The organism is Pseudomonas sp. C9-3 (assembly GCF_032392015.1).
Classification (GTDB): Bacteria; Pseudomonadota; Gammaproteobacteria; order Pseudomonadales; family Pseudomonadaceae; genus Pseudomonas; species Pseudomonas nitroreducens.
Genome location: NZ_CP135919.1, coordinates 5,984,684 through 6,040,789, shown reverse-complemented (window position 1 = coordinate 6,040,789; position 56,106 = coordinate 5,984,684). Strand labels below are relative to the sequence as shown.

The 56,106-nt window shown below is 64.4% G+C and carries 58 protein-coding genes (2 of these 58 only partly in view); 44 read left to right on the top strand and 14 right to left on the bottom strand.

Annotation, left to right across the window (positions count from 1 at the left end):
• Positions 1–420 carry the 5' portion of a gamma carbonic anhydrase family protein gene (locus RS899_RS27665; RefSeq protein WP_315808546.1) on the bottom strand. It extends 123 nt beyond the left edge of the window, so the window shows 420 of its 543 coding nt (coding positions 1–420); it begins with the start codon at positions 418–420; its stop codon lies beyond the left edge, outside the window.
• A 76-nt stretch (positions 421–496) separates the two neighbouring features.
• Here RS899_RS27665 and prlC point away from each other — a divergent pair, with 76 nt between their 5' ends.
• From prlC to RS899_RS27625, 8 genes are all read left to right on the top strand, one after another.
• Positions 497–2,542 (top strand): oligopeptidase A, encoded by a 2,046-nt coding sequence (gene prlC, locus RS899_RS27660; protein ID WP_315808545.1) that lies wholly within the window; start codon positions 497–499, stop codon positions 2,540–2,542.
• Positions 2,542–2,811 carry a YheV family putative zinc ribbon protein gene (locus RS899_RS27655; protein WP_024763727.1) on the top strand — a complete coding sequence of 90 codons (270 nt, stop codon included), beginning with the start codon at positions 2,542–2,544 and terminating at the stop codon, positions 2,809–2,811. Before prlC ends, RS899_RS27655 begins: the two co-directional genes overlap by 1 nt.
• A 118-nt stretch (positions 2,812–2,929) precedes the next feature.
• A complete protein-coding gene (locus RS899_RS27650; RefSeq protein ID WP_054910641.1) occupies positions 2,930–3,175 on the top strand; it encodes a type II toxin-antitoxin system Phd/YefM family antitoxin in 246 nt (81 codons plus the stop codon).
• The gene (locus tag RS899_RS27645) at positions 3,165–3,449 is read left to right on the top strand and encodes a type II toxin-antitoxin system RelE/ParE family toxin (RefSeq protein ID WP_315808544.1); all 285 of its coding nucleotides are present in this window, start codon (positions 3,165–3,167) and stop codon (positions 3,447–3,449) included. Before RS899_RS27650 ends, RS899_RS27645 begins: the two co-directional genes overlap by 11 nt.
• A 218-nt stretch (positions 3,450–3,667) precedes the next feature.
• Positions 3,668–5,272, top strand: coding sequence for an inorganic phosphate transporter (locus RS899_RS27640; RefSeq protein WP_409978097.1), 1,605 nt, complete (start codon positions 3,668–3,670; stop codon positions 5,270–5,272).
• Between the two features lie 227 nt (positions 5,273–5,499).
• Entirely contained in the window at positions 5,500–6,558 is a 1,059-nt protein-coding gene (locus RS899_RS27635) for a PA0069 family radical SAM protein (protein WP_315808542.1), read from the top strand.
• A gap of 279 nt (positions 6,559–6,837) precedes the next feature.
• Positions 6,838–7,554: a carbonic anhydrase gene (locus RS899_RS27630; protein ID WP_045213528.1), complete on the top strand. Its 717-nt coding sequence runs from the start codon at positions 6,838–6,840 to the stop codon at positions 7,552–7,554.
• 193 nt (positions 7,555–7,747) lie between these two features.
• Positions 7,748–9,283, top strand: coding sequence for a SulP family inorganic anion transporter (locus RS899_RS27625; RefSeq protein WP_315808541.1), 1,536 nt, complete (start codon positions 7,748–7,750; stop codon positions 9,281–9,283).
• Between the two features lie 3 nt (positions 9,284–9,286).
• Here RS899_RS27625 and RS899_RS27620 read toward each other — a convergent pair whose 3' ends face one another.
• Positions 9,287–9,931, bottom strand: a complete 645-nt coding sequence (locus RS899_RS27620) for a hypothetical protein (RefSeq protein WP_024763723.1) — start codon at positions 9,929–9,931, stop codon at positions 9,287–9,289.
• Positions 9,932–10,349: 418 nt separating this feature from the next.
• Between RS899_RS27620 and coxB the strand changes: the two genes are divergently transcribed.
• From coxB to RS899_RS27600, 4 genes are all read left to right on the top strand, one after another.
• Entirely contained in the window at positions 10,350–11,474 is a 1,125-nt protein-coding gene (coxB, locus tag RS899_RS27615) for a cytochrome c oxidase subunit II (RefSeq protein ID WP_082450863.1), read from the top strand.
• Between the two features lie 10 nt (positions 11,475–11,484).
• Entirely contained in the window at positions 11,485–13,080 is a 1,596-nt protein-coding gene (gene ctaD, locus RS899_RS27610; protein WP_065348218.1) for a cytochrome c oxidase subunit I, read from the top strand.
• Positions 13,081–13,190: 110 nt separating this feature from the next.
• Entirely contained in the window at positions 13,191–13,748 is a 558-nt protein-coding gene (locus RS899_RS27605) for a cytochrome c oxidase assembly protein (protein ID WP_054910649.1), read from the top strand.
• Between the two features lie 22 nt (positions 13,749–13,770).
• Entirely contained in the window at positions 13,771–14,658 is an 888-nt protein-coding gene (locus RS899_RS27600; protein WP_054910650.1) for a cytochrome c oxidase subunit 3, read from the top strand.
• A gap of 40 nt (positions 14,659–14,698) precedes the next feature.
• On the opposite strand, the gene RS899_RS27595 is transcribed toward RS899_RS27600, so the two are convergent.
• Positions 14,699–14,908 carry a twin transmembrane helix small protein gene (locus RS899_RS27595; protein ID WP_054910651.1) on the bottom strand — a complete coding sequence of 70 codons (210 nt, stop codon included), beginning with the start codon at positions 14,906–14,908 and terminating at the stop codon, positions 14,699–14,701.
• Positions 14,909–14,952: 44 nt separating this feature from the next.
• Between RS899_RS27595 and RS899_RS27590 the strand changes: the two genes are divergently transcribed.
• The 11 genes from RS899_RS27590 to RS899_RS27540 all read left to right on the top strand — a co-directional run bounded on the left by RS899_RS27590 (position 14,953) and on the right by RS899_RS27540 (position 24,913).
• Complete coding sequence (locus tag RS899_RS27590; RefSeq protein WP_233296924.1) at positions 14,953–15,717, top strand: SURF1 family protein; 765 nt, start codon at positions 14,953–14,955, stop codon at positions 15,715–15,717.
• Entirely contained in the window at positions 15,695–16,258 is a 564-nt protein-coding gene (locus RS899_RS27585; RefSeq protein WP_233296923.1) for a hypothetical protein, read from the top strand. Before RS899_RS27590 ends, RS899_RS27585 begins: the two co-directional genes overlap by 23 nt.
• A gap of 51 nt (positions 16,259–16,309) precedes the next feature.
• The gene (locus RS899_RS27580) at positions 16,310–17,383 is read left to right on the top strand and encodes a COX15/CtaA family protein (RefSeq protein WP_315808540.1); all 1,074 of its coding nucleotides are present in this window, start codon (positions 16,310–16,312) and stop codon (positions 17,381–17,383) included.
• Positions 17,384–17,458: 75 nt separating this feature from the next.
• Positions 17,459–18,361, top strand: coding sequence for a heme o synthase (cyoE, locus tag RS899_RS27575; protein ID WP_054907495.1), 903 nt, complete (start codon positions 17,459–17,461; stop codon positions 18,359–18,361).
• 117 nt (positions 18,362–18,478) lie between these two features.
• Entirely contained in the window at positions 18,479–19,114 is a 636-nt protein-coding gene (locus RS899_RS27570; RefSeq protein WP_054907496.1) for an SCO family protein, read from the top strand.
• A gap of 616 nt (positions 19,115–19,730) precedes the next feature.
• Positions 19,731–20,849 carry a Re/Si-specific NAD(P)(+) transhydrogenase subunit alpha gene (locus RS899_RS27565; protein ID WP_054907497.1) on the top strand — a complete coding sequence of 373 codons (1,119 nt, stop codon included), beginning with the start codon at positions 19,731–19,733 and terminating at the stop codon, positions 20,847–20,849.
• Positions 20,850–20,914: 65 nt separating this feature from the next.
• Positions 20,915–21,229 carry an NAD(P) transhydrogenase subunit alpha gene (locus RS899_RS27560; protein WP_015474896.1) on the top strand — a complete coding sequence of 105 codons (315 nt, stop codon included), beginning with the start codon at positions 20,915–20,917 and terminating at the stop codon, positions 21,227–21,229.
• Position 21,230: 1 nt separating this feature from the next.
• The gene (locus RS899_RS27555) at positions 21,231–22,667 is read left to right on the top strand and encodes an NAD(P)(+) transhydrogenase (Re/Si-specific) subunit beta (protein WP_315808539.1); all 1,437 of its coding nucleotides are present in this window, start codon (positions 21,231–21,233) and stop codon (positions 22,665–22,667) included.
• Between the two features lie 186 nt (positions 22,668–22,853).
• On the top strand, positions 22,854–24,350 hold the full coding sequence (locus RS899_RS27550) for an acetyl-CoA hydrolase/transferase family protein (protein WP_315808538.1): 1,497 nt from the start codon (positions 22,854–22,856) through the stop codon (positions 24,348–24,350).
• Positions 24,351–24,378: 28 nt separating this feature from the next.
• Entirely contained in the window at positions 24,379–24,675 is a 297-nt protein-coding gene (locus RS899_RS27545) for a hypothetical protein (protein WP_315808537.1), read from the top strand.
• Positions 24,676–24,706: 31 nt separating this feature from the next.
• A complete protein-coding gene (locus RS899_RS27540; protein ID WP_138213368.1) occupies positions 24,707–24,913 on the top strand; it encodes a DUF1127 domain-containing protein in 207 nt (68 codons plus the stop codon).
• A gap of 111 nt (positions 24,914–25,024) precedes the next feature.
• Here RS899_RS27540 and RS899_RS27535 read toward each other — a convergent pair whose 3' ends face one another.
• Entirely contained in the window at positions 25,025–26,461 is a 1,437-nt protein-coding gene (locus tag RS899_RS27535) for a mannose-1-phosphate guanylyltransferase/mannose-6-phosphate isomerase (RefSeq protein ID WP_315808536.1), read from the bottom strand.
• Between the two features lie 175 nt (positions 26,462–26,636).
• On the bottom strand, positions 26,637–27,809 hold the full coding sequence (locus RS899_RS27530) for a glycosyltransferase family 4 protein (RefSeq protein ID WP_233297160.1): 1,173 nt from the start codon (positions 27,807–27,809) through the stop codon (positions 26,637–26,639).
• Between the two features lie 789 nt (positions 27,810–28,598).
• Here RS899_RS27530 and RS899_RS27525 point away from each other — a divergent pair.
• The 12 genes from RS899_RS27525 to RS899_RS27470 all read left to right on the top strand — a co-directional run bounded on the left by RS899_RS27525 (position 28,599) and on the right by RS899_RS27470 (position 40,642).
• Positions 28,599–30,854, top strand: a complete 2,256-nt coding sequence (locus RS899_RS27525; RefSeq protein WP_315808535.1) for a methyltransferase domain-containing protein — start codon at positions 28,599–28,601, stop codon at positions 30,852–30,854.
• 14 nt (positions 30,855–30,868) lie between these two features.
• On the top strand, positions 30,869–32,059 hold the full coding sequence (locus tag RS899_RS27520) for an acyltransferase (protein WP_315808534.1): 1,191 nt from the start codon (positions 30,869–30,871) through the stop codon (positions 32,057–32,059).
• Positions 32,056–33,213, top strand: a complete 1,158-nt coding sequence (locus tag RS899_RS27515; RefSeq protein ID WP_315808533.1) for an acyltransferase — start codon at positions 32,056–32,058, stop codon at positions 33,211–33,213. Before RS899_RS27520 ends, RS899_RS27515 begins: the two co-directional genes overlap by 4 nt.
• Positions 33,194–33,988, top strand: a complete 795-nt coding sequence (locus RS899_RS27510; RefSeq protein ID WP_233296915.1) for a class I SAM-dependent methyltransferase — start codon at positions 33,194–33,196, stop codon at positions 33,986–33,988. The genes RS899_RS27515 and RS899_RS27510 overlap by 20 nt, the downstream gene beginning before the upstream one ends.
• Before the next feature lie 12 nt (positions 33,989–34,000).
• A complete protein-coding gene (locus RS899_RS27505) occupies positions 34,001–34,786 on the top strand; it encodes an ABC transporter permease (RefSeq protein WP_233296914.1) in 786 nt (261 codons plus the stop codon).
• Positions 34,786–36,015 (top strand): ABC transporter ATP-binding protein, encoded by a 1,230-nt coding sequence (locus tag RS899_RS27500; RefSeq protein WP_233296913.1) that lies wholly within the window; start codon positions 34,786–34,788, stop codon positions 36,013–36,015. The genes RS899_RS27505 and RS899_RS27500 overlap by 1 nt, the downstream gene beginning before the upstream one ends.
• Entirely contained in the window at positions 36,012–37,151 is a 1,140-nt protein-coding gene (locus RS899_RS27495; protein ID WP_233296912.1) for a glycosyltransferase family 4 protein, read from the top strand. The genes RS899_RS27500 and RS899_RS27495 overlap by 4 nt, the downstream gene beginning before the upstream one ends.
• Before the next feature lie 150 nt (positions 37,152–37,301).
• Positions 37,302–37,496, top strand: coding sequence for a DUF1127 domain-containing protein (locus RS899_RS27490; protein WP_233296911.1), 195 nt, complete (start codon positions 37,302–37,304; stop codon positions 37,494–37,496).
• A gap of 92 nt (positions 37,497–37,588) precedes the next feature.
• Complete coding sequence (locus RS899_RS27485; RefSeq protein ID WP_024763706.1) at positions 37,589–37,909, top strand: DUF2388 domain-containing protein; 321 nt, start codon at positions 37,589–37,591, stop codon at positions 37,907–37,909.
• 111 nt (positions 37,910–38,020) lie between these two features.
• On the top strand, positions 38,021–38,314 hold the full coding sequence (locus RS899_RS27480) for a DUF2388 domain-containing protein (protein WP_024763705.1): 294 nt from the start codon (positions 38,021–38,023) through the stop codon (positions 38,312–38,314).
• Between the two features lie 37 nt (positions 38,315–38,351).
• Positions 38,352–38,687 carry a DUF2388 domain-containing protein gene (locus tag RS899_RS27475; RefSeq protein ID WP_315808532.1) on the top strand — a complete coding sequence of 112 codons (336 nt, stop codon included), beginning with the start codon at positions 38,352–38,354 and terminating at the stop codon, positions 38,685–38,687.
• The gene (locus RS899_RS27470) at positions 38,684–40,642 is read left to right on the top strand and encodes a DUF4105 domain-containing protein (RefSeq protein WP_315808531.1); all 1,959 of its coding nucleotides are present in this window, start codon (positions 38,684–38,686) and stop codon (positions 40,640–40,642) included. Before RS899_RS27475 ends, RS899_RS27470 begins: the two co-directional genes overlap by 4 nt.
• A 131-nt stretch (positions 40,643–40,773) precedes the next feature.
• On the opposite strand, the gene RS899_RS27465 is transcribed toward RS899_RS27470, so the two are convergent.
• The 5 genes from RS899_RS27465 to RS899_RS27445 form a co-directional block, all read right to left on the bottom strand.
• On the bottom strand, positions 40,774–41,175 hold the full coding sequence (locus RS899_RS27465) for a GFA family protein (RefSeq protein WP_024763702.1): 402 nt from the start codon (positions 41,173–41,175) through the stop codon (positions 40,774–40,776).
• A 15-nt stretch (positions 41,176–41,190) separates the two neighbouring features.
• On the bottom strand, positions 41,191–41,904 hold the full coding sequence (locus RS899_RS27460; protein ID WP_315808530.1) for a phytanoyl-CoA dioxygenase family protein: 714 nt from the start codon (positions 41,902–41,904) through the stop codon (positions 41,191–41,193).
• Positions 41,901–42,827: a LysR family transcriptional regulator gene (locus RS899_RS27455; protein WP_315808529.1), complete on the bottom strand. Its 927-nt coding sequence runs from the start codon at positions 42,825–42,827 to the stop codon at positions 41,901–41,903. Before RS899_RS27455 ends, RS899_RS27460 begins: the two co-directional genes overlap by 4 nt.
• Positions 42,828–42,902: 75 nt before the next feature.
• On the bottom strand, positions 42,903–43,859 hold the full coding sequence (gene speB, locus RS899_RS27450) for an agmatinase (protein WP_315808528.1): 957 nt from the start codon (positions 43,857–43,859) through the stop codon (positions 42,903–42,905).
• Positions 43,860–43,886: 27 nt separating this feature from the next.
• The gene (locus RS899_RS27445; protein ID WP_038803461.1) at positions 43,887–45,272 is read right to left on the bottom strand and encodes a sodium:solute symporter; all 1,386 of its coding nucleotides are present in this window, start codon (positions 45,270–45,272) and stop codon (positions 43,887–43,889) included.
• A gap of 240 nt (positions 45,273–45,512) precedes the next feature.
• Here RS899_RS27445 and RS899_RS27440 point away from each other — a divergent pair, with 240 nt between their 5' ends.
• Positions 45,513–45,740, top strand: a complete 228-nt coding sequence (locus RS899_RS27440) for a CopG family ribbon-helix-helix protein (protein ID WP_024763698.1) — start codon at positions 45,513–45,515, stop codon at positions 45,738–45,740.
• The gene (locus tag RS899_RS27435) at positions 45,737–46,018 is read left to right on the top strand and encodes a type II toxin-antitoxin system RelE/ParE family toxin (RefSeq protein WP_037011736.1); all 282 of its coding nucleotides are present in this window, start codon (positions 45,737–45,739) and stop codon (positions 46,016–46,018) included. Before RS899_RS27440 ends, RS899_RS27435 begins: the two co-directional genes overlap by 4 nt.
• 243 nt (positions 46,019–46,261) lie before the next feature.
• Here the strand turns inward: RS899_RS27435 and RS899_RS27430 are convergent, their stop codons facing one another.
• Positions 46,262–46,549 carry a DUF2218 domain-containing protein gene (locus tag RS899_RS27430; RefSeq protein WP_024763696.1) on the bottom strand — a complete coding sequence of 96 codons (288 nt, stop codon included), beginning with the start codon at positions 46,547–46,549 and terminating at the stop codon, positions 46,262–46,264.
• Between the two features lie 97 nt (positions 46,550–46,646).
• On the opposite strand from RS899_RS27430, the gene RS899_RS27425 reads away from it, so the two are divergent.
• Together RS899_RS27425 and RS899_RS27420 are read left to right on the top strand one after the other, a co-directional pair.
• Complete coding sequence (locus RS899_RS27425; protein ID WP_315808527.1) at positions 46,647–47,564, top strand: LysR family transcriptional regulator; 918 nt, start codon at positions 46,647–46,649, stop codon at positions 47,562–47,564.
• A gap of 43 nt (positions 47,565–47,607) precedes the next feature.
• Positions 47,608–48,063: a GNAT family N-acetyltransferase gene (locus RS899_RS27420; protein WP_054907523.1), complete on the top strand. Its 456-nt coding sequence runs from the start codon at positions 47,608–47,610 to the stop codon at positions 48,061–48,063.
• A gap of 1 nt (position 48,064) precedes the next feature.
• On the opposite strand, the gene RS899_RS27415 is transcribed toward RS899_RS27420, so the two are convergent.
• Positions 48,065–49,093: a helix-turn-helix domain-containing protein gene (locus RS899_RS27415; protein ID WP_315808526.1), complete on the bottom strand. Its 1,029-nt coding sequence runs from the start codon at positions 49,091–49,093 to the stop codon at positions 48,065–48,067.
• Positions 49,094–49,166: 73 nt separating this feature from the next.
• The gene (locus RS899_RS27410) at positions 49,167–50,117 is read right to left on the bottom strand and encodes an alpha/beta hydrolase (protein WP_315808525.1); all 951 of its coding nucleotides are present in this window, start codon (positions 50,115–50,117) and stop codon (positions 49,167–49,169) included.
• 212 nt (positions 50,118–50,329) lie between these two features.
• Between RS899_RS27410 and RS899_RS27405 the strand changes: the two genes are divergently transcribed.
• Together RS899_RS27405 and RS899_RS27400 are read left to right on the top strand one after the other, a co-directional pair.
• Positions 50,330–51,256 (top strand): LysR family transcriptional regulator, encoded by a 927-nt coding sequence (locus tag RS899_RS27405; RefSeq protein WP_315808524.1) that lies wholly within the window; start codon positions 50,330–50,332, stop codon positions 51,254–51,256.
• Between the two features lie 71 nt (positions 51,257–51,327).
• Positions 51,328–51,612, top strand: a complete 285-nt coding sequence (locus tag RS899_RS27400; RefSeq protein WP_054907527.1) for a hypothetical protein — start codon at positions 51,328–51,330, stop codon at positions 51,610–51,612.
• 221 nt (positions 51,613–51,833) lie between these two features.
• On the opposite strand, the gene RS899_RS27395 is transcribed toward RS899_RS27400, so the two are convergent.
• Positions 51,834–52,763, bottom strand: coding sequence for a LysR family transcriptional regulator (locus RS899_RS27395; RefSeq protein ID WP_315808523.1), 930 nt, complete (start codon positions 52,761–52,763; stop codon positions 51,834–51,836).
• 93 nt (positions 52,764–52,856) lie between these two features.
• On the opposite strand from RS899_RS27395, the gene RS899_RS27390 reads away from it, so the two are divergent.
• The 3 genes from RS899_RS27390 to RS899_RS27380 form a co-directional block, all read left to right on the top strand.
• Positions 52,857–53,705, top strand: a complete 849-nt coding sequence (locus tag RS899_RS27390; protein WP_315808522.1) for an AraC family transcriptional regulator — start codon at positions 52,857–52,859, stop codon at positions 53,703–53,705.
• An 84-nt stretch (positions 53,706–53,789) separates the two neighbouring features.
• On the top strand, positions 53,790–55,619 hold the full coding sequence (locus tag RS899_RS27385) for a DUF1302 domain-containing protein (protein ID WP_054907530.1): 1,830 nt from the start codon (positions 53,790–53,792) through the stop codon (positions 55,617–55,619).
• 11 nt (positions 55,620–55,630) lie between these two features.
• Positions 55,631–56,106 carry the 5' end (the start) of a DUF1329 domain-containing protein gene (locus tag RS899_RS27380; protein ID WP_315808521.1) on the top strand. 862 nt of this gene lie beyond the right edge of the window, so the window shows 476 of its 1,338 coding nt (coding positions 1–476); its start codon is at positions 55,631–55,633; the stop codon falls past the right edge of the window.

Genomic DNA, 56,106 nt, shown 5'->3' with positions numbered 1-56,106 from the left:
ATAGAGGAAGCCACTCTCCAGCACCTTGCCCGGCGGCACCAGGCTGCCGGCGCCGAGGATCACCTCGTCCTCGATCACCGCACCGTCCATCACGATCGAACCCATGCCCACCAGGATGCGGCTGCCGATGGTGCAGCCATGCAGCAGCACCTTGTGACCGATGGTCACTTCGTCGCCGATGGTCAACGGGAAGCCGTCCGGGTTGAACGGGCCGGCGTGGGTGATGTGTAGCACGCTGCCGTCCTGCACGCTGGTGCGCGCGCCGATGCGGATGCGGTGCATGTCACCGCGGATCACGACGAGCGGCCAGACCGAGCTGTCGGCGCCGATCTCCACGTCACCGATGATCACGGCGCTGGCGTCGACGAAGACGCGCTCGCCGAGAGATGGCGTTTTGCCCTGATACGAACGAATAGTCACGATAGAGTCTCTCTGGCTGCGAATAGGCCCGATTGTATTTAAGATGGCCGAGTGTTTCTTCAGCCAAGGTGCCACCGTGAGCGCGAATCCTCTTCTGCAGAGCTACGACCTGCCGCCCTTCTCGTCCATTCGCCCCGAACACGTGAAGCCGGCCATCGAGCAGATCCTCGCCGACAACCGCGCGGCCATCGCGCGTATCCTCGCCCAGCAGAACGGCACCCCGACCTGGGCCGGCCTGGTGCTGGCCATGGACGAACTGCATGACCGCCTGGGCAAAGCCTGGAGCCCGGTCAGCCACCTCAACGCGGTGTGCAACAGCGCCGAGTTGCGCGACGCCTATGAAGGCTGCCTGCCGCTGCTGTCCGCCTACTGGACCGAACTGGGCCAGAACTCCGAGCTGTTCAAGGCCTACGAGGCGCTCGCCAGCGGCCCCGAGTCGAAGGGTTACGACGTCGCCCAGAAGACCATCCTCGAACACGCCCTGCGCGACTTCCGTCTGTCGGGTATCGACCTGCCGGCGGACCAGCAGCAGCGCTACGCGGAAATCCAGACGCGCCTGTCCGAGCTGGGCAGCCGCTTCTCCAACCAGTTGCTGGACGCCACCCAGGCCTGGACCAAGCACGTCACCGACGAAGCCGCCCTCGCCGGCCTGACCGACTCGGCCAAGGCGCAGATGCAGACTGCCGCGCAGGCCAAGGAGCTCGACGGCTGGCTGATCAGCCTGGAGTTCCCCAGCTACTACGCGGTCATGACCTACGCCGAAGACCGCGCCCTGCGCGAAGATGTCTACGCCGCGTACTGCACCCGCGCCTCCGATCAGGGCCCGAATGCCGGGCAGAACGACAATGGCCCGGTGATGCAGGAAATCCTCGACCTGCGCCAGGAGCTGTCGCGCCTGCTGGGCTTCAAGAATTTCGCCGAGCTGTCCCTGGCCACCAAGATGGCCGAGACGCCCGAGCAGGTGCTGAACTTCCTCCGTGACCTGGCCGTGCGCAGCAAGCCCTTCGCCGCCCAGGACCTGGAGCAGCTCAAGGCCTACGCCGCCGAGCAGGGTTGCCCGAACCTGTCGAGCTGGGACGCCAGCTACTTCGGCGAGAAGCTGCGCGAGGCGCGCTACAGCGTGTCCCAGGAAGCCCTGCGCGAATACTTCCCAATCGACAAGGTGCTTGGCGGCCTGTTCGCCATCGTGCAGAAGCTCTATGGCATCCAGATTCGTGAACTGAACGACTTCGAACGCTGGCACCCGGACGTTCGCCTGTTCGAGATCGAGGAAAACGGCCAGCACGTCGGCCGCTTCTACTTCGACCTCTACGCCCGCGCCAACAAACGCGGCGGCGCCTGGATGGACGGCGCCCGCGACCGTCGCCGCACCGCTGGCGGCGACCTGCAGGCGCCGGTGGCCTATCTGGTGTGCAACTTCACTCCAGCCGTCGGCGGCAAGCCTGCGCTGCTGACCCACGATGAAGTGACCACCCTGTTCCACGAGTTCGGCCATGGCCTGCACCACCTGCTGACCCGCGTCGAGCACGCCGGCGCCTCTGGCATCAACGGCGTGGCCTGGGACGCGGTGGAGCTGCCCAGCCAGTTCATGGAGAACTGGTGCTGGGAGCCAGAAGGCCTGGCGCTGATCTCCGGCCACTACGAAACCGGCGCGCCGCTGCCGCAGGATCTGCTGGAGAAGATGCTCGCCGCGAAGAACTTCCAGTCCGGCCTGATGATGGTCCGCCAGCTGGAGTTCTCCCTGTTCGACTTCGAGCTGCACGCCACCCATGGCGACGGCCGCAGCGTGCTCGACGTGATCGAGGCGATCCGCGCTGAAGTCGCGGTGATGCGCCCGCCGGCGTACAACCGTTTCGCCAATAGCTTCGCGCACATCTTCGCCGGCGGTTACGCGGCCGGTTACTACAGCTACAAGTGGGCCGAAGTGCTGTCCGCCGACGCCTTCTCGCGCTTCGAGGAAGAAGGCGTGCTCAACCCGGCGACCGGCGCGGCCTTCCGCGACGCGATCCTGGCCAAGGGCGGCTCCCAGGAGCCGATGGCGCTGTTCGTCGCCTTCCGCGGCCGCGAACCGTCCATCGACGCCCTGCTGCGCCACTCGGGCCTCTCCGAGGAGGCGGCGTGATGAGCGAGGTGAAGAAGCGCTTCATCGCCGGGGCCGTCTGCCCGGCGTGCAGCGAGCAGGACAAGATCGTCATGTGGGACGTCGACGGTGTGCCGCACCGCGAATGCGTGGCCTGTGGCTACGCCGATACCCTCAATGCCCAGGGCCAGTCGGTGCCGAAAGAGCTGTCCACCCGCGTCAACACCAGCGCGCTGGAAAAGCCCAAGGACCCGAAGGTGCAGGGGGTTCAGTTCTTCCCTAATCCGAAGCTGAAGAAGCCCCAGGAATAAGGCTCGACTGAGTCATGGAAAATGCCCCGGCTTGCCGGGGCATTTCTTTTTCCGCCAGATCAAGCTTGCCGGCACGCTCTATAATGACCAAAAATTGATCCATTATTTGGAGCTATTTATGCAAACCCTGCTTGCCAGCACCGCCGTCAGCGTTTCTGAACTGAAGAAGAATCCTTCCGCTGTGCTGGCAGAATCCGGCGGCGAACCGGTGGCGGTACTCAATCACAACAAGGTGATGGGCTACATGGTGCCGGCCGAACTGTTCGAATCGATCCTCGAACGTCTTGAGGACCTGGAGCTGGCAGAAATCGCTCGCGCGAGGTTGGGTGACAAAGGCGTCCCGGTATCGCTCGATGAGCTATGAACTGGAGTTCCTGCCCGCTGCGCTGAAGGAATGGCACAAACTGGGTCATACGGTGCGCGAGCAGTTCAAACGAAAGCTGGGCGAGCGCCTGAAGGAGCCTCGCGTCCAGGCCGATGCCCTCCACAGCCTGGCAGACCACTACAAGATAAAATTGCGCTCGGCGGGTTATCGCCTGGTCTATCGCGTCGAAGACGAGCGTGTTGTGGTCTCGGTAGTCGCCATCGGCAAGCGAGAACGTGGCGAGGTCTACAGTGCGGCTGAACAGCGTCGCTGAAATTGAACGCATCGGCGCGATGAAACACCCGTCGCCAGCATCGACATCAAGGAATCCTGATTCCCCATCGGCATAGCATGAACGTCGATCCCGCTCTGCCTTCCAGTCCATAATCGTCACGGCCGGCTAGTCTGTAGAGCATCGCCGCAAGGAGTCCGCCGTGACCCAGACGTCCCCACCGACCCGAAGGAAGCCCTCACGTGCTTGACCGCTTTGGCATGCTGGAGGTGATGCGCGCCTCGCGCCTGACGCAGTTCCCGATCAGCCCCGTGCTGCGCGAAACCCATGGCTTCAAGGGGCGCCTGACCTTCTTCCTGCTGCTGGCCGGCGCGTTGGTCTTCACCTTTGCCGCGCTCGGCCATGACATCCGCGCCAGCGGCACCCACCTGGAGCCTGGCTGGTCAGTGCTGGTACTGGTGGTCGCGTTGCTGATCGCCCTGGGCTTCGAGTTCATCAACGGCTTCCACGACACGGCCAACGCGGTGGCCACGGTCATCTATACCAATGCACTGCCACCTCGATTCGCGGTGGCCTGGTCGGGATTGTGGAATTTTCTCGGGGTGCTCTTTTCCAGCGGTGCGGTGGCCTTCGCCATCGTTTCGCTGCTGCCGCTGGACCTGCTGCTGAAGGTCGATAGCAGCGCCGGGTTGGCGATGATCTTCGCCCTGCTGATCGCCTCGATCCTGTGGAACCTCGGCACCTGGTGGCTGGGGTTGCCGGTGTCCTCGTCGCACACGCTGATCGGTTCCATCGTCGGCATCGGCCTGGCCCACGGCGCCATGGCCGGGCACATCGGCATATCGGGCAACGCCTGGTCGCAGCTGACGACAGTGGGTTACGCACTCTTCCTGTCGCCGGTGGTGGGCTTCTTCGCCGCGTTCGTGCTGCTACGCGTGATGAGTTCCACCATCCGCAACCGCGCGCTGTTCCATGCACCGGAAGGCCGCACGCCGCCGCCCCGATGGATTCGCGCGATCCTCATCCTCACCTGTACCGGTGTGTCTTTCGCCCACGGCTCCAACGACGGGCAGAAGGGCATCGGCCTGATCATGCTGATCCTGATTGCCACCGTTCCCCTGGCCTTCGCGGTGGATCGCGCCCATTCACCGGAGCAATCCCGCCAGTTGCTCGCCCTCCTCCAGACCAGCCAGGAGCAATTGCACCGCAGCGGCGGCACGCCTGCGGCGGACCCGCGCCAGGCCCTCTTGAGCTATCAGGAAGACGAAGTCGTGCATCCCGAACTGCTGCCATCGCTGGGCAGCGTGATCGGCGACATTGGCGCACGGCTGCAGCGCCACGGGCAGCTGGACAAGGTGCCCGTCGAAGAGGTGCAGGACCTGCGCAACGACCTCTACCTGAGCCTGGAAACCATCCGCCTGCTGGACCGCAGCGGCCAGCGCTTCGACCTGGACACCTGGAGCAGCCTGCAGGCGCTGCGCCATGAGGCCGACCGCACCATCCGCTTCATTCCCGTGTGGGTGAAGGTCGCAGTCGCCCTGGCGCTGGGGCTGGGTACGCTGGTTGGCTGGCGGCGCATCGTCACCACGGTGGGCGAAGGCATCGGCAAGACCCCGCTGACTTATGCACAGGGCGCCTCGGCACAACTGGTGGCCATGCTCACCATCGGCGCGGCGGATGGCTTCGGCCTGCCGGTGTCGACCACGCAAGTGCTCTCCTCGGGAGTGGCGGGGACCATGGCGGCCAACGGCAGCGGCCTGCAATGGCCGACCATCCGCAACATGCTGCTGGCCTGGGTACTGACGCTGCCAGCCGCCATCGCCCTGGCGGCGGGGTTGTACTGGTTGTTCACCCGGCTGATGTAAACCCTGCAGGGGCGAGGGGGACGCCTAGTTCTTTCACGCGAACAGAATTTCCCGACTGCCTGGGAGCCAAGCGGTTCGCGAGCAGGCTCGCTCCTGCAAAGAACCCGTTTCCGTACAAAGACGGCGCGTCCGGTGAGCAGCGCCGACCGCCGAGCAGTTATTGCTGGCTGTGGAAAACTCCGTGGATTACTGTATTCATATACAGTATTTCTTCAGAGCTTTCCCACATGTCCACTTCCCTCCCACCCCGCGGCCGGGGCACCGCCAGCAATCCGCACAACCGCTTCGCGCCGACCACCTCGGTGCCTGTGGATAACGATTGGTACGACGAAGTGCCCAAGGCCCAGGTGACCGAAATCCGCACCGAGCGGGCGAAGACGGTGATCTCGCGCAATCAGTCGCCGGACCTGCCCTTCGACCGCTCGATCAATCCCTATCGCGGCTGCGAGCATGGCTGCATCTACTGCTACGCGCGGCCCAGCCATGCGTACTGGGACCTGTCGCCAGGGCTGGATTTCGAGACGAAGCTGATCGCCAAGACCAACGCCGCCGAAGTGCTGGAGGAGGAGTTGAGCCGCAAGGGCTACGTCTGCGCGCCGATCAATCTGGGCGCCAACACCGACCCGTACCAGCCTATCGAGCGCCAGCAGCGCCTGACCCGGCAAATCCTCGAAGTGTTGCTGCGCTTCCGCCACCCGGTGACCATCGTCACCAAGGGCTCGTTGATCCTGCGCGACCTCGACCTGCTGGCGGAGCTGGCGAGACAGAACCTGGTCGCCGTGATGATCAGCCTCACCACGCTGGACGATGAGCTCAAGCGCATCCTCGAGCCTCGGGCCGCCGCGCCCTCCGCGCGCCTGCGGGCGATCCGGGTGATGCGCGAACAGGGCATTCCCGTCGGCGTGCTGTGTTCGCCGATGATTCCGATGATCAACGACCGCGAGCTGGAGGCCTTGCTCGAAGCCGCCCACGATGCCGGCGCCCAGAGCGCCAGCTACATGATGCTGCGCCTGCCGCGCGAGGTCGGCCCGCTGTTCGAGGAATGGCTGGCGGCGCACTACCCGCAGCGCGCGAACCACGTGATGAGCCTGATCCGCCAGTTGCGCGGCGGGGAAATCTACGACAGCCGCTTCGGCCACCGTTTTCGCGGCGAAGGCCCATTCGCCGACCTGCTGGCCAAACGCTTCGAGGTCGCCATGCGCCGCCTGGGATTGGGCCGGCGCGGCAGCTTCAACCTGGACTGCACGGCGTTCGCCCCACCGCGCAGCCAGATGAGCCTGTTCTGAGTTTGCAGCCGATGAAATGTCGACAAGCGGAATAGTATCGCCGCACTATCGCAATGCCATGATAGCTTGCCGATATCATCTTGGAATGTCGCCGAAACATCATGCAAAAGCTCATTCCAGAGCGGTTTTTTAATTTTGGTTTAATCTTCTTCGCCTAGGGTTTGAGCACAAAGTGACTTACCGGTCACGCCAGATTTTTTCCCACGGCTGTGCCTTTTCTCCCCAGGGAGAGCGTCGGCTGACGTGGGAAAATTCTTCGTCATTCTTCGAGGCTGATACATGAACGACAAAACGCACGGTGAGGATCACGCCCACGAAACCGCTGACGAGGCGCTGCGCCATATCGTCGAGGGTTTCCGCCAGTTCCGTCACGACGTCTTCCCGCAACAGGAAGAGCTGTTCAAGAAGCTGGCCCATGCGCAGAACCCGCGCGCCATGTTCATCACCTGCGCTGATTCGCGCATCGTTCCGGAGCTGATCACCCAGAGCTCGCCGGGCGATCTGTTCGTTACCCGCAACGTCGGCAACGTGGTGCCGCCCTATGGCCAGATGAACGGTGGCGTGTCCACCGCCATCGAGTTTGCGGTCATGGCGCTCGGCGTGCAGCACATCATCGTTTGCGGTCACTCCGACTGCGGCGCGATGAAAGCAGTGCTGGCGCCGCAGACGCTGGAAGGCATGCCGACGGTGAAAGCCTGGCTGCGCCACGCCGAAGTAGCACGCACCGTAGTCGCGCAGACCTGCGGTTGCGCGACCCAGGAGCATCTGGGTGTGCTGACCGAAGAGAACGTGGTCGCCCAGCTGGATCACCTGAAGACCCACCCGTCCGTGGCCGCGCGTCTGGCGTCCGGCCAGTTGTTCATCCATGGCTGGGTGTACGACATCGAGACCAGCGCCATCAAGGCCTACGACGCCCAGGAAGGCCGCTTCCGCGCCCTCGACGGCGAAGGCCCGACGCCCAGCGCCACCCCGCGCCCGCGCTATTCCCCGCAGTAAGCTGCTGATACCAGCGAGCCCCCAGGGCGCGGCGGCCCTCCAGAACAAACGCCGCGCCCTTCTCTACTTGATCCCTGCCTGAGGCGCACGCTTCCACCGCGTACGCCGTCCCTTTGAATTGCGCGTGTCGATGCGGTCGAGACCGGCGTCGTGGGCTTTCGCGCGCCCGAAAAATGCTCAGGAGAACAGCGCCATGTCGGCTCCCCACTCTGTTCCATGCGGATTTTCCCAGCTACGCCAAGTGCTGCCACGCGATCTGCTCGCCTCCGTGGTGGTTTTTCTCGTCGCCCTGCCGTTGTGCATGGGCATCGCCATCGCCTCGGGCATGCCGCCGGCCAAGGGGCTGGTGACCGGCATCATCGGCGGCCTGGTCGTCGGCTTTCTCGCCGGCTCGCCGCTGCAGGTGAGCGGGCCGGCGGCGGGGCTTGCGGTGCTGGTCTTTGAACTGGTGCGCGTTCATGGCATGGCCATGCTCGGGCCCATCCTGCTGCTGGCCGGCGCGCTTCAGCTAGTGGCGGGAAGGCTGCGCCTGGGCTGCTGGTTCCGCGTGACCTCGCCGGCCGTGGTCTATGGAATGCTCGCCGGCATCGGCATCCTCATCGTGCTGTCGCAGGTTCACGTGATGCTGGACCTCAAGCCCCAGGCATCCGGGCTGGATAACCTGCTGGCCTTCCCCACGGCATTGCTGTCCGAGGCGAGCGGCTTCGATGCCGCCCTGCTCGGGCTGGGCACCATGGCCTGCATGGCGCTATGGGACCGCTTCAAACCGGGCCGGCTGCGCATGCTGCCCGGCGCCCTGATCGGCGTGAGCCTGGCGACGTTGACGAGCATCGCCCTGGAACTCGATGTGCTGCGCGTGAGCGTCCCGCAGAACCTTGGCGATGCCATCGACTGGCTGCGCCCCGGTGATCTCGGCGCCCTGCTCGACCCGACTATTCTATTGGCCGCCGTGGTGGTCGCCTTCATTGCCAGCGCCGAGACGCTGCTCTCTGCCGCTGCCGTGGACCGCATGCACACCGGCCCTCGATCGGATATGGACCGCGAGCTGAGCGCCCAGGGCGTGGGCAACATGCTCTGCGGGCTGGTTGGCGCTTTGCCGATGACCGGCGTGATCGTGCGCAGCTCGGCCAACGTGCAGGCGGGCGCGCGCAGCCGCGCCTCGGCGATCTTCCACGGGCTTTGGCTGCTGGGTTTCGTCGTGCTGCTGGGCGGGCTGCTGCGGCAGATACCCATTGCCAGCCTGGCGGGTGTGCTGGTCTACACAGGCATCAAGCTGGTGGACCTCAAGGCGCTGCGCTCGCTGGGCCGCTATGGGCGCATGCCGGTGCTGGTGCATGCGGTGACCGCGCTGGCGATTGTCGCCACCGACCTGCTGACCGGCGTGCTGCTGGGCTTCGCGCTGACGGTACTGAAGCTGGTATTCAAGGCCGCACGGCTGAAGATCAATCTGCGCTACGACGATGAAGGCAATGGCGCCGAACTGCGGCTGGTGGGCGCAGCGACCTTCCTCAAGGTGCCGGCGCTGTCCCAGGCGCTGCAGTCGGTGAAGCCGGGAACGCACCTGCGCGTGCCGTTGCAGCACCTGAGCTACATCGACCACGCGTGCATGGAGTTGCTCGAAGACTGGGGCCGCAGCGCCGCGGCCAGCGACTGCCGACTGTCCATGGAAGGCAACGGCCTGCGTCGCCGCGTGGAGGGCCGGGTGCGCGCGCTGCAGAGCGCAGGCTGAGCCTCAGTCGCGGCCCAGCTCCAGCTCGACGCCGAACTGCCGCGACAGGCACGGCCACTGCTGCCAGGCCATCACTACCTGCGGGTCGTTGAGGCGGGCGCGGTAGCTGATGGCGGATTCGGCGCTGAAGGTGCTGTCGTCGAGCATGCCGTTGACCGCATGGTGCACCGCTTCATCCAGCTGGTTGGCGAAGGGCTCGCCGATCAGCTGGTGCGCCACCAGGTTGGCCACGGTGGTGTCCAGCGGGATCAGCGGCTGGTTGAAGTGGGCGATGTAGCGGTCGTTCACTTCCTCCACCAGGCGGTGGGCAAGGTAGGACTCGTCCAGCAGCGCGTCCAGGCCGTCGTGGCCATCGAGCAGCGCCGGCGGGGTGAGGAAGAACTGTTCGGCGAGCTTGAGCACCGGCTTGATGCGGTCCTCGATGCCGGCTGCTCGCGCCACGGCGTTGGCGGCATCGAGGAAATCCGGCACCTGCTCGATATAGGCATGCACGAAGCGCGTCAGCGTACCGCTGGGGTCCTCGCCGGCCAGGGCGATGCTCGGGTGCAGGCTTTGCAGTTGGCTCTGGATCAGGCGGGCGAGATGCCCATGGCGGGATTCGAGCAGATGGGCATTCCGGATCAGCTCACGCAGTGCAGCGGTGTTCATGACAACTCCAAGACAACGGGTTTGGAAAGTGAAGAAAGACCTTAGCCGCACCCCGGGCGTAGCTAAGACGCGATTGTCATATTCATGAACTGGTTATGCCGACGCGGCATATCAGACGGCCAGCATGGTACTCCAAAGCCGCGCCGTCCGTGGCTTTGAGATCGCACTTCGGTCTTTCAAACACAGTTTTTACTCTGCGTTGTTATGTCGCAACCCGTGGCTATACTCCGCTTCGACACACCGAAAACCTGATGGACCCGGCCTGCCCTGCGTGCTGCCGAGGTAAGACGTCAAAGTAAGTTGTCTTGGCGGTCACTCCCTTGGCCGTTGGCTTGTTTCAGGCTCGACCCCTCTGCAATGGGGCTCGCAGCCAGGGCGCTATGCCGGCGGGATAAAAACAACGATAAGGGGAACCCGAATGCTGCGACATCCACGAGTCTGGATGGGCTTCCTTTTGCTCTTGGCTTTCAGTCAGGCAAACGCCGCCTGGACGGTCAACATGGCCCCCGGTGCGACGGAAGTCAGTCGTAACGTCTTCGATCTGCACATGACGATCTTCTGGATCTGCGTCGTCATCGGCATTGTCGTCTTTGGCGCGATGTTCTGGTCGATGATCGTCCACCGCCGGTCCACCGGGCAGCAGCCCGCGCATTTCCACGAGAGCACCACGGTGGAAATCCTCTGGACCGTCATTCCCTTCCTGATCCTGGTGGTGATGGCCGTCCCGGCCACCAAGACGCTGATCCACATGTACGACACCTCGGAGCCCGAGCTGGACGTGCAGGTCACCGGCTACCAGTGGAAGTGGCAATACAAGTACCTGGGCCAGGATGTGGAGTTCTTCTCCAACCTCGCCACGCCCCAGGACCAGATCCACAACAAGGCCGACAAGGACGAGCACTACCTGCTTGAGGTGGACAACCCGCTGGTGCTGCCGGCCGGAGTCAAGGTGCGCTTCCTGGTCACCTCCAGCGACGTGATCCACTCCTGGTGGGTGCCGGCCTTCGCGGTCAAGCGCGACGCCATTCCCGGCTTCGTCAACGAGGCCTGGACCAAGGTCGACCAGCCCGGCGTCTACCGCGGCCAGTGCGCCGAGCTGTGCGGCAAGGACCACGGTTTCATGCCCATCGTCGTCGACGTGAAGTCCAAGCCCGACTTCGACAAGTGGCTGGCCGAGCGCAAGGAAGAGGCGGTCAAGCTCAAGGAGCTGACCAGCAAGGAATGGACGAAGGAAGAGCTGGTCGCCCGTGGCGACAAGGTCTACCACACCATCTGCGCCGCCTGTCACCAGCCTGAAGGCCAGGGCATGCCGCCGATGTTCCCGGCGCTCAAGGGTTCGAAGATCGTCACCGGGCCCAAGGAGCACCACCTGGAAACCGTGTTCAACGGCGTTCCGGGCACGGCCATGGCGGCCTTCGGCAAGCAGCTCTCGGAAGTCGACATCGCCGCGGTGATCACCTTCGAGCGCAACAGCTGGGGCAACAACGACGGCGACATGGTGACCCCGCAGGACGTGGTCGCCTACAAGCAGAAACAACAATAAGGAGGCCGCGATGAGTACAGTGATCGATCACCCCGACCATTCTCACGCCGGCGACCACCACCACGGCCCCGCCAAGGGCCTGATGCGCTGGGTACTGACCACCAACCACAAGGACATCGGCACGCTGTACCTGTGGTTCAGCTTCTGCGCCTTCCTGCTTGGCGGCTCCTTCGCCATGGTGATCCGCGCCGAGCTGTTCCAGCCGGGCCTGCAGATCGTCGAGCCGGCGTTCTTCAACCAGATGACCACCATGCACGGCCTGGTGATGGTCTTCGGTGCGGTGATGCCGGCCTTCGTCGGCCTGGCCAACTGGATGGTGCCGCTGATGATCGGCGCGCCGGACATGGCCCTGCCACGGATGAACAACTTCAGCTTCTGGCTGCTGCCGGCGGCTTTCGGCCTGCTGGTGAGCACGCTGTTCATGCCCGGCGGCGGCCCGAACTTCGGCTGGACCTTCTACGCGCCGCTCTCCACCACCTTCGCGCCGCACAGCGTGACCTTCTTCATCTTCGCCATCCACCTGATGGGCATGAGTTCGATCATGGGCGCGATCAACGTGATCGCCACCATCCTCAACCTGCGCGCACCGGGCATGACGCTGATGAAGATGCCGCTGTTCGTCTGGACCTGGCTGATCACCGCGTTCCTGCTGATCGCGGTCATGCCGGTGCTGGCGGGTTGCGTGACCATGATGCTGATGGACATTCACTTCGGCACCAGCTTCTTCAGCGCGGCCGGCGGCGGCGACCCGGTGCTGTTCCAGCACGTGTTCTGGTTCTTCGGCCACCCCGAGGTGTACATCATGATCCTGCCGGCGTTCGGCGCCGTCAGCTCGATCATCCCGGCCTTCAGCCGCAAGCCGCTGTTCGGCTACACCTCGATGGTCTACGCCACCGCGTCGATCGCCTTCCTGTCCTTCGTCGTCTGGGCGCACCACATGTTCGTGGTCGGCATTCCGCTGGTGGGCGAGCTGTTCTTCATGTACGCGACCATGCTGATCGCCGTGCCCACCGGGGTGAAGGTGTTCAACTGGGCGTCGACCATGTGGCAGGGCTCGCTGACCTTCGAGACGCCGATGCTGTTCGCCGTGGCCTTCGTCATCCTGTTCACCATCGGCGGCTTCTCCGGGCTGATGCTGGCCATCGCGCCGGCGGACTTCCAGTACCAGGACACCTACTTCGTGGTGGCGCACTTCCACTACGTGCTGGTGCCCGGCGCGATCTTCGGCATCTTCGCCTCGGCCTACTACTGGCTGCCGAAATGGACCGGCCACATGTACGACGAGACCCTGGGCAAGCTGCACTTCTGGATGAGCTTCATCGGCATGAACATGGCGTTCTTCCCGATGCACTTCGTCGGCCTGGCCGGCATGCCACGGCGGATTCCGGACTACAACCTGCAGTTCGCCGACTTCAACATGGTCTCGTCCATCGGCGCCTTCATGTTCGGCACCACGCAACTGCTGTTCCTGTTCATCGTCATCAAGTGCATCCGTGGCGGCCCGGCAGCGCCGGCCAAACCCTGGGATGGCGCGGAAGGCCTGGAGTGGACGATTCCGTCGCCCGCGCCGTACCACACCTTCACCACGCCGCCCGAGGTGAAGTGACGAACTGGCTCTTGTAGGAGCGAGCCTGCTCGCGAACCGGCCTCCCCCCGGAGGCCATGGCTTCAAGTGGTTCGCGAGCAAGCTCGCTCCTACGAAAAGAGGACAACAAGATGAGCGACGGCAACATCGAAACGCGCAAGCTGGTGACCCGGCTGGTCATTGCCGTGATCGCCATGTTCGCCTTCGGCTTCGCCCTGGTGCCGCTGTACGACGTGATGTGCAAGGCGCTGGGCATCAACGGCAAGACCTCCGGCACCGCCTACCAGGGCGATGGCCAGGTGGTCGATCAGTCGCGCGAGGTGAAGATCCAGTTCGTCGCCAACAACAACATCGACATGGTCTGGGAATTCCACCCCGAGTCGGAACAGCTGGTGGTGCACCCGGGCGCGGTGAACCAGATGCTGTTCGTGGCGCGCAACCCCACCGACAAGCCGATGACCGCCCAGGCGATCCCGAGCATCGCGCCGTCGGTGGCGGCCACCTACTTCCACAAGACCGAATGCTTCTGCTTCACCCAGCAGGTCCTGCAGCCGGGCGAGCGCATCGAAATGCCGGTGCGTTTCATCGTCGACCGCGACCTGCCCAAGGATGTGCGTCACCTGACGCTTGCTTACACGCTGTTCGACATCACTGCCCGCAAGCCACCCGTGGCCAGTAACGAGCGCTGAAGGGCAAAGGAGAACAAGAACAATGGCAACCCACGATCCCTATTACGTCCCCGCGCAGAGCAAGTGGCCGATCATCGCCACCGTCGGCATGCTGGTGACGCTGTTCGGCGTCGGCACCTGGATGAACGACATGAGCGCCGGCAAGGAGCATTCCCACGGCCCGTGGATCTTCTTCGCCGGCGGGCTGATCCTGGCGTACATGCTGTTCGGCTGGTTCGGCAACGTCATCAAGGAAAGCCGCGGCGGGCTCTACAGCCCGCAGATGGATCGCTCGTTCCGCTGGGGCATGAGCTGGTTCATCTTCTCGGAGGTGATGTTCTTCGCCGCCTTCTTCGGCGCCCTGTTCTACGTACGCCACTTCGTCAACCCGTGGCTGGGCGGCGAAGGGCATCACGGCATCTCGCACATGCTCTGGCCGCAGTTCGAGACCGGCTGGCCGCAGCTGAGCAACCCGGACAACAAACTCTTCCCGCCGCCCAAGGAAGTGATCGATCCGTGGAAGCTGCCGCTGATCAACACCTTGCTGCTGGTGACCTCCAGTTTCACCGTGACCTTCGCTCACCATGCAATGAAGAAGAACCATCGTGGCCCGCTGAAAATGTGGCTGGCGCTGACCGTGGCGCTGGGCGCGTGCTTCCTGGTGCTGCAGGCGTATGAGTACCACGAGGCTTACAGCGAACTGGGCCTGACCCTGGGTTCGGGCATCTACGGCGCGACCTTCTTCATGCTCACCGGCTTCCACGGCGCCCACGTGACCATCGGCGCGATCATGCTGAGCATCATGCTGATCCGCATCATCCGCGGGCACTTCGACGCCGACAAACACTTCGGTTTCGAAGCGGCCAGCTGGTACTGGCACTTCGTCGACGTGGTGTGGATCGGGCTGTTCATCTTCGTTTACGTGCTGTGAGGCGCGATGGCGCGGGCCAAGGCCCGCGCCTTTTTTGAGATCAGAAATGCCAGGGCGCAGAGCTGCCGAGTTGGCCGCTGAAGAAGCCCCAGGCGATAAGAGCGAGAGTCAGGGCGGTGAGGGTGACACGGACGGTCAACGCATTGACCACCCGTGAACCGTGGCCCTCGTCCCTGACCAGGAAGAACAGGCCACTGAACAGGCTGACGACGGTCGCCAGCAACAACAGAACGATCGCAGCTTTGAGCACTACCGGCCTCCTGTCCGCAGGGGACTGGGGTTGAGGGGGATGTCTTGCAGTATAGCCAGCACGCTACCGAGCACCGTCAGGGCCGTACCACGCGCGCCTTCCGGCCCGGCATCGCGCCGACCCTGGTGGTCCTCGCGCTGTTGCCGGTGCTGATCGGCCTGGGTTTCTGGCAACTCTCCCGCGCCGCCGAAAAACGCACCCTCCTCGCCGCTGCCGAGGTGCAACGCCAGCAGGACCCGATCAGCATCGCCGAGCTCGAGCGCCAACCGCCGCGCAGCTACGTTCGTGTACGCCTGCAAGGCCAGCTCGATGCCGAGCACACCGCCCTGCTCGACAACCGCACCCGCAACGGCCAGGCCGGAGTCGAGGTGCTGCAGCCCTTCTTCGACCGCGTCGGCCACCAGTGGCTGCTGGTCAACCGTGGTTGGGTGCCCTGGCCCGACCGCCGCGTACCACCGAAGGTCGACACGCCCAATCATGACCTGCTGCTGGATGCCTGGACCTACGTCCCGCCGCCCGCCACGCCAACCGTTCCGGTCGCCGGTTGGCCGCGCCTGATCACCCAGGTCGACGCGCCCTTCCTCTGGGACCAGCTTGGCCGCGAGGGCCAGGCCATGGAAATTCGCCTGGAGCCGGGCGACGCCGCCTTCGACACCGACTGGCCGATCGTCGCCATGCCCCCGGAGCGCCACGTCGGCTACGCCGTGCAGTGGTTCGCCCTGGCCATCGCGCTCTCCGCCCTCTACCTCTACCTCGGCATCCGTCGCGCACGGGAGACTTCCGACCATGACCACCATGACTCTGCCTGACTCCACCGCCCGCCGCCGCGGGCGCGTGCAACTGCTGCTGATCCTCGGCATGGTGCTGGGGCCGATGCTGCTCGCCACCGCCATGTACAAGCTGCAGTTCTGGGTGCCGGAAGGCCGCAGCTACCACGGCGACTTGATCGCCACCGGGCAGACCCCAGCCGATCTCGGCGTGCAGGACGACAAGGCCAGCGACCAGTGGCAACTGCTGGTCACCGCACCGGAAACCTGCACCAGCGACTGCCAGCAACTGGTCTACCTGGCGCGCCAGATCAATATCGGCCTGGGCCGCGAAGCCAGCCGCGCCGAACACGCGCTGGCCTTTGCCAAGCCGCTGCCGGCCGAGTTCACCGGCCTGCTCGACAAGGACTACCCGCGCCTGCAACGCCTGGGCCTGGCGCCCAACCAGCACACCGGCGCCCAGCCGCAGCTGTGGATCGTCGACCCACACGGCAACCTGGTGCTGCGCTACGACGCCAAGGCCAACGGCAAGTCGATCCTCAAGGACCTGCAGTTGCTGCTGAAGCTGTCCAACATCGGTTAAGTCAGTTGAGACATCGCCAGCCCCAGACAACAACAAGATCGGGAGCGACGCATGATCCAGGCAAGACGCAAACCCGCCTTCTACCTCGCCGTGCTGGCCACGGCGCTGGGCTTCGTGGTCATCCTGCTGGGCGCCTATACCCGCCTGACCCACGCCGGTCTCGGCTGCCCGGACTGGCCCGGCTGCTACGGCTTCGTCCACGTGCCGCTGAACGAGGCGCAACTCGCTCATGCCGAAATGCACTTCCCCGACTCGCCGGTAGAAGCGCAGAAGGGCTGGAACGAGATGATCCACCGCTACTTCGCCGGCAGCCTCGGCCTGCTGATCCTCGGGCTGGCGGTGCACGCGCTGGTACGCCGGGGCCGCGACGGCCAGCCGATGCGACTGCCGCTGCTGCTGCTCGCCGTGGTGATCGCCCAGGCCGCATTCGGCATGTGGACGGTCACCCTCAAGCTCTGGCCGCAGGTCGTCACCGCGCACCTGCTCGGCGGCTTCACCACGCTGTCGCTGCTGTTCCTGCTCAGCCTCCGCCTGTCCGGCGCCTTCGCTCCGCTGCAGCTGCCGTCGAAGTTGCGTGCACTGGCAGCCCTCGCCCTGCTGATGGTGATCGGGCAGATCGCCCTCGGTGGCTGGGTCAGCAGCAACTATGCCGCGGTGGCTTGTATCGACCTGCCGATGTGCCACGGCGAGTGGTGGCCGAACATGGACTTCGCCAATGGCTTCCACCTCACCCAGCACATCGGCCCCAACTACCTGGGCGGCCAGCTCGACAGCGACGCCCGCACGGCCATCCACATGACCCACCGCATGGGCGCGCTGTGCGTGACCGCAGTGATCCTGCTGCTGGCCTGGAACCTCCAGCGCCACGGCCTGATCGGCATTACCGCGCTGATGCTGCTGGGGCTGTCGTTCCAGATCGGCCTGGGCATCAGCAACGTCCTGCTGCACCTGCCGCTGCCCGTCGCAGTGGCGCACAACGGCGGCGGCGCCTTCCTGCTGCTGATGCTGGTGCTGGTGAACTACCGGGTGCGCGCGCCCGCAACGAAACGCGTCGAGCTGCCCGCCGGCGGCCCGAACGCCCTGGACGCCCTGGAGCGCCCGGTGGCCTATCCCTCGCAGGGATGAGATTGCACGGTTGAGCACGACGGCCGGCCGGCGCCAAGGCGCGCCGGCCCCCATTCACCCGATGGAGAAATGCCCATGGCCAGCGTCATCAGCACTTCCAGCCAAGCCAGCTGGCGCGACCTGCTCGAACTGACCAAACCCAAGGTCGTGCTGCTCATGCTGATCACCTCGCTGATCGGCATGCTGCTCGCCACCAAGGCCGGCGTGCCCTGGCAGGTGCTGGTCTTCGGCAACCTCGGCATCGGCCTGTGCGCCGGCGGCGCGGCGGCGGTGAACCACGTGGTGGACAGGCGCATCGACTCGATCATGGCGCGCACCCACAAGCGCCCGCTGGCCGAAGGGCGCGTCTCGCCACCCATCGCCCTGGGCTTTGCCATGCTGCTGTCGGTGGCCGGGATGGCCGTGCTGCTGGTGTTCACCAATGCCCTGACCGCCTGGCTGACGCTGGCTTCGCTGCTGGGCTACGCGGCGCTCTACACCGGTTTTCTCAAGCGCGCCACGCCGCAGAACATCGTCATCGGCGGCCTCGCCGGCGCCGCACCGCCGCTGCTGGGCTGGGTCGCGGTAACCGGGCAGGTCTCGGCCGAACCGCTGCTGCTGGTGCTGATCATCTTCGCCTGGACCCCGCCGCACTTCTGGGCGCTGTGCCTGCACCGCAAGGACGAGTACGCCAAGGCCGACATCCCGATGCTGCCGGTGACCCATGGCGAGCACTACACCAAGCTGCACATCCTGCTCTACACCCTGGTGCTGTTCGCGGTGACGCTGATGCCCTTCGCCATCCACATGGCCGGGCTGGTCTACCTGTTCGCCGCGCTGGCCCTGGGCGCGCGCTTCCTCGACTGGGCCTGGGCGCTCTACTGCGGCAGCCGACCCCATGCAGCGATCAAGACCTTCAAGTACTCTATCGCCTACCTGTTCCTGCTGTTCATCGCGCTGCTGGTGGACCATTACCTGCCGCTGCACCTGAACTACTGAGGGTTCGCGAGCAATAAACAGGCGTCCCCTCGCTCCTGCAAGGTGCTTTCCTGTAGGAGCGAGCTTGCTCGCGAACCTCTCTGCTTCATTCCAGACGTCCCGACCCACGAGTACCCCATGACCCGAGTCAACAAGACCGTCTTCATCCTCGTCGCCATCGTCGCCGTGATCCTCGGCCTCACTGTCCAGAAGGTGCTCAACCAGCGCCACCAACTCGACCCGACCGTGCTGCTCGACGCCGGCATCGTGATCCTGCCGCAAACCCGCAGCGTCCCCGACCTGACCTTCACCGACCAGGACAGCCAGCCGTTCCAGACCGCCAGCCTGAAGGACAAGTGGTCCCTGCTGTTCTTCGGCTACACCTTCTGCCCGGACGTCTGCCCCACTACCCTGGCGCAACTGCGCGAGCTGCAGACCAAGCTGCCGCCGGAAGTGGCGAAGAACCTGCAGGTGGTGTTCGTCAGCGTCGACCCGCACCGCGATACCGCGCCGCGCATCAAGGAATACCTCGGCTTCTTCAATGCCGGCTTCAAGGGCATCACCGGCTCGGAAGAGAACGTGCAGAAACTGGCGAATGCCATGAGCATTCCCTACATCCCGGCCGACACCAGCAAGCCCAACTACACCGTCGACCACAGCGGCAACCTGGTGCTGATCGGCCCGGACGGCACCCAACACGGCTTCATCCGCGCCCCGCTGCACAACGACAAGCTGGTCGCCCAGCTCCCCAGCGTGATCAGCGCCGCCAACTGAGCCCCGCGACACCGTGTCTCACCCCCAACGGCCACCCTATACAGGTGGCCGTTGTTTTTTCTGCGTCATTCGTCTCGATACCAGACAAACGCAAACTTTCTGCTAAACCTCATCTCATGGCTCTGGCGCGGTGTAATGCGCGGTCTTGAAGCTTCCGGGTAGATTTCCTGACCCCGTAGTCAATGTAAAAAATCTGCTACAGAAAGTCAGGCATCAGGAATGACTCATACTCCATATTAGAAACATTAATTAACACCTATGCCTGAGCCTGTTGCAGGATTACCGGGCCTTTCGGTGCGCATGGGGAGCCTCTGATGGGTGGTCATTCACGGCGAGGATGACATTTCCGTCCGGTCACAATAGGCAATTAGGCTAAACGCCAGGGTCCACGCGGCCTCGGTGGCGACCGGGAAACCACGGGTCCAAACGTGACTTGTAGTTATCGCTTCGTACCACTCCAGAACTTCTTGATGCCCTCCAGGTTCGATTGCACAATGCCGCGGCCACCGGGTCACAAAACCCGGCCACTAAAACAACAAGACCGTTGCCAGTTCGATATCCCGGGTCGCCAACGTAGTAGCCCGGACAATCCCAGGATCACGCAGGAGATTTGCGAGTGCAGATCGGTGTACCCCTCGAGACCCAAGCCGGTGAGACGCGGGTCGCAGCAACGCCGGAGACGGTCAAGAAACTGATCGGGCAAGGCCATCAGGTGGTCATCCAGAGCGGTGCGGGCGTCAGCGCCAGCCAGCCGGATGCCGCCTACGAAGCTGTCGGCGCGAAGATCGGCACTGCCGCCGATGCGCTCGGCGCGGAACTGGTGCTGAAGGTTGTCGCGCCCAGCGAAAGCGAGCTGGCGCAGATGAAATCCGGCGCCGTGCTGCTCGGCATGCTCAATCCGTTCAACAACGAGAACATCGCCCGCATGGCCGAGCGCGGTATCACCGCCTTCGCCCTGGAAGCCGCGCCGCGTACTTCCCGCGCGCAGAGCCTGGACGTGCTCTCCTCCCAGGCCAACATCGCCGGCTACAAGGCCGTGTTGCTCGCCGCCCACCACTATCCGCGCTTCATGCCCATGCTGATGACCGCCGCCGGCACCGTTAAGGCTGCCCGCGTGCTGATCCTCGGCGCCGGCGTTGCCGGCCTGCAGGCCATCGCCACGGCCAAGCGCCTGGGTGCGGTGATCGAGGCCTCGGACGTTCGTCCGGCGGTGAAGGAGCAGATCGAGTCCCTGGGTGCCAAGTTCGTCGATGTTCCCTACGAGACCGATGAAGAGCGCGAGTGCGCCGAAGGCGTCGGCGGTTACGCCCGCCCGATGCCCGCCTCGTGGATGGAACGCCAGGCCAAGGCCGTGCACGAACGCGCCAAGCAGTCGGACATCGTCATCACCACCGCACTGATTCCGGGCCGCAAGGCACCGACCCTGCTGCACGAAGCGACCGTCGCGGAAATGAAGCCAGGCTCGGTAGTCATCGACCTCGCGGCCTCGCAAGGCGGCAACTGCCCGCTGACCGAAGCCGACCAGGTGGTGGTCAAGAACGGCGTGACCATCGTCGGCCTGAGCAACCTGGCCGCGCTGGTACCGGCGGATGCCTCCGCACTCTACGCACGCAACCTGCTCGACTTCCTCAAGCTCACCCTGACCGCCGAAGGCTTCACGGTGAACATGGAAGACGACATCGTCGCTGCCTGCCTGATGTGCCGCGACGGCCAGATCGTGCGCAAGAACGGCTGACGCACAACGCCCTTCTTATATATGAACGCCGGGCGCGAGCCCGGCCTCAAGACCGGTGAGAAACTATGGAAGACATGCTGATCTCCCACGGCATCTACAACCTGATCATCTTCGTGCTGGCGATCTACGTCGGCTACCACGTGGTCTGGAACGTCACCCCTGCGCTGCACACCCCGCTGATGGCAGTGACCAACGCCATTTCCGCAATCGTGATCGTCGGCGCCATGCTGGCCGCCGCCCTGACCGTCACCCCGCTGGGCAAGGCCATGGGCACCCTGGCCGTGGCCCTGGCTGCCGTGAATGTGTTCGGTGGCTTCCTGGTCACCCGCCGCATGCTGGAAATGTTCAAGAAGAAAGCGCCGAAGGCGGAGAAGCACTGACATGAGCATGAACCTCGTCACCCTCCTCTACCTCATCGCCTCGGTCTGCTTCATCCAGGCCCTCAAAGGCCTGTCGCACCCGACCACCTCGCGCCGCGGCAACCTGTTCGGCATGATCGGCATGGCCATCGCCGCGCTGACCACCGTCGCACTGGTGTTCAAGATCAGCAGCGAAATCGCCACCACCGGCATCGTCTACGTGATCGTCGGCCTGCTGGCCGGCGGCACCGCCGGTTCGATCATGGCCAAGCGCGTTGAAATGACCAAGATGCCGGAACTGGTCGCCTTCATGCACAGCATGATCGGCCTGGCCGCCGTGTTCATCGCCATCGCCGCCGTGGTCGAGCCGCAGTCGCTGGGCATCGTGCAGAACCTGGGCGATACCATTCCCACCGGCAACCGCCTGGAGCTGTTCCTGGGTGCCGCCATCGGCGCCATCACCTTCTCCGGTTCGGTGATCGCCTTCGGCAAGCTGTCGGGCAAATACAAGTTCCGCCTGTTCCAGGGCGCCCCGGTGCAGTTCGCCGGCCAGCACATGCTCAACCTGGTGCTGGGCCTGACCACCCTGGGCCTGGGCCTGCTGTTCATGTTCACCGGCAACCTGACCGCCTTCGTCGTGATGCTGGCCCTGGCCTTCGTCCTCGGCGTGCTGATCATCATCCCGATCGGCGGTGCGGACATGCCGGTCGTGGTGTCGATGCTGAACTCCTACTCCGGCTGGGCCGCGGCAGGTATCGGCTTCTCGCTGAACAACTCGATGCTGATCATCGCCGGCTCCCTGGTGGGCTCCTCGGGCGCGATCCTCTCCTACATCATGTGCAAGGCGATGAACCGCTCGTTCTTCAACGTCATCCTCGGCGGCTTTGGCGCCGAAGCGGACGCTGGCGGCCCGGCCGGTGCCAAGGAAGCCCGCCCGGTGAAATCCGGCTCGGCCGACGATGCCTCGTTCCTGCTGGCCAACGCCGACAGCGTGATCATCGTTCCCGGCTACGGCCTGGCGGTGGCCCGTGCCCAGCACGCGCTGATGGAGCTGGCCGAGAAGCTGACCCATCGCGGCGTCAACGTGAAGTTCGCCATCCACCCGGTTGCCGGCCGTATGCCGGGCCACATGAACGTCCTGCTGGCCGAGGCCGAAGTGCCTTACGAGCAGGTGTTCGAGATGGAAGACATCAACTCCGAGTTCGGCCAGACCGACGTGGTGCTGGTACTGGGTGCCAACGACGTGGTGAACCCGGCGGCGAAGAACGATCCGAAGTCGCCGATCGCCGGCATGCCGATCCTCGAGGCCTACAAAGCCAAGACCGTGATCGTCAACAAGCGCTCGATGGCCAGCGGCTACGCCGGCCTGGACAACGAACTGTTCTACCTGGACAAGACCATGATGGTCTTCGGCGACGCCAAGAAAGTCATCGAAGACATGGTCAAGGCCGTCGAATAAGACGACCGCTGATCCACAAGACACCGGCCTCGCGCCGGTGTCTTGCTTTCGGGCAACACGAAAAGCGCTGGACATTGGTAGTAAGAAGGCCCCGGCCGGGCGATTTTTCGACCTTGGTATAAGAGCCAAAAATCGCCGAGTCCCTAGACTGGCGGCCTCGCACTTCCTACTGCCCGAGGTTTTCCCATGTTCCGTGATCGCGTGCGTATGTCCTCCCTGCTGGACAAGGTGATGACTGCCGACCAGGCCGCGGCCCTTATCAAGGACGGCATGACCGTCGGCATGAGCGGTTTCACCCGCGCCGGCGAAGCCAAAGCCGTGCCCAAGGCCCTCGCCGAGCGCGCCAAGCAGGAGCCGCTGCGCATCAGCCTGATGACCGGCGCCAGCCTGGGCAACGACCTCGACAAGCAACTCACCGAAGCCGGCGTGCTGGCCCGCCGCATGCCCTTCCAGGTCGACAGCACCCTGCGCAAGGCGATCAACGCCGGCGAAGTCATGTTCATCGACCAGCACCTGTCGGAAACCGTCGAGCAACTGCGCAACCACCAGCTCAAGCTGCCGGACATCGCCGTCATCGAAGCCGTCGCCATCACCGAGGAAGGCCACATCGTGCCGACCACCTCGGTGGGCAACTCGGCCAGCTTCGCGATCTTCGCCAAGCAGGTAATCGTCGAGATCAACGTCGCGCACAACGGCAACCTCGAAGGCCTGCACGACATCTATATCCCGACCTACCGCCCGACCCGCACGCCGATCCCGCTGACAAAGGTCGACGACCGCATCGGCAGCACCGCCATCCCGATCCCGGCGGAAAAGATCGTCGCCATCGTCGTCAACGACCAGCCGGACTCCCCGTCCACCGTGCTGCCGCCGGACAGCGAAACCCAAGCCATTGCCAACCACCTGATCGACTTCTTCAAGCGTGAAGTGGACGCCGGCCGCATGAGCAACAGCCTCGGCCCGCTGCAGGCTGGCGTCGGCACCATCGCCAACGCTGTGATGTGCGGCCTGATCCAGTCGCCGTTCGAGAACCTGACCATGTACTCCGAAGTACTGCAGGACTCGACCTTCGACCTGATGGATGCGGGCAAGCTGCGCTTCGCCTCGGGTAGCTCCATCACCCTGTCTGCGCGCCGCAACGCCGAGGTGTTCGGCAATCTGGAGCGCTATAAGGACAAGCTGGTCCTGCGCCCGCAGGAAATCTCCAACCACCCCGAAGTGGTCCGTCGCCTGGGCATCATCGGCATCAACACCGCGCTGGAATTCGACATCTACGGCAACGTGAACTCCACCCACGTGGGCGGCACCAAGATGATGAATGGCATCGGCGGCTCGGGCGACTTCGCTCGCAACGCGCACCTGGCCATCTTCGTCACCAAGTCCATCGCCAAGGGCGGCAATATCTCCAGCGTGGTGCCGATGGTCAGCCACGTCGATCACACCGAGCACGACGTGGACATCCTGGTCACCGAGGAAGGCCTGGCCGACCTGCGTGGCCTGGCACCGCGCGAGCGCGCCCGGGTGATCATCGACAACTGTGTGCACCCGTCCTACCGCGATGCCCTGAACAGTTACTTCGACGCTGCCTGCGAGCGCGGCGGGCATACTCCGCACATCCTGCGCGAGGCCCTGGAGTGGCACATCAATCTGGAAGAACGCGGCCACATGCTGGCAGCGAGCTGATCCGGAGCCGCTGGCGGGTCATTCAGCAATGAATGGCCCGCCAGGGTTTACAGCCGGAAAAAAACCACGTAAAAACACTCCTGAACAGATTTTTATCCCGCTCCAACTGTTCAGTTTCCCCGCCGCCAACCTGGCCGGCACACGCAAAAAGCCACAGACGCCCACCGATTGCGCACCAGAATGGAGCGCAACGGTACAGTTCGCCTCGAAAAAGACCATTACAGTTCGAAATCACAATCGGCTGACCAACTGCAATACAGCACAACTGTACCTGTCATCTCCGACTGAAAAGTCAGATCATATGCTCAATCCATTCAGCAACTGACTACTCGCCACAAGCGAGAAGGATGACCACCATGGAACGTACCCTCGGTTCCGCAGCTCTGAGCACCACCCGTAGCACCTCCAGCGCCCATCGCGGCTTCGTCGGCACCGTTCGCCTGTGGCAGCGCCGCATGGAAAGCCGCCGCCAGCTGGCCCGCCTGGACTCCCGCCTGCTGGCCGACGCCGGCATCAGCGAAGCCCAGCGTTACGCCGAACTGAACAAGCCGTTCTGGCGCTAAGAAGTCCTCTCGACGTAACAGTCGAAGGCATTTTCCAGCACAGATAAACTGTACTGGAAAGAAAGCAAAAAGGCCGCTCTGAGCGGCCTTTTGCTTTTGTGGGAAAAGAACTTACTGGGTACGCCCGTAGATATCCTCGAAACGCACGATGTCGTCCTCCCCTAGGTACTCACCGCTTTGTACCTCAATCATCACCAGATCGATCACACCCGGATTCTCCAGACGGTGCCGATGGCCAGCAGGGATGTAGGTCGACTCGTTGCTATTCACCAGACGCACTGACTCGCCATTGGTGACCTTGGCCATCCCGCATACCACTACCCAGTGCTCGCTGCGATGGTGGTGCATCTGCAGCGACAGCGAAGCTCCCGGCTTGACCACGATCCGCTTGATCTTGAAGCGTGCACCTTCCTCCAGGACCGTATAGGTGCCCCATGGCCGGGCGACGGTGCGGTGCAATCTGTACGCTTCGTGCTCGCTGTCCTTCAATTGCTTCACCACTTTGCGCACGTCCTGCGCGCGGTCGGCGTGAGCAACCAGGATGGCATCGGCGGTATCGATGACTATCAGGTCGGAGACACCGACAGTCGCTACTAGGCGCCCCTCGCTTTGCACATAGGTACCCTGGGTGTCGACGAAAATGGCGTGGCCGGCTGCCCGGTTATTCTGACTGTCCGGCGCAACCAGTGAACTCATCGCGCTCCATGAGCCTATATCGCTCCAGTCGAAGTGTGCCGGGATGACAGCAACTCGCTTGGAGTGCTCCATCAAGGCATAGTCGAGGGAAATGTCAGGCAACCCGCCGAAGTACTCCCTGTTCAGTTCCTGCTGGAGCGTGGCGCCAGCTTCGCTGACCGGACTCGCCTCGAAGCAGGCAATTGCCCCCGCCAGAAGCTCCGGAGCGTGCTGCTCCAGTTCGCCGAGCAACGTTCCCACCGAAAAACAGAACATGCCGGAATTCCACAGGAAGCTCCCGCTCTGCAGGAAGTGCGTAGCGGTATCCAGGTCGGGCTTCTCCACGAAACGCCGGACCAGCGCGCCACCACGGTCGTCCAGTTCGTCGCCGACCTCGATGTAGCCAAACCCGGTTTCGGGCGTCGTGGGAACCACACCGAAAGTCACCAGGTGACCCGTTTCCGCCAGGGATGCCGCGTGCCCGACTGCTCTTTCGAAAGCTTCCAGGTCACGGATCAGATGGTCTGCCGGCATCACCACCATCACTGCCTCATCGCCGTGGCGGGCACGCAGGGCAAGTGCCGCCAGGGCGATTGCCGGCGCCGTATTGCGACCGGAAGGTTCCAGAATGAAATGCCCGCACTGCGCCAATCGCGCGGCCTGGTAATGGTCCTTGCTCTGGAAGTAGTAGTCGCGGTTGGTGACCGTGACGATCTCTCCACCATTGCCCAGCAGGCTGGCCGCCCGGCTGTAGGTCTTGTGCAGCAGAGACTGTCCATCGGGAAGGGTCATGAAGGGCTTGGGTTGCCCTTCACGGGAAACCGGCCAGAGACGGGTTCCGGCTCCGCCCGAAAGAATGACGGGAATCAGCATGTTCAACTCCTTGACGGCCCCTGGGGCCGTCACTTCTGCATCCCTGTGGGGCACGAGGCACGACGCCCGCCCGGATCAGGATGCGCTACTGAACGATGTTCTTGGATGGACCACTACTGCAGATCGGGGACCAGGCCCCTCGAATGGGAGGAGAATGGCAGTTCGGGCCGCCGCCCTAGATGAAGCGCTCCGCATTCTCGACGGCGAGTTGGCTGTTGTCCCCCCACAGATGCTCCGCCAGGACTTCCCGGTACAGTTCGGAATGGCGGTGGGCCATGCTTTCGGCGGTGAACAGTTGCTGGAAACGCTCGACAGCCCTCGAGCCCATTTGCGCTGCAAGCGCCGGGTCATCCCAGAGGCGCTGCATGGCCGAACGAAAGGCCTCGGGATCGTTGGGGGGAACGACCAGACCGGTTTCGCCATGGATATTGATGTAGCTGGTGCCGGTGCCAATTTCGCTGGAGATCAGCGGCTTGCCGAACATAGCCCCCTCGAGCAGGGAAATACCGAAGGCTTCGGAGCGAAGGTGGGAGGGAAAAACGACGCCGTAACAGAGTTCGAGCAGCGCGATCTTGTCGTCTTCTTCCACGCGGCCGAGGAACACCAGGTTCTGATCGACACACAAGGCTTCCGCCTGTCGGCGCAACTCCCGCTCCAACGGTCCGGCACCAACGATCACGACTTTCAGCGATGTACCTTGCAATGCGTTCAGAAGAATATGCAGACCTTTGTAATACCGCATAACCCCTATGAAGAGGAAGAAGCGTTCGTCGCCCAGTCGTTCTGTCCAACGGCTCAGCGTTTCCTTGTTCGCCGCCGGATACGAAGCCCGATCCAGCCCGATCGGGATCACCGTAACCTTATCCTTGAACTCGCCAAGTATCGTGCTTGTAGCAAAGTAATTCGGCGAGGTGACAATTATCCGATCCGTCTGCCCCAGGAAGCGGCGCATGAGCGGACGATATATACGCAACAGATGCTTTTGCCGAATGATGTCCGAATGATAGGTAACGACATTCGGCTTGCGAATACCGGCGAGATAATGCGCCACATCCATGAACGGCCAGGGAAAGTGATAGTGGATCACATCGGCCTGCTCAGCGAGCTCACGCAGCTTGCCGATGGCCTGCCAGGACACTCCCGTGGAGGCGAGACTGAAATTGCGACGCACCTGGTGTACAAGGTGCCCGCCCACGCGCTGCGGCTGCTCGACGGTACTTGAGGACAAGGCCAGCACCTCGCCCTCGACACCAAACCGCCCGCTACTTTCGCACAGCTGATAGATGACCTGCTCCACACCGCCGACCGACTCGGGCAGATATACCTTGAAGAAGTGCAGAACCTTCAGTCTGGCAGGTATGTTCTCCATGGCAGCGATAGCTTTAGAAGTTTGCCTCCCCCCTGGAGCAGGCAACTTCCCTATAGCAACTTTCTCCGCATCCTGAGCACTCATATTATTATAAGCCCTACATGCTAGCTGGCCGTCGACCCTATATGGCTAGACGCACCGAAATACATACGACAAGGACACTATTAAATTTCAGCAGCATAACTCCCGACATATCTTATTCCAGATACCCAGGCAAACTTCCTGACACTAAAATTTGCACCACGAGGCACCTTCCAGCGGGACGCTCCAGCGCCAACGAGGCAAGCGTCGACTGGTAACGACATGGCGGGCATGTTCATCGGAGACAGGCCACAGCAACGCCATCACTTCGCCACCAGTCCTCCGTCAAATCGGGTTTCTCAGACTTTCGGTGCGACCAGGTCACCGCAGGCGGATTGCGGAGATAGGCAGCGTGAGCAGCGTTACCTTCAAGGCGACGGCTGTTCCCCGAAGCACGAAAGGAACAAGATGATTGGCATGCACAAGGCATGGCGGCATGAGCCGTCATGACTACCTCCTGAGCTCGCGGATCCGTGTCCACGAATATTGTTATGTACCGTCCTCTGCAAATTTTCTTTGCGGCGGTGCGTTTGGATCAGGTAAAAACTATCTCAGAAAAAAGCTATTTTCTAGCGGAAGATGGCGAAATAGCTTGGGCCGGTACAGTGACCGACCAGTCATTCAGATGGAATACCGAATACCCTTCGGTAAGTGCCTAATAACAAATAATAAGCAGGACCGTCTTAGATGCTTTTCCTGATCTACTCTGCGACCGACTCCAGCAGTATCGAGAGCAGCCTCGGCCTTCCCGAATACAGCTACTATTTCGTCCTGAAGGAATTTCGCCCGATGCTCGAGAAGCTCGGCCGGGTGCAGGTCGTCAAATCGCCAGAGACCGAGGTCGACGCGATCTACGACAGCTGCCTCGCCAGTGGCGAGGACTGCGTCTTTCTCTCCTTCTCCCCCCCCAACAAGACCCTGACCACCCTGCGCTGCCCCACCATTCCGGTGTTCGCTTGGGAGTTCGACACGCTACCGGACGAGGTCTGGGACGGCGATCCGAACAACGACTGGACCCACGTGCTGGCCACCCTGGGAAGGGCGATCACCCATTCCAGGCATACTGTTGCGACCATCCGCCGTGCCATGGGTGAGGATTTCCCGGCATTGTCCGTTCCCTCGCCGGTATGGGACCGCTTCGAAGGTCTGCGCCAAAAGTACCCGACAACCTTGGGTAAGGGGCCCGTTACACTCCGGGTACAGGGGAGCGTACTGGACAGCGCACAGATGCCTTTGCGCACGGAGCCCAGCGAACAGCCGGCTCCGGCCCTTTTCCACAAGACACTTCGCTATCGGTTGGATTCGACCAAGCGCTTTACCTTGGAATGGTATCGCGACGCGATCCGCGACCTGCTCCCGGGCAGGGTAGCGAGCCTGCTATCCGGCACCATGCGTCGAGCCAATTGGTGGCGCCAGCAGCGCGCCCATGCACGCAACGTCAAGTCAGCCGAAGCCGTGCCGCTGCACAGCCTGACTCTGGACGGCATCATCTACACCACCGTCCTGAACCCTTGCGACGGTCGCAAGAACTGGCACGACATGGTCACAGCGTTCTGTGAGGCCTTCGCCAACACGCCCGATGCCACACTCGTCTTCAAGTTCACCTATCTGAACAGTGACTGGGCGTTCTCGCTGCTCAGCGACGTCCTGCGGCGCTGCCCGCCGTTCCAGTGCCGGGTGATCGGCATTCACGGCTACCTCGACGATGAGTCCTATGAGCAGCTGATCGCATCCTCGACCTACACCATCAACAGCTCGCTGGGCGAAGGCCAGTGCCTGCCGCTGATGGAGTTCATGGCCTGCGGCAAGCCGGCCATCGCCCCCCGCCACACCGCCATGGAGGACTATATCGACGAGGACGTCGCCTTCATCGTCGACTCGGCGGAAGAGCCCTGCTGCTGGCCGCACGATCCAAGGATGCTGACGCGATCCCATCGTCACCGCATCAGTTGGCAGTCTCTGCGCGATGCCTACGTGGAAAGCTACCGTGTGGCGACACGCGAGCCTGATCGCTATCTGTCCATGAGCCAGGCATCGGTTGAACGCTTGCGCGACCACGCTTCCCATTGGGTGGCCATCGAGAAACTCGGCGAGTTCTTCGGCCTGCGCGAACCGAGGGTTACCCAGACTCTACCGGTAGCGATCACCAAGCTGCCGGATGACTTGCCTAACCGCTGCGGGCTGCACGACGCCGTAATTAGCGGCTGGTTCAACAGCGAGTCCGGGGAGCTTGTGCCCGGCTTTGCAGTGGGCAGTGAGGACACTGTCGTCGATGTCGGCTGCGGCTCCGGCGGCGCCAGCCTGTTCTGCGCCAAGCAGGGCGCGACCGTCTACTTCTCGGATGTTGAGCAAGAAAAAGTCGACGAAGCCTCTCGACGCATCGCCGACACGCAAAACCAGCGTTGCTTCGGCCTGGTCAGCGACACCAACCCGCTTCCCCTGGAGGAAGGTGTCGCCACCCGGGTCGTCGCCATGGAAATGCTGGAACACGTCGACGATCCTGAGCAGATCATGGCCGAACTGGTGCGGATCGGTCGCCCCGGCGCGCTCTACCTGTTGAGCGTCCCTGACGCGAAGGGCGAGCACCTGCAGAAGGACCTGGCGGCACCCGAGCACTACCAGTCGCCCAACCATGTGAGGATCTTCTCCCGCGAGGACTTCGCCCAACTGGTGGAACAGTCCGGGCTGATCATCGAGCAGCGCCAGTATGTCGGCTTCTACTGGGTGATCTGGATGTACCTGTTCTGGGCCTACCAGCGCTACAGCGAGCAACCGTTCGACGGTGCCACTCTGGACAAGCTACGTCCGCCCTACCCCACCGCCCTGGTGGACTGGGCACAGCTTTGGATGAAACTATTGGACACCCCTGAAGGCGAGGGCATCAAACACCTGCTCGATGAGTCGCTGGCGAAGAGTCAGATCATCATTGCACGCAAGCCTTGAGCGGGACACGGGACGTGAACTCAACCAAAAAGATCGAGGAGATTCAGGTACTGCGCGCCATTGCCGTGGTCCTAGTGGTGATCTTCCATTCCCGCTTCGATCTGACTGGTGCACCTCACCCGGCCCTGGCCACATTCTTCGGCTATCTGGGAGGGGACGCCGGGGTTGACCTGTTCTTCGTGATTTCCGGGTTCGTCATCGCTCGCAACCTGGTTCCCAGCCTACAGGCAGCCAGGCAGACCGCAGAGGCCAGACGAACATTGCTGGTGTTCTGGCTCAAGCGTGCTTTTCGACTGCTGCCGTCCGCGTGGTTCTGGCTGGCCTTCACCCTCGTGTGCAGCCTGCTCTTCAATGACAGCGGAGCATTCGGACACTTCAGGGCAGCCTACGAAGGGGCTATCGCAGCCATGCTCAATGTGGCGAACGTTCGCTTCATGGCCTGTTTCGGTCAATTCGAATGCGGGCCGACTTTCGTCTACTGGAGCCTGTCACTCGAGGAACAGTTCTATCTCGCCCTCCCTCTGCTGATTCTCCTCAGCCGCCGCTTCCTTGTCCCGGTGCTGCTCGCACTTCTGCTATCCCAGCTTCCCGAGGCCACGTCGGTACTACCCGGCTACCGATTTGGCGGGCTGATCCTCGGTGTGTTACTCGCTGTTTTCTCGCAGTCGCGCAGCTATCACTGGTTCGACCCCACCGGCTTGGTGGGAAGACGCTGGATCTCCCTTCCGCTGTTCATAGCCTTGCTGGTTGTGCTGTCGACCGTCATGGGACCTGAATTGAAGGTGGTGAGTGGTACCTTGAAGTACGATCTGGTCGCCTTGCCTGCCGCCGTACTAGTACTCCTGGCCAGCTATGACCGGGGCTATCTGATGCCGGCCGGAATGTTGCGCAACCTGCTGATCTGGATAGGCGAGCGCTCCTACGCGCTCTACCTGATCCACATTCCGGCCTATTATCTGAGCCGCGAGATCCTGTTCAAAACCGCGCTGGCCGGTGAAACCCAGACGCAGCAGTGGGTCAATCACGGCCTGCTGGCTATCGCACTGATGTTGCTGCTCAGCGATTGCAGTTACCGGTTGATCGAGATGCCATGGTTGCGCCGGGGGCATACCATCATCGCGAGGCTACGGCGCCCCGAACACACCGCCACAACCCAACCGATCACCAGACCCACCGCGGAAGAACGTGTCGAGGGCCAGACATGAGGCAAAAGATCGCCGACATTCAAGTTCTGAGAGCAATCGCGGTCATCCTCGTAATCAGCTATCACGCCCCGCTCTACCTGATTCATTGGCAGTTCTCCGCACTGGAGCGATTTTCCACCTATTTTGGCGGCAACGCCGGCATCGATCTGCTCTTCGTGATATCCGGCTTCGTCATCGCCCACACCCTGCTGGAAAGGTCGCAAGGCACCGAACCGCAAAGCTTCATCTTCTTCGAATTCTGGACGAGGCGGTTCTTCAGAATCGCCCCGGCAGCCGGATTCTGGCTATTGGTGACCCTGCTACTGACCCTCTTCCTCAACCAGTCCGGCGCCTTTGGCAGCGTTCAAGCCGCAGCAGCGGGAAGCCTGGCCGCCATACTGCAGGCAGCCAATATCCACCTGGCCGAATGCCAGGGGCACGTAGAGTGCAGTGCCACCCAGGTTTACTGGAGCCTATCCCTGCAGTCACAGTTCTATCTGGTCTTCCCGGTCCTCGCCGCGCTGGCGGGACGCAGGCTTGCCAGCGTACTTGCGCTCTTTGTCCTCAGTCAGTGTCTAGTCCCCTGGCTCATGCTGCCCAGCCATTTCCGCGCTACCGGATTCGCCATCGGCGCACTGATGGCCTGCTTTGCGCGCGCGGCGACGTACCGCTCGTTCGAGCCGACCCTGCTGGAGCAGCTTCCCTGGCTGCGCAATGTCGTGCTCGGCTTTCTCCTGCTTGGCCTGGCAAGCGCCACAGCCCCGGGACTTCACATTGTCTCGGGTAACCTCGGCTACAACCTGCTGGCGTTCCTGTCGGCGGCTCTGGTCTTCATGGCCTCGTTCGACCGCCAGTACATCCTTCGCGATGGTCGGCTGAGAAATCTATTGGTCCGGCTGGGCGATCGCTCCTACTCACTCTATCTGGCCCACATGCCAGCATTCTTCCTGACCCGCGAACTGTTCCATCGCCTCGCCCCCGACCTGACGGGCAACTCGACCGCCATGCTGTCCTATCTGGGTTGCGCGGGCATGCTGACTTTCGCCCTGAGCGAACTCAGCTTCCGCTTCATCGAAGTACCGCTGCAGCGCCGAGGCGCCCAGTGGCTGGCATTGCGCCGACAACAAGAATTCGGTCAACCCAACGGGACCCATCATGCTCAGCAGACTACTTAAACGCCCCCGCCCGGAAACCCAGGAGGCCAGTATCGACGCCGGCCTGCTCGATAGTCAGATGACCGGCTGGTTCCGCCATGAGACCGGCGAGTTGCTCAAGGGATTCGCAGTGACGGCGGATGACGTGGTGCTCGATATCGGCTGTGGCGAAGGCCAGTTCGCACGCTTCTGCGCCGACCAGGGTGCCGAGATCATCCTGGCCGATATTCAGGAGGAGAAGATCGAGCGCGCCAGGCAACGCGTCGAGGGTGGCCGGGCAAAGGCCATCACCGCGCTGGTGACCGATGCCGACCCGCTGCCCCTGGAAGATGGCCGGGCCAGCAAGATCATCGCCATGGAGGTGCTGGAGCACGTCGACGACCCCCAGGCCTTCGTCAGGGAGCTGGTGCGCGTCGGCAAACCCGGCGCCCAGTACCTGATCAGCGTGCCCGGCACCTACTCCGAGGAAATCCAGAAGTCTCTCGCACCGGAGAGCTACTTCGAAAAGCCCAATCACATCCGCATATTCAGCCCCGAGGAGTTCGAGCAACTGCTCGTGGAAAACGGCCTGGAGATCGAGGGCAAGGCCAACTACGGCTTCTACTGGTCCATCTGGTGGTTTTTCTTCTGGACCTGCAACCAGGATCTCTCGCCACCCTGGCACCCGTTGCTCAAGAGCTGGGAGAACACCTGGGCGCTGCTGCTCGCTTCGCCCCAGGGAGAAAAGGTCAAGGGAGTACTCGACGACCACATGCCCAAGAGCCAGGCCATCATCGCCCGCAAGCCATCGAACTGAGTGCAGCATGCCATGCTAGGCAGTCTCTGGGCCTTTCGAGGCTTCGTCATCAGCAGCATCCGCCGCGAGTTCCAGGCACGCTACCGCAACTCCCTGCTGGGGGCGCTGTGGACCGTGCTAAACCCGCTAGCGATGATCCTGGTCTACACGCTGGTGTTCTCGCAGTTGATGCGCTCGCGCCTGCCAGGCGTGGACAATCACCTGGCCTACGGTTTCTACCTGTGCGCCGGTTTCCTGGTATGGGGCCTGTTCACCGAGATCACCGGGCGCAGCCAATCGATGTTTCTCGACAACGCCAACCTGATCAAGAAACTGAGCTTCCCGCGGATCTGCCTGCCGACCGTGGTCATCGGCACCGCCCTGGTCAACTTCGCCATCACCTTCGTCCTGTTCCTGCTGATCATCAGCGCAGCCGGAGCTTTCCCCGGACCCGCGCTGATCGCTCTGCTACCCCTGCTGGCGATCATGCTCGCGTTCGCGGCAGGCCTGGGCATGCTGCTGGGGGTGCTGAACGTGTTCTTCCGCGATGTCGGCCAGCTGTTTGGTATCGTGGTGCAGTTCTGGTTCTGGCTGACCCCTATCGTCTACCCGATCGCGATCCTGCCCTCCTACATCCGGCCGCTGGTGGAAATCAACCCGATGACACCGCTGGTTGGGGCTTTCCAGGCAGTCCTGGTGTACCAGCGCTGGCCGGACTGGGCCTCCCTGTGGTCGCCGCTGCTGATCTCGATCCTGCTCTGCGGAGTGGGCCTGCTGCTGTTCCGCGCTCGCTCGGGTGAAATGGTGGACGAACTCTGATGGGCACGATCGTCGTAGAGAAACTGGGCAAGGCCTACCGCCAGTATCCCAGCAAGTGGGCACGACTGGCCGAGTGGATCACTCCCGGCCGGCAGCTCCGCCATCAGTTGCACTGGGTCCTTCGAGACGTGAGTTTCCGCATCGAACCCGGCGAAGCGGTGGGCATCATCGGCGTCAACGGCGCTGGCAAGAGCACGCTGCTGAAGATGATCACCGGCACTAGCCAGCCCAGCGAAGGGAACATCCGCATGCAAGGCCGGGTCGCTGCCCTTCTGGAGCTGGGCATGGGCTTCCACCCGGACTTCAGTGGCCGGCAGAACGTCTACATGGCCGGTCAGCTACTGGGCATGAGCATCGGCGAGATAGACCGGCTCATGCCCGAGATCGAAGCCTTCGCCGAAATCGGCGAGGCCATCGAACAACCGGTGCGCACCTATTCCAGCGGCATGCAGATGCGCCTGGCCTTCAGCGTCGCCACGGCCCAGCGCCCTGACATCCTGATCGTTGACGAAGCCCTGTCGGTCGGCGACGCCTACTTCCAGCACAAGAGCTTCGAGCGCATACGCCAGTTCCGTAAAGCGGGCACCACTCTGCTGCTGGTCTCCCACGACCGCCATGCCATTCAGTCGATCTGCGACCGCGCATTGCTGCTGGAGGCCGGGCGGCTTGCGCTGGAAGGAAAGCCCGAGACGGTATTCGACTACTACAACGCGGCACTGGCGAACCGGGAGGAAGCCCTGATCCGTCAGGAGACACTGGCCGACGGTCGCGTACAGACCTCATCGGGCACGGGCGAGGCTCGAATTGTCTCGGTGACACTGCGCGACACCAAAGGCCGCGCGGTGGAAGCAATCTCCATTGGCCAGGCCGTGACCCTTGAAGTGGAAGTCTCGGTGGAAAAGGCGATTCCTCGGCTGATCCTCGGCTTCATGATCAAGGACCAGCACGGCCAGCCCATCTACGGCATCAACACGCATCGCCTCGACATGGCGCTGAAGGACCTCCAGGCCGGTGAGCGGGCGCGCTTCCGCTTTGCCTTCGAAGCCACGCTGGGCAAGGGCCACTACTCCGTAGCCATCGCCCTCTCCGCCTACGACTCGCACCTGGACAAGAATTATGAATGGCGCGATCACAGCCTCATTTTCCACGTCCTCAACCAGGGCAAGGAAGACTTCGTCGGCTCGACCTGGCTGGGCGCCCGAGCGCAAGTAGAGAAGGTCGGTGCATGACGTCCGCGCCACGGGTCGTGCTCAATGCCAGCATCCTTCTTGCCCCGCAGGCCGGCATCGGTCGGTATGTCTGTGAGCTGAGCCGCGCCCTGCAGCAGCGCGCCGACGTTCACCTCTCATTCACCTACGGTCTGCGCCATGGTCCGCAGTTGCCCGCCCAGGGGCTGAGCCACTACTCGCTGCTGCGCGATCTGGCGAAACGCCTGCTGCCGTCGCCTTACCAGGCCAAGCGCTGGGTGGAGCGCCGCACCCTCAGGCGCGCCCTCGATGAGCAGAATGCCGACCTGTACCACGAGCCTTCGCTGTGGCCGCAACGTGTCGATCGCCCGATGGTGTTCACCCTGCATGACCTGACCCACGTTCATTATCCGCAGACACAACCAGCGGATCGCCTGCGCGCCATCGAAAAAAGCCTGGACCACGCCTTGGGCAACGCGCGCAGAATTCTCTGCGTCTCCGAGTCCACTGCCCAGCAAGCCATGCAGCACTATGGCCTGAGCCGTGAGCGCCTGTGTGTCACACCCCTGGGCGTCTCAGCGCATTTCCGGCCATGCAGCGCGGATCAATCCTTGCCGACACTGCAGCCCCTCGGCCTGCGCCATCGTAAATTCCTGCTCTGCGTTGGCACCCTCGAACCACGCAAGAACCTCGAACTGGTGTTCCAAGCCCTTCAGCACCTGCCCTCCTCCTTCCTCGAGCACTGCCCGCTGGTGCTTGCCGGCGCTCGCGGCTGGGGAGAAATCCCACTCTCACTGGCGCAACTGGAGCGCAAAGGACACCTGATCCGTACCGGCTATCTGGAGCGCGAGCCATTGCATCTGCTGATGGGCTCGGCACGCACGCTGCTGTTCCCTTCCCTGTATGAGGGTTTCGGCCTGCCCATTCTCGAGGCGATGGCCAGCGGCACCCCGGTGATCACCTCCAACTGTTCCTCCATGCCGGAGGTCGGCGGAGAAGCCGCGGTATATATCGACCCGACACAGCCGGAACAGCTGGCCGAGGCAATCCTGCGCCTTCATGAAGACGACACCTTGTGGGCAACCTTGCAACTGGCGGGACTTAAGCGCGCAGGCGAATTCTCCTGGGAGCGAACCGCGGAACTGACGATGAGCGCCTACCGCGCAGCGCTGAGCTAGCCCGCAGCAGAACAATCGTGCGTCCTTCGCAGCGATACAGTTGCCGGCAGACCTGGACTGCTCTAATACAATTTCGCCTCCCTGTGCCTGCCCGCGCGCCCTCACCGAGCCCATCCTAATTCCACAGGAACGGACCGGGAGGAACCCGCCATGCAAAGTTTCGTCTCCACTGCTCATCCCAAACCCGACACACCGCGTCCGGGCTTGCGCCACCTGCTGCGCCAATGGCACCAAAACGCCCGCACCCGCCGCCAGCTTGCCGAGCTGACCAGCCTGCAACTGGCCGACCTGGGCATCAGTCCCAGCGAGCGTGTGAGAGAAATCTCGAAACCGTTCTGGCGCTGAATGCTGGTGACGCCGATCAGTCTTGGCTAGTCTGACCACAGTTAGAGTGGCCGCCCCGGCCACCTCTGTTTGGTCTTATCCGGAGCCACTCCATGAAGAACAGCCTTCGCCTGATTGCCGCCGCCGCCCTGATCGGTTGCACCACCGGCGCCTTCGCCACCAGTTTCGTCTACACCACCGACCTGTCGGTACGCGCCACCGGTGCCACCTCCGACGGCACCTCGGATATCAGCAACTCCTTCAAGGATGACAAGATCGTCCTGGAAGCCCGTGACGACGCCGCCACCTTCGTCGCCAGCCAGGGTCAGATTCGCGGTGCGCACCTGGAAGCCGCCCTCGCCCACATCCGCAGCAAGCTGCCGACCCTGGCCGCCAACGACCAGCAGCTGGCCCAGGCCATCCTGACCATCTGATCCACCGCTCGCCCCCTGCCGCGCCGGGCGCTCCGCCCGGCGCTCTGCGCTGGCTCTCCACAGCGCATTCCGTTAGCCTTGTCGGCCGTGCTTTTCCGATCGTCCGAGCCCATGCGTACCCTGTTCTTCCTGCTGCCGCTGCTTGCCTGTTCCCTGCCTGCCCAGGCATTCGACCAGACGACCCAGTTTCCGGTGGGGACCAGTTACGCCACCAGCCAGGTCACCAGCGCGCCCTTCGACAACAAGCTGCTGCGCGGCGCCCGCGATGACGCGGCGCTGTTCGTTGCCTCCGACGGCGCCCTGCGCGGTGCGCGCCTGGAAGCGGCCCTGCACTGGCTGCGACGGGAGCACCCCGGGCTGGCGGCGAATGATCGGGAACTGGCCGAAGCCATTCTTGCCAAATAAGTTGTGAGCAGCCCTCGCTGCCCTTTCGGAGACATCCATGCGCCTCAGTTCGCTGCCCAAGAGCCCTCTGATCCTCGGTCTGCTGTTCGCCGCCTGCGCGTCCACCGCCCAGGCCCAGTCGGTGGTCCGCGTGTTCAACATCACCACCAACGCATTCGCCCGCAGCATCGATTTCACCTCGGACACCACCACGTCCGTGCGCGACATGAAGGTCGTCCGCGAAGCCCGCGACGATGCCGCCAGCTATGTCGGCAGCGATGGCGCGATCCGTGGCGCCCAGCTCGAAGCCGCCTTCAAGGTGCTGCGCGAGCAGGTGCCGCAGGCGCGCGAAGCTTCCGACCAGGACCTGGCTGAAGCCATCCTCGCTCTGTGAGACTCCGGGCTGGCCGCTGGCTGGCGGCCCTGGCACTGACCGTCGCCGCCAGCAGCCACGCCGCGCTCCGCCTGGAGCTGGCTGACGAAGGCCTGAACGCAGCGCAGCGCCAGGCCAGCCAGCAGTTGCTCGACGAGGCTCTGCATACTCTGCCGGACAGCTTCGTCGCACGCCTGGATCGCAAGGTCCAGGTGCAGTGGCGCGACGACCTGCCCAGCAACGGCATGGGTCGCACCCTGCGCCCCGGCGCCATCGCGCTGAATACCCGCTACCTTGGCCCGCTCACCGACGGCACCGCCGCCACCGAGCAGACCGGCCGCACCCATGGCACCCTGCGCCGGGAACTGCTGGCCACGCTGCTCCATGAGCTGACCCACCTCTACGACCGCGCCCGCCTCTGGGAAACCGACGAAGGCCGGGTGATCCGCCGCTGCACGATGCGCGACAAGAGCCTCGGCCGGGTTGGCGCGCCGGATGAATGCCGTGGCCAGACCGGCCGCCGCTTCACCCTCTCGGACGACCCGCGCCTGCTCGACCTTGCCGGTTGGCCGCAGTACGCCGGCAAACATGGCGAGCGCGAGCAGCACAATCGCTTCCTGCTGCGCAGCCCGGACAAATACGAGCTGACCAACCCGCGCGAGTACGTCGCGGTGAACATGGAGTACTTCCTCCTCGACCGCAGCTTCGCCTGCCGCCGCCCGACGCTCTATCGTTACTACGCAGAGCGCTTCGGCGAGCGCCCGCATGACGAGTGCTCGACCCAGTACGCCTACCTGAACGCCGGCCGCGACTTCGGCCGCCAGCCGCTGGGCTATCTCGACCCGGAACGGGTCTACGAGGTCGACTACCTGATCGCCGAGGCCAACAACGAGATTGCCAGCCGCTGGGGCCACACCATGCTGCGCCTGGTGGTCTGTGCACCGGGCCGCCCGCGCGGCCCGGCGTGCCGCCTGGACCTGGACCAGCACCTGGTGCTGTCCTACCGCGCCTTCGTCGGCGACCTGCAGCTGTCCAGCTGGGACGGCCTGACCGGCGCCTACCCCTCGCGCCTGTTCGTGTTGCCACTGTCGCAAGTGATCGAGGAGTACACCAAGGTCGAGCTGCGCAGCCTCGCCTCGATCCCGCTCAGGCTCAGCCGCGACGAGGTCAACAGCCTGGTGGAGCGCTCCGCGCAGAGCCACTGGAGCTACGACGGCAACTATTACTTCCTGTCCAACAACTGCGCGGTGGAGACGCTCAAGCTGCTGCGCAGCGGCATCCAGCGCCAGAGCCTGCAGACCATGGACAGCATTACGCCCTATGGCGTCCTCGGCCTGCTGGAGAACAAGGGCATCGCCGACGCCAGCGTGCTGGACAACCCCAAGGAAGCGCTGCGCCTGGGCTATCGCTTCGACTCCTTCCGCGATCGCTACCAGGCCATGTTCGATGTGCTGAAGACGCGCATGAAGGTGCCGCAGGACAAGGTCGAAGACTGGCTCGCGCTCCCTGCCGTCGAGCGCCGCCCATGGTTCGACAAGGCTGACTTGCGCTCCAGCGCCGCCTTGCTGCTGCTCGAACAGGCGTCACTACGCCGCCAGCTGCTGCTGGCCCAGGACGAGTTGAAGCGCTTGTACCTGAGCAACCCGGACGCCATGAAGAGCAAGCCCGACCTCGCCGCCGCCGGCAAGACGCTGCAGCAGATCCTCGACGACAGCGGCTTCCTCAGCCGCCCTGCCGAACTCCTCGACGGCGGCTACGGCCTGCCCCAGGCGCCGGAGACGGCGACCCTGGAGAAGCAGACCCAGCAGCGCCAGCAACGCCTGCGCCAGCTCAGCGACAACCTCGACCGCGAAGTGCGCGCCCTGCTCACCCCGGAGCGCCGCGACGAGCTCGCCGCGCTGGAAGCCAACACCAAGCAGATCGGCGCGCACCTGCGCGAGCTGCACAAGGCAGCGGGTGGGCTGGAGTTGCCCTGAGACTCCGCCACTGCTCTTGTAGGATGGGTGGAGCGCAGCGATACCCATGCTGCCGCTGAGCCGCTGGCGATGGGTATCGCTGCGCTCCACGCCATCCTACGAAGGCTTCACCTTGACGCCCTCTCGGGGCACTAGAGCTTCTCCTCCCACTCCTCCTCCAGCTGCTCGTCCAGATGAATCCACGGCAGCCGGCTGTTCACCCAGATATGCCGATCCGGTACCACGGTGGCGACCTCCTCCAGCGTCGCCGTGGTGATATCCAGCGTATCCGGCGCCTGGTCGGTGAACAGAGCCAGCTGGGCACCACAGTTGCGGCAGAAGTAGCGCACGCACGGCGGTGAAGAGCGGTACTCGGCAGGCTTGCCGTGGGTCCAGCGGAAGCTCTTCAACGGCACCGTGACCCAGGTGGTGACGATGCCGCCGGTGGTCCGCCGGCAGATCGAGCAATGGCAGTGGGCGACGTCCTTCAGCTCGGCATCGCACTCGTAGCGCAACTGGCCGCAATGGCAGCCGCCGGCATGTACAGCACTCATCGTTGATTCTCCCGGTCAGTCGTACTCGGCCGCGTCGTGGTCGCCCAGCAGCCGGCGTTGCCGCAGTGTGCAGGCGGCGAGCACCTCAGGGTTGAAGGTCCAGTCCAGGTAGGGCGAGAACTTCTGCGCGACCATGCGCCGGCCATAGTGCACCTGCAAAAGGTAGCGCGTGCGCTGGCTCGTGTTGCGGCTGCCGGCGTGCCACAGGTCGCTGCGAAGCAGCAGGCAGTCACCGGCGCGGCACAGCACCGGTTCGGCGGCCCTGCTCTGCCACGCGCACTCGTCCGGGCCCGGCGCGCGGCCGGCACGGTGGCTGCCGGGAATCACCCAGGTCGGGCACAGCGCCTCGTCGATGTCGTCGAGGTAGATCTGCGCGGTACAGATGAACATCGGCACGTCGACGGCGGGCAGCGCGACAGGCAGGTAGTCCTGGTGCATTTCCGCACCGATGAACCCCGGATGGCAGCGCCAGGCGGTCTGGCCGATCACATGGCAGTCACCGCCCAGCGCCGCTTCGACCAGCTCGATCAGCCCCGGCGGATCGAGGTACGGCAGCCAGCGCGGCGACCGGTTGAACACACACTTGTAGTGGTCCACCAGCCCTTCGTAATCCCAGTGCAGCGGCCGCAGGCCGTCGATCAGCGTGCGCACCTCAGCGACCTGTGCCGCGTTCAGCAGGCCGCGCTGCAGGACGAAGCCGTCCTCGTGCAGGGCACGCAGCGCGTTCACACCGGCGCCACGCCGCTGCCCAGCCGCGCCTGGGCACGCTCCAGCGCATCGAGGAAGGCCGCCAGCGATTCGCCGGGCTCCGCGCCCTGACGCGTGACGCAGTGGAATTCCGAGACATACGCCAGCTGCGCCGGGCGGATCGCGCGCAACCGGCCATCGGCCACCCACTCGCCGGCGTAGTGGCTCGGCAGGTAGCCGATGAAGGTGCCGCTGAACACCAGGTTGGCGATGGCCTCCATGCTGTAGGCGTTGGTCGCGCGGCTGAACACCAGGCCGTGGGGCCGTCGGCTCTCGGCCATGTAGCCGCGCCCGACATACTCGGCAGCGCAGATCTGCTCCAGCGTCGGCTCGTCGTCCTGGCGGGCGAAGAATGGATGTTCGCGAGCGCAGTAGAGGTTCTGCTCCTCGCGGAACAGCGGCTGGTAGCGCAGGCCGGACAAGCGATGGTGAAAAGCGCCAATGGCCAGTTGCAGGCGCTCTTCCAGAACCGCGTTCTCCAGCTCGTCCGGGCGCTGCGTATGCAGGTTCAGGCGCACCCGCGGGTTGTCCCGGCGGAACAGCTGGATCGCCAGCGGCAGCGGCCAGCAGTGCTGGCCAAGCACACCGTCGACGCAGCCCAGGTGCAGGATCTCTCGGTTGCGCCCACCCAGGCCGGTGACTTGCTCACGGAAGCGCTCGATGTCGGTGAACAGGCCGAGCGCCGCGTCGTAGAGCTCCTGGCCCTCATCGGTGAGCTGGAAGCCGCTGCTGCCGCGCCGGCAGAGCGAATAGCCCAGACGCAGTTCGAGATCGCGCACCAGCACGCTCAGGCGCGACAGGCTGGTATTCAGGCGCACCTGGGCGGAGGTGAAGCCGCCTGCCTCGACAATGGTGCAGAAGGTGCGCAGCAGGCGCAGGTCGATATCGGAAAGATTGCCCAGCATGGGAGTTCTCGCGGCGGCGGGCGCAGGCCTTTCGTTATAGCGCCGAGGACGCCGCCGCGTGAACCCCCACGACGCTCAGCGGCGAGCGGCCAGTGAATCGGCGAGCACGCAGAGCAGCTCGAACATCATGGTCGCGCCCACGAGTGCGGTCGCCCCGCCCTGGTCGAACGGTGGCGACACCTCCACCACGTCCGCGCCGATCAGGTTCAGGCCCTGCAGGCCGCGGATCATGTGCTGCGCCTGCAGCGTGGTCATGCCGCCGATCTCCGGCGTGCCGGTGCCGGGCGCGAAGGCCGGGTCGAGCACATCGACGTCGAAGGTCACGTAGGTCGGCTCCTGCCCCACCACGCGACGCATCTCCGCCAACGTCGCCTCGACGCCGAGGTCGGCGAACTCTTCCATGTGGATCACCCGGATGCCGCACTCCTGGGCAAAGGCTTCATCGTCTGCGTCGTAGATCGAGCCGCGGATACCGATCTGCACGGTGCGCTTCGGATCGAGCAGCCCCTCTTCGATGGCGCGGCGGAACGGTGTGCCATGGGTGTAGGGGTTGTCGCCGAAGTAGCGGTCGTTGGTGTCGGAATGGGCGTCGAAGTGGACCATGCCGATGGGCCGCTCGGCGGCCAGCGCGCGGAAGATCGGCAACGTCACCAGGTGGTCGCCGCCCACCGACAGCGGGATGGCGCCAGCGGCGTGAATGCGCCGGTAGAAGCCCTCGATGCGCTTGAGCGAATCGAGCAGGTCGATGGGGTTCACCGGTGCATCGCCGATGTCACCGACGCGCACCAGATCGTAGGGGGCGATGTGGCTGACGTGGTGCACCTTGCGCATCAGGCTGGACTGGTTGCGCACCTCGCGCGGGCCGTGGCGGGCGCCGGCGCGATTGGTCGTGCCGCCGTCCCAGGGCACGCCGAGCAGCGCGATGTCCACCTGCGCCGGGTCTTCGAAGATGGGCAGGCGCATGAAACTGGGAATGCCGGCGAAGCGGGGAATTTCGGCGGCGTCCAACGGTTGGGGGAAGTCGTGGGTCACGGTTCGTCTCCTGGCTGCGAAAGGGATTCAGTCGGCCTGCGGCTGCAGGCCGATGGCAGGCTTGCCGGCGAGGCTGACTACCACGAAGGTGACCAGGCTGGCGAGCAGGCCATAGGCGATGGGGGTATTGGCGAGGATGCCGTCGATGGCCATGAACAGGACCACCACCAGGCTGCCGACGACGATGCTGGCGATCGCCCCGCGGGCCGATGCGCGGCGCCACAGCAGGGCGCCGAGGATCGGCACCAGCAGGCCGCCCACCAGCAGGTTGTAGGCAATGCTCAGGGCACCGATGACGTCGTTCACCAGGCACGCCAGGACCAGCATCACCACGCCCATCAGCAGGGTGAACAGGCGACTCTCGCGCAGGCCGTTGGGCGCACCGGGGCGCAGGAAGCGCGCATAGACATCCTCCTGCAGCACGGTGGCGGCGGCGAGCAGGCAGCCGGAGGCGGTGGACATGATGGCCGACAGCGCTGCCGCTACCACCAGCCCGCGCACGCCCGGCTCCAGTACCTGCCGGGTGACCTCGGCGTAGGCGTTCTCCGGCACCGCCAGGTTGGGGATCAGCACGTGGGCGGCGGCGCCGATCAGCGCGCAGGCCAGGCCGTAGAGCATGCAGTAGATACCGGCGCCGAGGCCGGCGTAGCGCACCACCTTCTCGCTGCGCGCGGTGAACACACGCTGCCAGATGTCCTGGCCGATCAGCGCGCCGAAGAAGTACAGCAGGAAGTAGGTGAGGATGGTGTCGAGGCCGATGTGGCCAAGGTCGAAGAAGCCCGCCGGCAGCACCTCCTGCATCCGCGACAGGCCGCCCGCCTCGTGGATCGACATGGGCAGCAGCACGGCGAAGATGCCGAGGGTCTTGATCACGAACTGGATGATGTCGGTGAGGGTCAGCGACCACATGCCGCCGATCACCGAATAGAAGATGACGATGCCGCCGCCGCAGAGGATCGCCGGGATGCGCGGCACATCGAAGACCACCTCGGTCACCGAGCCGATGGCGATGGTCGCGGTGACCGCCACCATCAGGTCGTAAGCGACCATCACGATGCCACCGATCAGCCGCGACGACGCCTGATAGCGCTGCTCGAGGATCTGCGTGACGGTGTAGACCTTGAGCCTGGCGATCTGCCGCGAGAACACCAGGCTGAGGACGATGATCCCCAGGCCCAGCATGAACACCAGCCACAGGCCGGACAGCCCGTAGAGATAGCCGAGCTTCACCGTACCAATGGTGGACGCGCCGCCAAGCACCACGGCGGCCATGGTGCCCAGGTACAGGCCCGGGCCGAGCCGGCGCCCGGCGACGAGGAAGTCGTTCTGGTTGCGCGCCTTGCGCATTCCGTACCAGCCCAGGGCAAGCATGCCCAGGGCGTAGACCAGCATGATCAGGTAATCGAGCAGCATCGCGGGGCTCCTGTTGTTGTTGTGTGGGCCGCCCGGCAAGCCTGATGCGCCCTGCCTCGCCAACAAATCCCCAATGCCGGAAGCCAACTTTCGCCGGCGCGAAAGTGGCGGCCTGTCTCGCGCCTGGCGCGCCCTGGCCGCGTCTGCCGAAGAAAAACCTGCTCAAGCCAAGTGCTTGATTCGTATACGTATGTTATCGTTGTAAACACTGTATACAGCGTAAACGGAGCTGTTCAAAAAGTGACCACCGTTGTTTCGTTCCGCGCCGATGACAGCCTCGTGGCGGCGCTGGACCAACTGGCCCGCGCCACCCACCGGGACCGGCCGTATCACCTGCGCCAGGCCCTGGCGCAGTACCTGGAGCGCCAGAGCTGGCACGTGGCGGCCATCGATGAAGGCGTGGCAGACGCCGATGCCGGCCACCTGCTGGAGCACGCCGCCATTGAAGGCAAGTGGGGGCTGGCATGAGCCTGCAGTGGACGCACAAGGCCGCAGCCGACCTGGACGCCATCTATGACCACTACGTCGTGCTGATCGGCCCGGAGAAGGCATTAAGAGCGATCCAGGACATCGTCGAGCAGGTCAGCCCGCTGGCGAACCTGGACTTGAGCAGCAGCGGCGTGCCGAGCGAAGTCCCCGGCGTGCGTGAACTGGGTGTCGAGCGCTGGCCGTACCAGGCCGCCTTCCGGGTAAAGGGCCGCTCTGTACAGATTTTGCGCATCGACCGTGTGGATAACCCGGGGTAAAAGTGGCCACACGGTTACAAGATGTTTCAAGGCATTGACTTTTGTTATTGATCATAAATTGATCAATAGAACAAAGGCATATTTCTTGGTCAATCAGCAGCATTCAGTGATAAGAACGAATATTTTGTGACCACCCGGCAATATTCAGTCAAAATCCCTGAGCGACGTCTGGCGTTTTCCAGGCAATAAAAAACCCGGCCTTGGCGGGGTTTTTCAGTTTTTGCGCTTTTCCGCTGGGTGATTTCAGGCGGCTTGCCAGTTCACCGGCAGCTGGCCTTCTTTCCAGGCGAAACGGTCGAGGTGGCTGACTACCACGTTCTGCAGGCGCTCAAGGCCTTCGGCATCAGCGGACTCGGCTTCCATCAGCAGGGCTTGCGCGGTGGCGTGCAGGCGGCAGGTGCCGAAATCGAAGGTCAGGACGCCCCGGTCTTCGGTCAGTTCGACCGGCAGCTTGTGGGCGAAGTGGTTGCACAGGCGCTTGAGGTAGCGCGCGGCATCGGGGGTAGGGACGGTGGCACGGCTCGAAGGCATCGTTTCTCTTCTCCATTTTGGGAGATGACATCCTAGGCGCCGGCAATCAAGGGAAAAACCCGCTATTTTGCCTTTCACTCTTTAGCGGAGCTTCACAATGGACAATCTTCGCGGCATGGCGGTGTTCGCCACCGTGGTCTCGCGCGGCTCCATGGCCGCCGCGGCCGAGGCACTGGGCATGACGCCCTCGGCGGTCAGCCAGCAGATTCGCAAGCTCGAAGCCCACGCCCAGGTCACGCTGCTGCACCGCACTACCCGCAAGCTGACGCTGACCGAAGCCGGCGAGGCCTTCTACCGCAGCTGCGCGCAGATGCTGGCGATTGCCGAGGAAGCCGAGCAACGCCTGGGCGAATGGCGTGAAGCGCCGGTGGGCGAACTGCGGCTGGCGGCACCGGTGGGCTTTTCCGGCAAGTTGATCACCGAAGCGCTGCGGCCGCTGCTGGAGAACCACCGGCAACTGCGCTTGCAGCTGTTCTTCCATGACGAGCAGATCGACCTGATCGAACAGCGCATCGACCTCGCCATCCGTGTCGGCAGTCTCTCCGACTCCAGCCTGGTGGCGCGCCATCTGGCGGAATGGAACAACGTCATCTGCGCAGCACCCACCTACCTTCGGCGCATCGCCGCCATCGACCATCCCCAGCAATTGCAGAACGTGGACTGGCTGGCACTGAACACCGTGGCCCACCAGGCCTACCTGACCTTCAGCGGGCCGGACGGAGAAACCTGCAAACTGCGCCTGGAGGCGCGCGTCGCCGCCAACAGCATGATCGCCCTGCGCCAGTTCACCCTCGATGGCCTCGGCGTGTCCTGCCAGCCGGAACCCGAAGTGCGCGAGGCGCTGGAGGAGGGCAGGCTGGTGCGCCTATTGCCGGAGTGGTCATTGCCGCCGTTCGGCATCTATGCCGTCACCCCGCGCCGCGACGCCCAGCCGGCCAAGGTCAAGGTCGCCATCGAAGCGCTGCGCCGGCACCTGGGCGGGTCCGCGACACTGCGCTTCCACGCGCCGGTGTGAGCCGCGTTACCATGGCCTTCTCGATGATCGGAGTGAACAGAACATGGCCCTGAACTGGACCTGCAAGCACCACCGCGACCTGACCAAGGAAGAGCTCTACGCCATCCTGCAACTGCGCACCGAAGTCTTCGTGGTGGAGCAGAAATGCCCGTACCAGGAAGTCGACGGCCTCGACCTGGTCGGCGACACCTGTCACCTGATGGTGGAGCAGGATGGCCAACTGATCGGCTACCTGCGCCTGCTCGATCCGCAACGCCATGACGGCGACGTGGTGATCGGCCGCGTGGTGATTGCGCCGGCCGGGCGCGGCACCGGCCTTGGCCACCAGCTGATGGAGCAGGCGCTGCAAGCCATTGCCCAGCGCTGGGCCGGCCTGCCGATTTACCTCTCGGCCCAGGCGCACCTGCAGGGCTACTACGGTCGCTACGGCTTCACGCCGGTGACCGAGGTCTATCTGGAAGACGACATCCCGCACATCGGCATGCGCCGCACCGCCTGACTCAGCGGGGCAGGGCGTCGCGCCAGGCGCCGGGGCTGGTGCCGTACCAACGGCTGAAGGCGCGGGAAAAGCTCTGCAAGTCACCGTAGCCGAGTTGGTCGGTGATCTGTGCCAGAGACAGCTGCGGTTCCTCCAGCAGGTCCAGCGCGCGGAAGCGCCGTTGCTCGTCCAGCAGTTCGCTGTAGCGCCAGCCGTGGCTGAGCAATCGCCGCGCGGCGGTGCGCTCGGTCAGATGGCGGAGCTCGCAGAATGCCTGGAAGCTCGCGCCCTGGGGCAGTTCGCGGGCAATGTAGTCGGCGGCCTCGTCCAGCAGGGTACGCTGGGTCTGGCTGCGCGCCTGGTCGAGCAGGCCGACCAGGGTGGCCTCCAGCTCGGCATTGGGCGGCGACAGGGGGCGGCGGTACAGCTCCGGCGCCAGGTGCAGCACCACCGCCTCGGAGCGCCAGCGCAGAGGCACGCGCAGCGCCTGCTGGTAGACATGCGGACTGGCCGGCTCGACGCCGGGCAAGTCGATGGCCAGCAGGGGATCGAGTGGAATGCCGCTGGCCGACAGCTTGCGCCGCAACAGGCTGCAGATGCCCACCACGGTGTATTCACTGCTCTGCCGCCCGGACAACAGCGCACCCTGTTCGCTGAGTACCAGGGCGATCTGCCCGCGGTCCTCGCGCAACTCGGCGCGCAACGAACCGTTGAAATACGGGAAGTACTCGCAGAAGTAGGCGCAGGCCGACTCCAGGGTCGGCGCCACGTCGAACAGGTAGGTCAGGCCGTTGGTCAGCGTCGAGGCGAAGCGCTTGCCCGCCAGCAGGCCGATGGCCGATTCGCCGCTGGCCGCTTCGGCGTGGTCCCAGAAGCGTCGCGAGAGGAACAGCGGCACCCGTACCAGCGGCGTGCGCAGCTCCAGCAGCGTGCGGCGGAAGCACGCCTCCAGCTCATCTCCCGGCACACCGCGCGCCAACAGCTCCTCGATGGCCGGCAGCAGGGTCGGCGCATAGAAGGCGTTGGACAGGTCGTCGGAACGTGGGCTCATGGGCTCGGCAGCTCGGGATAGCGGCGCGACCGACCTTACGCATTGCGCCCGATGCCCACAAGCGCCAACGAATTCAGGCCGGGTAATGGCGCGTGAAGAAGTCCAGCAGGTAGGCATTCACCTTTTGCGGCTGCTGGTTCTGGATCCAGTGCCCGCAGTCCTCCAGCACATGCTGTTCGAGGTTCGGCACATGCTCGGGCATGCGCTGCAGGGTGTACGCCTCGAAGCGCCCGACCGGGTCGCGGTCGCCGATCAGGAACAGCGTCGGCTGCTCAACCTTGCGTCCGGCCAGCGACTCGGTGCGCTGCCAGCTGCGCTCGAAGTTGCGGTACCAGTTCAGCGCGCCGTGGAAGCCGCGGCCCTGGAAGGTTCGCACGTAGTACTGGAAGTCCTCGGCGCTGCACCAGCTCGGGTGCTGCGGCGGGGTCGGCAGGCCGTCGAACAGGCGGCCATCGGGGGACTGGTCGGGCGCCAGGCGCACGTTGTCACCGAGGAAGTGCCGCAGGCTGATGGCGACGTCCGCGTCCAGCTCGGCCTCGGCGCGCCCCGGCTGCTGGAAGTAGAGGATGTAGAAGAACTTGCCGGCGAACGCCTCGCGCATGATCTCCACGGCGGGGCGCTTGGCGCGGCCGGCGAAGGGAACCGACAGCGTGGCCAGCACATCGACGCGCTGCGGCTCCAGCAGCGCCAGGTGCCAGGCCACCGGGGCGCCCCAGTCGTGGCCGACCATCGCTACGCGCTCGTGGCCGAGGGCATCCATCGCTCCCTGGATATCCGCGCACAGGGTCAGCACGTCATAGGCATCCACCGCGTCGGGCGCGCTGGTCTGGCCGTAGCCGCGCATCTCCGGCACGAACACGCGGTAGCCGGCGGCAGCGAGCACGCGCATCTGGTGCTGCCAGGAGTGCCAGCACTCGGGGAAGCCATGCAGCAGCCAGACCGGCTTGCCACTCAGCGGGCCGCAGCTGTAGAGGCTGAGCTGGATGCCGTTGACCGCCAGCAGCTGGTGTTCGAACTCGTTCATGGCCGGGCTCCCGCGAAAGGTGATGACACAGGGAGAACCACTATGCCAAGTCTCGCGCACATCGCCGAAGCGCATTCATCGGCCGAATGCCGGCACCGCGTTCATCGGCGCAGCACACGGATGATCGGAAATTGTCCTGTAGCGCTGGCGGCGCGGGGCAGGGCGCTCACTAGCATCCACCGCTCGCTTTCGCGCCCTATGCGGTACCCGCCATGCTCGACCTGCGCCAACTGGACCTCAACCTGCTGCTGGCCTTCGACGCCATCTACCACCAGCGCAGCATCACCCGCGCGGCCGAGGTGATGAACCTCACCCAGCCGGCGATGAGCAACGCGCTGCGCCGCCTGCGCCTGCTCTGCGCGGACCCGCTGTTCGTCAAGACGCACCTGGGCGTGGCGCCAACGCTGGTGGCGCACCGGCTCTCCGGGCACGTCCGCGACGCCCTCGACAGCCTGCGTGACGCCCTGCACCACACACCCGCGGCGCTGGCCACAACGCCCACGGGGAGCCTGCGCGTGAGCTGCCCGGACGCTTTCCAGCCGCTGCTGCTCGATGCGCTGTGCGAGCAGCCGGAGCAGGACTGGCAGGTGCGCTACTACCAGAGCCGTCGCCGCGAGGCGCTGCAGGAGTTGGCCACCGGCAAACTCGACCTGCTGATCGACATCGACCAGCCGATTTCCCAGCAGAGCGGCCTGCGCAAGCTGCCACTGCTCAGCGACCACTATGTGTTCGCCCATGGCGCGGCCTTGCAGCAGGCGCCGCGCACGCTGGAGGAATACCTGCGGGTACCGCAGATCCAGGTGTCGCAGCGCCGCGATGGGCTTGCGCCGGTGGACCTGGAGCTGGGCCTGCGTGGCCAGCGCCGGAGCATCGCCGTGAGCGTGCAGAGCGCACTGGCCGCACGCCTGATCGCCGACCGCCAGCCCTTCGGCCTGACCCTGCCCAGCCGCGTCGCCCAGCTGTTGGGGCTGCAGCAGAGCCCGCTGCCGCTGGAGCAGCCGCTGTGCCTGGAATTGTGTCTCTATGTGGAAGGCCGCTACCGCTTCGAGAACGCGATGGAGCGAGCACTGACCTGTATCCAGCAGGCGTTCGCCGGTCTGCGGAAATCGCCGCAGCAACGCATCGCCCTGGAGCGCTAGGCGAGCGTTCCCAGGCATGCGGCCTGTGGATAAGCTTGCCGCCAACGGATGCCATCGACAGCGGGAACCCCATGAAGCGAATCCCTACCGCCAGCCTGTGCCCCGAACTCGACGCGATCCTTCGCGCGGAGCTGAGTGCCGGCAACCAGTTGGGCGAAGGACCGCTACGCACGGATTGGCCGCAGCCCGGCTCAATCTACGCCGCGTTGCGCGACAGCCTCCGCGTTCCCCTGGGCGAGTTGACCGGGCCGGTGAAGCATTCGATCTGCCGCGATCCTCATTACGGCTGGCATGACGAGTGTTTCTGCGAGCTGCATGGCGACTTGCTGGTGGCCGGCAGCACGCAGCATCCCTGATGGTCCAGCAGGCATAGGAGCAACTGTCTTTCTCGGGAAGCCCGTACCGATGCTTTCCCCTCACCCCTGCCCTGGCTGCGCGCCGCTCCTGAAGGAGAGGAAGCCGTCCGTACCGGCTGACACCGGGGTTTCATCCTGCACCGAACGGTCCCCTCTCCCCTTGGGAGAGGTTTAGGGTGAGGGCCGGCCCAAGCGCAGAAGCATCTCGTCGGTGCGCCCCGTCAACCCGCATGACCTCCGCGCGGCAAGCGCCGATCGGCCGCGAAGATCGCCTCGATCATCGCCTGCGCCGCCGGCGACAAGCCGTAGCCCGCGCGGCTGACGATGCCGTAGTGCAGGCGCAGCTCGGGGCGGTCCTGGGGCACGTCGACGATCTGCAGTATCGCCACCTCGCCACGCTGCACCGGATCGTGCAGAGCCTCCACCGCGGCGAGGCCCACGGCATCGGAACGCGCGACGATATGCAGGATCGCGGCGAACTGCGCGCACTCTACGTTCATGTGGAAGTCACGCTCGCCGAGCACCTCGGCCAACACCTTGCGCAGCGGCGGCGGGATGCGCGTACCGACGCGCGGGTAATCGAGCAGGGCGGCCAGGCGCAGCGTGCCCTGCTCGGTCAGCGGGTGCCCCGGCCGGCAGAAGAAGCGCCCCGGGCGCAGGTCCATCCAGCGCACCTGGTAGTCGGGGTCGCCGGCGAAATTGCGCGCATCGCCGATGAAGAATTCCACCTGCTCTTCCTTGAGCAACTGGGCCATCTGCTCCCAGTCGCCCATCAGGAAGCCGACGTCGATGGCCGGGTGTGCGCGGATGAAATCCGCCATCGCCTCGGGCACCAGCAGCTGGGCGGGGTAGGGGCCGCAGCCGAAGCGCAGTTCGCCGGCATTGAGGCCGTTGTACTGCTCCAGTTCGTTACGCAGCGAACGGGTGCCGCTGAGCAGGCGACGGGCGTGCTGCAACACCAGTTGGCCCTGGCCGGTGAGGCGGAAGTCGCGACTCTGGCGGTCCACCAACTCGCAGTCGAGATCGCGCTCCAGGGTCTGGATGCTGCGGCTCAGCGCCGACTGGCTGAGGCCGATGGCATCGGCGGCACGCTGGAAGTTCTGGAAGTCGGCGAGGGCGGCCAGGTGGCGAAGCTGTCGAAGTTCCATCATGCATCCTGCGCATCAAAGTGTTGAGTCGAATGAATTTGATGGATAACAGAGCGAGCTGATCTAGTAAACCGGTCGCTGAACCGGTACCCCACCATGTCGCCCCTGCTCTTCGCTTCCAGTGCCTTCGCCAGCACCATCCTGCTGCACGCCGCCCGGCTCGGCCTCAGCGCCGTCGACCTGCGTCTGCGCGCCGGCATTGCCGAAGCTTTGCTGGAAGACCACCGCGGGCGCATTCCAGCGCTGCAGGTGGAGCAGCTGTGGCGCGAGTGCGAGCTGGCCAGCGGCAATCCGCACTTCGGCTGCGAGCTGGTCAACGGCATGGCGACCCATTGCCTGCAGGGGCTGAATATCCTGCTGGATTCCGCGCCGGACCTGGGCACCAGCCTGCGCGCGTTCTGCGAGCACGTGCCGTCGGTGACCAACTGCGTGGACGCGCGGTTGGAGTTCGATGGCGAGAACACTCGCCTGGTCCTCGATCCAGTCACCCAGGACCTGCACCACTTCGGCCTCGACGCCGCCGTGCTCACCTTGATCCGCAATATCTCGCGACGAATCGGCCGCTCGCCGCAGGGCGTGTTCAACGCCGTGGGGATCGGCCCGCGGCAGCGCTGCGAGGAAATGCTGACGCTCTGGAATGTGCCGTGGCAGGTCACGCCGACGCCATTCCTGCAACTGCCCACTGCGCTGCTGGGCACGCCGCTGCCGGGTGCCAACGAGTTCCTCTACCAGAGCCTGCACCGCCAATGGTGTGGCGCCGCGCAGACCGGGGAGGGCGATGGCCTGAGCCTGGCGCGCATCTGGCTGCGTTCGTCCGACCAGCCCATCGAACGCATCGCCGAACGCATCGGCTACCGCCAGAGCGGCAACTTCATCCGCGCCTTCCGCAAGCGCTTTGGCGTCACGCCCAAGCAGTTCCGCCTGGGCCAGTCGATCGGCGCATGATCGAAATTTGTCGCTCCCGGCTTGTGGCTGAAAGGGCCGCCGCCGTCATGGTGCTCCCGCGGTACCTCATACCCGGAGCCCATAATGACAAGAATCCATCCGGCCGCCGTTCCCCCCGTCTGCCGGGGGCGGCGCCCACGCAGCTTTGCCCAACCTCTCCTGCTGAGCCTCGCGGTGACCGGCGCCAGCCACGCGCAGGCCACCACCTTTGAGTTGAATGACGACTGGAGCCTGTCCACCAAGACCACCCTGAGCCTGGGCGCCAGCTGGTCGGCGCAGGACCCGGATCGGCACCTGATGACCCACGCCAACGCGGTACAGGCCCAGCACATCAATAACGCCGACGGCACCAGCGTCAGCGCCGACGACAACCGCCTGAACTTCAAGAAGGGCGACCCGATCTCGCAGATGTTCAAGGGCCTCACCGACTTCAGCCTGGATGGCCAGGGGCAGGGCGCCTTCATCCGCTTCAAGTACTGGTACGACAACGCCTACGAAACCGGCGACGGGCGCTTCAAGGACTTCGACGACAGCGGCTGGCCGACCCTGGCGCGCTACCACGGCTTCGATACCCTCGATGCCTACGTGTGGAAGGACTTCGACGTCGACGAGCATCCGCTGAACCTCAAGCTCGGCAAGCAGGTGCTGTCCTGGGGCGAGGCGATCCTGATCCAGAACGGCATCAACGTGATCAACCCGCTGGACTACAGCGCTTTCAACAAGCCCGGCGTGGACATCAAGGAAGGCCAGCTGCCGGTGGAGATGCTCTCGTTCAACCTCGGCCTGACCGACAAGGTCAACCTCGAAGGCTTCTACCAGTACAACTGGCGACCCAGCGTGCTGGACGGTTGCGGCACCTTCTTCGCCACCAGCGACGCCATCCAGCCCGGCTGCGGGCCGCTGTACCTGAGCCAGACGCAGACCGACACGCAGATGCAGGCCGCCGGCCTGTACGCCGCCCACGGCGACGACCAGGACCCTTCCGACCAGGGCCAGTGGGGTGTCGCGCTGCGCACGCTGATCAGCTCGCTGAACGACGCCGAGGCAGCCTTCTACTACGTCAACTACCACGCCCGCCTGCCGTACCTGGAGCTAACCGCACGCGACGCCAGCAAGCCCGGCAACTTCCCCATCGGCCGCGTGCAGGGCCCGGTGTACGCCGCCGCGTTCCCGGAGAACATCCATCTCTATGGCCTGAGCATCAACGGCGCGCTGCCCGGCTGGGGCACCTCGCTGGGCGCGGAACTGAGCTACCGGCCGAACATGCCGGTGGCCATGAACGGCCCGGACATGAACGTGGCGATGATCACCGGGCCATCCGGCAGCTCGGCCATCGAAGGCATTCCGGCCAGCGCCACCACCACCGGCCAGAGCCTGGACGGCTGGGTGCGCAAGCCGGTGTGGCAGATGACGGCCTCGGCCACCCAGATCATCGACAACGTTCTCGGCGCCACGCGCCTGACCCTGCTGGGCGAAGCCGGCGTGGTGCATGTCGGCGACCTGGGCGATGAGCGACTGGGGCGCAACGCCGCCTTCGGTCGCAGCGCGCGCCTGGATGGCGCCGCCTGCAACGCGCCGAGCACCGGCGTGACCAATCGCTACTGCACCGACGACGGCTTCACCACGCCCTGGTCCTGGGGCTACCGCCTGCGCGCCGGCCTGGAATACAGCGATGTGCTGCCGGGCGTGAACATGCTGCCCAGCCTGAACTTCCGCCATGACGTGGAGGGCTACTCCTACGATCCGGGCGGCCCGTTCCAGGAAGGGCAGATGGCGGCCGGCCTCTCCCTGGCCTTCAACTACCTCAACGATTACAGCCTGGAGTTCGGCTACAACGCCTTCTTCGGCAACAACAAGTACAGCACGCTCGACGACCGCGACTTCTACAGCGTCAGCGCCAAGGTCGACTTCTGAGGAACCTGCCGATGCAACTCATGCGAATCACTGCCCTGGCGCTGGCCATGGGCCTGGCCGTTGGCGCCCACGCCGACACCGCCGCCGACCTGGGCGGCAAACTCACCCCGGTGGGCGCCGAGAAGGCCGCCAATGCCGACGGCAGCATCCCCGCCTGGGACGGCGGCCTGGCGCCCAACGCCGGGCAGGTCGACGCCAAGGGCGGCTACGCCAACCCCTACGCCGCCGAGAAGCCGCTGTTCACCATCACTCCGGCCAACGCCGCGCAGTACAGCCAGTGGCTCAGCCCTGGCGAGCAGGCGATGCTCAAGCGCTACCCGAATACCTACAGGATCAACGTCTACCCCAGCCACCGCAGCGCCCGGCTGCCTGACGAGATCAACGCCGAAACCCGCAGGAACGCCGAGCAGAGCAAGCTCGCCGACGGCGGCAATGGCGTGCTGAATTACCACCGGGGCGTCCCGTTCCCGCTGCCCAGGGAGGGCGT

Coding starts and splice junctions, on each gene's coding strand:
- RS899_RS27655 (WP_024763727.1), top strand. CDS start 2,542: ATGAGCGAGGTGAAGAAGCGCTTCATCGCCGGGGCCGTCTGCCCGGCG.
- RS899_RS27650 (WP_054910641.1), top strand. CDS start 2,930: ATGCAAACCCTGCTTGCCAGCACCGCCGTCAGCGTTTCTGAACTGAAG.
- RS899_RS27645 (WP_315808544.1), top strand. CDS start 3,165: ATGAGCTATGAACTGGAGTTCCTGCCCGCTGCGCTGAAGGAATGGCAC.
- RS899_RS27640 (WP_409978097.1), top strand. CDS start 3,668: ATGCTGGAGGTGATGCGCGCCTCGCGCCTGACGCAGTTCCCGATCAGC.
- RS899_RS27635 (WP_315808542.1), top strand. CDS start 5,500: ATGTCCACTTCCCTCCCACCCCGCGGCCGGGGCACCGCCAGCAATCCG.
- RS899_RS27630 (WP_045213528.1), top strand. CDS start 6,838: ATGAACGACAAAACGCACGGTGAGGATCACGCCCACGAAACCGCTGAC.
- RS899_RS27625 (WP_315808541.1), top strand. CDS start 7,748: ATGTCGGCTCCCCACTCTGTTCCATGCGGATTTTCCCAGCTACGCCAA.
- RS899_RS27620 (WP_024763723.1), bottom strand. CDS start 9,931: ATGAACACCGCTGCACTGCGTGAGCTGATCCGGAATGCCCATCTGCTC.
- coxB (WP_082450863.1), top strand. CDS start 10,350: ATGCTGCGACATCCACGAGTCTGGATGGGCTTCCTTTTGCTCTTGGCT.
- ctaD (WP_065348218.1), top strand. CDS start 11,485: ATGAGTACAGTGATCGATCACCCCGACCATTCTCACGCCGGCGACCAC.
- RS899_RS27605 (WP_054910649.1), top strand. CDS start 13,191: ATGAGCGACGGCAACATCGAAACGCGCAAGCTGGTGACCCGGCTGGTC.
- RS899_RS27600 (WP_054910650.1), top strand. CDS start 13,771: ATGGCAACCCACGATCCCTATTACGTCCCCGCGCAGAGCAAGTGGCCG.
- RS899_RS27585 (WP_233296923.1), top strand. CDS start 15,695: ATGACCACCATGACTCTGCCTGACTCCACCGCCCGCCGCCGCGGGCGC.
- RS899_RS27580 (WP_315808540.1), top strand. CDS start 16,310: ATGATCCAGGCAAGACGCAAACCCGCCTTCTACCTCGCCGTGCTGGCC.
- cyoE (WP_054907495.1), top strand. CDS start 17,459: ATGGCCAGCGTCATCAGCACTTCCAGCCAAGCCAGCTGGCGCGACCTG.
- RS899_RS27570 (WP_054907496.1), top strand. CDS start 18,479: ATGACCCGAGTCAACAAGACCGTCTTCATCCTCGTCGCCATCGTCGCC.
- RS899_RS27560 (WP_015474896.1), top strand. CDS start 20,915: ATGGAAGACATGCTGATCTCCCACGGCATCTACAACCTGATCATCTTC.
- RS899_RS27555 (WP_315808539.1), top strand. CDS start 21,231: ATGAGCATGAACCTCGTCACCCTCCTCTACCTCATCGCCTCGGTCTGC.
- RS899_RS27550 (WP_315808538.1), top strand. CDS start 22,854: ATGTTCCGTGATCGCGTGCGTATGTCCTCCCTGCTGGACAAGGTGATG.
- RS899_RS27545 (WP_315808537.1), top strand. CDS start 24,379: ATGAATGGCCCGCCAGGGTTTACAGCCGGAAAAAAACCACGTAAAAAC.
- RS899_RS27540 (WP_138213368.1), top strand. CDS start 24,707: ATGGAACGTACCCTCGGTTCCGCAGCTCTGAGCACCACCCGTAGCACC.
- RS899_RS27535 (WP_315808536.1), bottom strand. CDS start 26,461: ATGCTGATTCCCGTCATTCTTTCGGGCGGAGCCGGAACCCGTCTCTGG.
- RS899_RS27525 (WP_315808535.1), top strand. CDS start 28,599: ATGCTTTTCCTGATCTACTCTGCGACCGACTCCAGCAGTATCGAGAGC.
- RS899_RS27515 (WP_315808533.1), top strand. CDS start 32,056: ATGAGGCAAAAGATCGCCGACATTCAAGTTCTGAGAGCAATCGCGGTC.
- RS899_RS27510 (WP_233296915.1), top strand. CDS start 33,194: ATGCTCAGCAGACTACTTAAACGCCCCCGCCCGGAAACCCAGGAGGCC.
- RS899_RS27505 (WP_233296914.1), top strand. CDS start 34,001: ATGCTAGGCAGTCTCTGGGCCTTTCGAGGCTTCGTCATCAGCAGCATC.
- RS899_RS27500 (WP_233296913.1), top strand. CDS start 34,786: ATGGGCACGATCGTCGTAGAGAAACTGGGCAAGGCCTACCGCCAGTAT.
- RS899_RS27495 (WP_233296912.1), top strand. CDS start 36,012: ATGACGTCCGCGCCACGGGTCGTGCTCAATGCCAGCATCCTTCTTGCC.
- RS899_RS27490 (WP_233296911.1), top strand. CDS start 37,302: ATGCAAAGTTTCGTCTCCACTGCTCATCCCAAACCCGACACACCGCGT.
- RS899_RS27485 (WP_024763706.1), top strand. CDS start 37,589: ATGAAGAACAGCCTTCGCCTGATTGCCGCCGCCGCCCTGATCGGTTGC.
- RS899_RS27480 (WP_024763705.1), top strand. CDS start 38,021: ATGCGTACCCTGTTCTTCCTGCTGCCGCTGCTTGCCTGTTCCCTGCCT.
- RS899_RS27475 (WP_315808532.1), top strand. CDS start 38,352: ATGCGCCTCAGTTCGCTGCCCAAGAGCCCTCTGATCCTCGGTCTGCTG.
- RS899_RS27465 (WP_024763702.1), bottom strand. CDS start 41,175: ATGAGTGCTGTACATGCCGGCGGCTGCCATTGCGGCCAGTTGCGCTAC.
- RS899_RS27455 (WP_315808529.1), bottom strand. CDS start 42,827: ATGCTGGGCAATCTTTCCGATATCGACCTGCGCCTGCTGCGCACCTTC.
- RS899_RS27445 (WP_038803461.1), bottom strand. CDS start 45,272: ATGCTGCTCGATTACCTGATCATGCTGGTCTACGCCCTGGGCATGCTT.
- RS899_RS27435 (WP_037011736.1), top strand. CDS start 45,737: ATGAGCCTGCAGTGGACGCACAAGGCCGCAGCCGACCTGGACGCCATC.
- RS899_RS27430 (WP_024763696.1), bottom strand. CDS start 46,549: ATGCCTTCGAGCCGTGCCACCGTCCCTACCCCCGATGCCGCGCGCTAC.
- RS899_RS27425 (WP_315808527.1), top strand. CDS start 46,647: ATGGACAATCTTCGCGGCATGGCGGTGTTCGCCACCGTGGTCTCGCGC.
- RS899_RS27420 (WP_054907523.1), top strand. CDS start 47,608: ATGGCCCTGAACTGGACCTGCAAGCACCACCGCGACCTGACCAAGGAA.
- RS899_RS27415 (WP_315808526.1), bottom strand. CDS start 49,093: ATGAGCCCACGTTCCGACGACCTGTCCAACGCCTTCTATGCGCCGACC.
- RS899_RS27410 (WP_315808525.1), bottom strand. CDS start 50,117: ATGAACGAGTTCGAACACCAGCTGCTGGCGGTCAACGGCATCCAGCTC.
- RS899_RS27405 (WP_315808524.1), top strand. CDS start 50,330: ATGCTCGACCTGCGCCAACTGGACCTCAACCTGCTGCTGGCCTTCGAC.
- RS899_RS27400 (WP_054907527.1), top strand. CDS start 51,328: ATGAAGCGAATCCCTACCGCCAGCCTGTGCCCCGAACTCGACGCGATC.
- RS899_RS27395 (WP_315808523.1), bottom strand. CDS start 52,763: ATGATGGAACTTCGACAGCTTCGCCACCTGGCCGCCCTCGCCGACTTC.
- RS899_RS27390 (WP_315808522.1), top strand. CDS start 52,857: ATGTCGCCCCTGCTCTTCGCTTCCAGTGCCTTCGCCAGCACCATCCTG.
- RS899_RS27385 (WP_054907530.1), top strand. CDS start 53,790: ATGACAAGAATCCATCCGGCCGCCGTTCCCCCCGTCTGCCGGGGGCGG.